This is a genomic window from Streptomyces litchfieldiae (genome assembly GCF_031845365.1).
Taxonomy (GTDB): domain Bacteria; phylum Actinomycetota; class Actinomycetes; order Streptomycetales; family Streptomycetaceae; genus Streptomyces; species Streptomyces litchfieldiae.
This window is the reverse complement of record NZ_JAVREL010000006.1, coordinates 57672-115342: the sequence shown is the minus strand read 5'-3', so window position 1 is coordinate 115342 and position 57671 is coordinate 57672. Positions and strand designations below refer to the sequence as shown.

Below are 57671 nucleotides of genomic sequence, written 5' to 3'. Positions count from 1 at the left end.
TGGTGCGGAACGGGACGGGCCTGCCGTCCTCCACCGCGCCGCCGACCACCGGCGCGAGGGTGTCCCGCAGGCCGGCCGCGGTGCCGCTGACCTCCGCCGTGAAGTCGCCCGAGCCGTCGGCGGATTCGACGACGTGTGCCTCCAGGGCGGCCAGGGCGTGGCGGACGAAGGCGCGCACCTCGTCGGCCCGCCCCAGGGTTTCCCGGATCGCGGCCACCTCGCGGGCCACCTCCTCGGGATGGATCGCGCGCTGGGCGAACCGGGAACGGGAGGCCCGCTCCCGCTCGGCGGCCGAGGCCCACTCGCTTTCCAGTTCCGCGGCGCGGGCGTCCAGCGTCTCCAGCGCCTCGGCGCCGAACAGGGCTTGCTGCTCCGGCTGCTTGCCGCGCATCAGCAGCCACTCGACAATCGCGTCGGTCACCCCGGAGGACGCCTCATCGGGGACGGAGACGGAGATTCCGAGGTCCTTGCGGATCTGCCGGTGCTTCGCGATGAGGACTTCGAGGACCTTGCCGTCGATGCCGTTGTCGATGCCGTACAGAGTGATCACGCGGACCTGGTCCCGCTTCTGGCCGTACCGGTCGACACGGCCCTCCCGCTGGTCGTGGCGGGTGGGGTTCCAGGCCAGGTCGTAGTGGACGACGGCGTCGAAGTGGTGCTGGAGGTTGACGCCCTCGGAGAGGCAGTCGGTGGCGACCAGGACCCGCCGGGCGGCCTGGTCGTCCCCGGCCTCGGCGGCCAGCTCCTCGATGCGGGCGATCCGCTGCTGCGGCGACAGGGTGCCTGTGACGGAACGGACGACGGCCTTCGGCCCCAGCTTCTTCTGCAGGTGGTCCGCTACGTACTGGGCGGTGGGGATGTAGCGGCAGAAGACGATGGGGTGGTAGCCGTCGTCGAGCAGGGCCTTGAGATGCCTGATCAGGGCCTTGAGCTTGGCGTCCCGGTCGGGGCCCTCCAGGTCCTTGGCCCGGGCGGCCAGCTCGGCGAGCCGGGCTCCCGCCTCGCCCGTCCCGGCGCCGGGGGCGGCGTCCAGGCCCTCCAGCGCGTCGCTGTCCGCCGCGTCGCGGATGAGCGGCGCGGCCAGCCGGTCGGCCTCCTCGGCGCTGGCGGCGATGGCCGCGGCCGAGCGGGTGGAGAGGGTCTGGTGGGCCGCGCGGGGTGAGGAGACCAGGGAGCGCAGCAGGGCGATGGCGGACCACCAGGCGACGCGTGCCTCGCGCCGTCCCCGCTCGCCGGCGGTCGCGACCCGCTCGCCCGCGTAGGCGATGGCGTCCTCCAGCAGGGCCCGGTAGGCCGGGGACAGCTTGTACTTCTCGTCCTTGAAGTAGCGGTCGGCGGGGAACGCGGTCCGCTCGGCCAGGCTGTCGTCGGTGAGGCCGTCCTCCTTGGTGAGGTACTGGCGGACGTCCGCGCGTTTGCGCTGGACGAAGTGGCGGGCGAGGAGGCGTCGGCCGTCCTCGGAGTCGAGGTCGGTCTCCGCCAGCTCGGGACGGACCAGCCCCAGGAGGTTGCGGAAGGCGGACTCCTTGCCACTGTGCGGGGTGGCGGTGACCAGCAGGAGGTGCCGTTCGGCGTCCTCGGCGACGCGGCGCAGCAGTTCGTGGCGCAGCTGGTTCTGCGTCGAGGTGGTGTCGTCCGCGGCCACGCAGGTGTGCGCCTCGTCGACGATCACCAGGTCGGGGCAGTGCCGCACGAAGTCGTCACGGTGCCGGGTGGACTTGATGAAGTCCGTCGAGACGATGACGTGCGGGTAGCGGTCGAAGAGGGACTGGCCGAGGTCGAGTCCCCGCTCCAAGCGGGAGACGGTGGAGGCCAGCACCAGCTCGGCGTCGATGCCGAACTTGCTGCGCAGCTCCTCCTGCCACTGCTCGGCCAGGGCGGGCGAACACAGCACGGCGAGGCCCGTCGCCTCGCCCTGGGCGAGGAGCTCGCTCGCGATCAGCCCGGCCTCCACGGTCTTGCCGATGCCCACGTCGTCCGAGATCAGCATGCGCACCGTGGACTGGCGCAGGGCCATCAGCAGCGGGACGAGTTGATAGCCCGCGGCTCGACGGCGATGCCGGCCAGGGACCGGAACGGGCCCGCGCCGGCCCGGAAGCCGATGCGCAGGGCGGAGCGCAGCAGGCCCGCCGCGCGCTGGTCACCGAGATCGGAGGGGGCCGGCGGCGCGAAGGTGGCGTCGGTGACCTCCTCGAAGGCGGGGAAGACAGCGGCGATGTCGTCGTCGGAACCGCCGAGCGGGCGCAGCACGAGCATGTCGTCCGCACTCTCGGGGAGCACCACCCACTCCCGGCCACGCGAGGTGACCAGGGAGCCGGGCACGTAGGAGGGCGTCATCAGGAGTTTCCTCGCGAGGTGTCGTCGGGGGCGGAGCGCGCGGAGGGGTGGCCGGGGCCGAAGTAGCGGGCGTGCTCGGTGGCGATGGCGTCCCAGTCGCCGTCGTGCGGGAAGCGGATGACGTCCCACCGGGCCCCGAACAGCCGCTCCTCGGCGTCCTCGTCGCGGGTCGGGTCGTCCGCGGTACCCGGGTGGTCGACGTAGACGGCGAGGTTCACCCCCGGCATGCGGTAGACGAAGTCGGGGACCGCGTCGGCCTCCGGCACCACGGCGCGCACGTCGTCCGGCAGGCGCAGGCCGCGCTCCTTCAGCCAGGCGAGGAAGTCACGCTCCACGGGTGTGGCTGGGCCGGCGGCCGGCTCCGCGGCGGAGCCGCCGCCGAGCGCGGCGGCCAGGCGCCGGTGCTGGTCGCTGCGGGTCTCGCCGCGCTCCTGGACGGTGGCCGTGGCGGACGCGAGACGCAGCAGCGGGGCACGCACCGCGTGGCGGTCGATCGCGCCGTGGTGCCCCTGGTTGCCGTAGGTGAGCAGGCATTCGTAGCAGCCGCGGGCGCAGCGCCGGTCGGGGTGGGGCCCGCCCAGATCACGCCCCCGCTCGTCGAAGTGGCAGACGGCCAGGGCCTGTCGCGCGGCCCGGGCCAGAGCACCGGGCTCGGACTGGATCCGGCGCAGGACGCCCGCTCCGCCCTCGGCCGCCTCGGTGAACAGGAAACGGTCCCGGGGCCCTTCGTCCGGCGGCAGCAGCTCGCCGGTCAGCTCGGAGTCCTCCAGCTCGAACGCGGTCTCGATACCGCGTTCGAGGGCGTACATCAGGGTGAGCGCCTCCGGCTCGGGAAGCGGCTCGTCGAGGGTGACGACCAGGATGTTGCGGCGGTCCTCGACGAACGGGATGACGCGCTTCTTGCGCCGCTTCTCGTTCCCCTGGGCGTCGACCACGGGCATCTCGCTGGAGTCGCCGGACGCCTCCGAGGCATCGCGCTCGTTGAGCCACTGGCCGGTGGCCGGGTCGAGCCAGTATCCGGGCGGCTCGTTGTCCTTGACGCGCAGCCGGCCCACGTTGGTGATGCGGACCGTCGCGGAGTCGCCGTAGGAGAGCGTCGCCAGCTCGCCGCCGGCGTCGGCGACGCGTGCGTCCTGCCGCCCCTGGCGGGACCCGTGCTCCTGGAAACGGTAGGAGGTCTCCAGCCGGAAGCCAGCCTTGCGGCGCTCCTCCTCGTCGGAGGAGATCCGCTCACGCAGCTTGGTGTAGACGGTGTACAGGTGCAGCAGACCGTAGGTGGCGGCACCCAGCGGCCGGTCGCACATGGCGCAGCGGTCCCGCCGCTTGTGCGGATCGTCGAGATAGCCGCAGTGGGTGCAGCGGCGTGCCTCGCTGGTGGCGATGTCGCCGGAGGAGTCCGGTGCCAGCTGGACCCGGGTGACCTGGTAGCGGGCGCCCTCGTGGTAGATCAGCGCGCCGCGCCCGAACTCGCGGATGGCGAGGAAGCGGGGCCGCTGAAGGTAGTCGCCCTCCGCGTGGCGGCCGCCCCGGGTGGGCACGTAGGCGGCGAGCGGCAGGCGGGGGAAGGAGTAGCCGGGCAGGAAGCCCTCGGAAGCCAGGTAGCGGTAGGGGTTGAAGTCCGAGAGAACGGACCGGCTGTCCGACGCCTCGTTGGTGAGCAGCCGCAGCTGGGTCTCGGCCTCGGTGCGGCGGTGGAAGGCGCGGCGCCGCTCCCCCTCGGTGAGGCTGTGATCCAGCACCCGCTTGTTCTGGACGAACTGGTCCGCGAGCGCGGCGCGGAACAGCTCGCGCCAGCGGTCGAAGGCCGCGTCGAAGCGCGCGGGCACGGTGCGCACCATGTCCTCGATCCACCGCTCGTCCCACCAGGTGGTTCTGGCGAACTCGCGCAGCAGCGGCCCCAGCACGCGGTAGGCGGCCTCCACCGTGCGGTCCCGCGCGGCGCGGTCGTGCGACGCGGCGTGGATGTGGGCGTGCAGGTCGAGGGCGGGATGCGGGCGTACCGCGTCCTCGTCGTGGGCGATGTCGACGACCTGGGGGATGGCCCGGCCGAGCGTCAGGCCGGTCTCGGCGAGCCAGATGCCCTGGAGGTGTGAGCGGACCAGGTCCTCGTTGGCGAGGTCGAGGCGCGGCGGGGCGACGGCCCCGGCCACCATGCGGTCGGACCGCCGGAAGTAGTACTGGTCGTGGCTATTGCCGGTGGCGCAGTAGGTGGTGACCAGGGCGGGCTGGCCGCTGCGCCCGGCCCGTCCGTGGCGGGCGTCGGGGGGACGTTGCGCATCATGACCGCGTTGAGCGACGCGATGTCCACCCCCAGCTCCATGGTCGGGGAGCAGTACAGCAATTTCAGCTCGGCCTTGCTGAACTGCTCCTCGCGCCTGGCGCGTTCGCGGGGGTCCACCTGTGCCGTGTGCTCCCGGGCGAGCAGCCCGGAGAAGCCGTCGGCGGCGTTCCGGTAGAGGTCGCGGAAAAAGGTGTTGACCCGGGGACCGTCGCCGCTGGCGTAGGTGCGGGTGAGCGGGTCGTGGGCGCCGGTCTCGCCGGTGCCCGCCCGCCAGATGAGACAGGCCGCGGCGACCCGGTAGCCGGTCGGAACGGGGACCGAGGGGGCGCGGAACCGGCCGGCGTACCGCGGTGCCTCGGAGACCTCGGTCACCAGTCCCGCCTTCGTGAGCACGGTGAGCAGCTGCTGAATGACCAGCTGGAGGCCGGCCTCATCCAGGTGCTGCTTGGCGAAGCCGCTGTCGGTGCGGCGCAGGTACCGGCCGAACTTGCCGCGGGCGGACAGGAAGAGACCGGATCGCGACAGGCCGGGGCGGGACGGCCGCGGGTAGGCGGTGCCGACCCTGGGGCTGTCGCTCCTGCTCAGCGCCCAGGGAGCGATCAGGCGCTCCTCGCTGGCCTCCCGCAGCGGGTCGAAGTCGTCGCGGAAGAACTGGACATCGATCGCGAGGGCACGCCGCATCTCGTCCAGCAGCGCCCGGGTGATCTCCGCGCGCAGGGCCGGATCGGCGTCCCGCAGCACCGGAAGGGCGTCCTGCCAGCGCTCGTCGTGCTCGGCGACCCACTGGAGGTCCGCGTAATCGATCTCCAGCAGGCCGGTCTGCTCCAGATTCGGCATCGTGATGCGCCAGCCGCGCTCCAGGTCGAGATACAGCCGGAAGCCGATCACGTCCCGGAAGGTCTTGGCGGCGGCCCGGGCCATGCCGGGCGGCAGGTCGGACTGCCCGGTGTAGGCAGCGGACTCCAGACCGAGCGTGTTCGCCACCCGGGTGGCCAGGTCCTCGTGCTGGATGCCGTCCGGGCCGGCCTCCAGGGCTGCGCGGTAGAGAGCGCCGCGCAACTGAGTGATCTGCACGAAGTCGTTGAAATGGCCCGCCTGGAGCGACGCGTCCTGCCGGTTGTCGACGAAGGTGAGGAGCTTGCGGGCCTCCTCGGCCAGGCCGCTGCCCTCGGGCACGGAGGTGAGGGAACGGACCACCGAGGCGGATACCAGGGACGTGGCGGAGGAGCGGCCCTCCTCGGCCAGGCCGCTGCCCTCGGGCACGGAGGTGAGGGAACGGACCACCGAGGCGGATACCAGGGACGTGGCGGAGGAGCGGCCCTCCTGGTCCAGCGTGGCGAGCTTCGCGAAGTCGCGTCCCCGGGTCTGCTCGTAGGCGACCCCGCAGTGCAGGCAGAAGGAGAAGGGTGCGGGGATGAAGACGGCGTCCAGCGTGCCGCGTCCCTCGTGCCCCCGGGGATCGACGGTGACGGCGTACGGCAGGCGGTCGCGGTGCGACTTCCTCACCACCTCCTGTCCGCGCTCGTCGATCTCCAGCCAGGACTCGGGGAGCCGGCGGTCGGCAACCGCCTCCTCCGGGGTGCGCGGCCACGACAGGTCGATGTACAGGTAACCGTCGCCGGCCCGGCCGCCGGTGGCGGCCGTGTCCCGGCGCGGCTCGTAGCGGATCTCCCCGTCCTCCTGGACGCGCCAGACCGTCAGATACTCCTGGCCGCACTCCCGGCAGAAGGCCAGCGGGATCAGCAGATGGCCGTCGGTGTCCGGCTGTACGCGCTGATAGTCACGGGTCAGGTGGCGGGAGTCCTTGTCCTGGAGGGTGACGTACACGGTGTCGCCCTTGGACAGGAACTGGTGCAGCCGGAACGCGAACAACGGCCGCTCGGTGACCGGGTGCCGGACCTGTGAGCCGGCCTCCAGCGTCTCGCGTACCGCGTCCGCACAGGTTTCGGCCACGACTCCGCTGATTCTTTCGAGCTCGGCCGCGGCGTCCTCGATCCGTGCGGGCCGCTGCCGCACCAGCCGGCCGGTCGGCTCGTCGGTGGCCAGGCCGAAGTACGTCTCGATCCAGCGTGCCAGCGGATCGCCGACCAGATCCGCGTAGGACCGGGGCGAGGGTGCGCTCAGCCGCGCGGCCGGAACGGTCTCGGGGGAATCATCCGTGGCGCGCACGAGAGTCTCGCCGATCACGTGCGAAGGGAGGATCCTCGTCCCGAACAACTTCGACGCCGTCGTGGCGACGACCTGCCGCTGCTCCTCCAGCGTGCCCTCGGTGGACATGGTGGCCGAGGTACCGACGCACTGGAGGTCTTCGGCCCGGCAGGCGTCGCGCACCCGCCGGATGAGGAGCGCCACGTCGGCACCCTGCCGGCCGCGGTAGGTGTGCAGCTCGTCGAAAACGAGAAATCGCAGGCCCTGGGCCATCTGTACCAGGCTGTCGCGGTCATCGGGCCGGGTGAGCATCAGCTCAAGCATCACGTAGTTGGTGAGCAGGATGTCCGGCGGGTTCTCGCGGATTTCCCGGCGGGCGGCCTCGTCCTCCTGCCCGGTGTAACGGGCGAAGGTGACGGGCTCCCGGCCGGCTCCATAGCCGTGCTGCAGGTATTTCTCCAGCTCTTTGAGCTGACTGTTGGCCAGGGCGTTCATCGGATACACGATGATCGCGCGCACCCGCCCGCCCGCGCGCGGACCGGCGGCCTGCCGTTCCCGGAGGACCCGGTCGACGATCGGCACGATGTAGGACAGCGACTTACCGGAACCCGTGCCGGTGGTCAGCACGTAGGAGCCGCCGGCCGCGGCGGCGTCGATGGCCTGCCGCTGGTGCCGGTGCAGGGTGAGCGGGCGGCCGTCGGGGACCGTTCCGTGCTCGGACTTGCGCGCCTGGAAGATGCGGGCGCACTCCTCGTGCAGGACTCCCTGGGCGGCCAGCTCGGCCACCGTGCCGGCGGAGGCGAAGAACGGATTGAGGGACAGCCAGGGGTTCGGCCACTGGGACTTCGCGTCGAGGTCACGCTCCACGAAGTCGGCGATCCGCTCGTCCCGGATCACGGTGCCGCCCTTGGTGAAGGCGCGGTAATCCCCGATCAGCTCCCGGTGCACGCCGAAGACATCCATCCCCGTGCCGGTCCCCGCCTGGCGGCGGATCGCCACGGACGGCGAAGCCACGGGACGCTCGTCCGGCATGCGCAGCACCACCGGACGGGGATCGAACTCCCGCCAGCCGGGCAGCTCCTCGTCCCCCGCGGCCACCAGGGGGAGCAGCGCCTCGCGCACGGTGCCCGCGTTCTCGGGCCGCTCGGCCGGATCCTTTCTCAGCAGCCGGTCCACCAGCCGGGCCATCGGCTCGGGGACGTCGCCGCGTATCAGGCGCAGCGGCGCGGGCGGCTCGTGGACGTGTAACTCCCCCAGCTCGTAGGATGTTTCGCCGACAAAGGGCGGCTTGCCGACGAGCATCTCGTACAGCACGCACCCCAGTGCGTAGAGATCCGCGCCCGGGGTGACCAGGCTCGCCTGGAACTGCTCCGGCGCCATGTACCGGGCGGTGCCCACGGTGGCACCGGAGCTGGTCAGCGGTGTGGAATCGGGGTCGTCCGCGATCCGGCCGATGCCGAAATCGAGGACCTTCACCAGGCCGCCACGGGTCAGCATCACATTGCGGGGCTTGAGGTCCCGGTGGATGACGCCCGCCGCGTGGGCGGCGGCGAGGCCCCCGGCTATCTGGGCCCCGATGGCGGCGGCCCAGCTCACCGGAAGCTGCGGCTCCTCGTCGATCAGATCGGCGAGCGGGTGCCCGTCGAGGAACTCCATGGCGAGATAGGGAAGACCGCCCCGCGCGTCGTCCACGCCGCCGTCGATCGTGCGAGGCAGGTGCGGGTCGCGCAGCTTGCGCATGATGGCCACCTCACGGGCGAACCGCCGCACGGCCTTCGCGTCTGTCCTGGTGTCAATGCGGGCGCCGGAGCGGCTGCGCAGCATGAGCTTCACGGCGACGATCCGATCGGGGGCATCCTCGGCCACCGCCAGATCCTCCGCTCGGTGGACCTCCCCCATGTTGCCCGAGTCCACCGCCCCCAGCAGCCGGAAGCGTGCCACGATCGTTTCCCGTTCCACAGCCGCGCCCCTGCCTTCCCCGGCCGCTCCAGACCGGCGGCCCGCTTTCCCGTGGTGACTGTCCGGACGCCCATCGTGGCAGATGGGGCACCCCCTCCCGCCAATCGCACACATCAGGGCCTGCATGACGCTACGTCAACACGTTAGCAGCGTCAACACATCAGCTCGACCGCTGAGGTTCGGCGGAAGATCGCATGAGCGGCGTGACGTGTGACTGCCGTCCGCCGCGTGCCGGTGGCAATTCCGGCTGACGAGGCCGAAGCACGCGGCGCACGACGGGGAACCGCGCCGTAGGGAGTTGCGCCCCGCGCGACTCGCCCGAGCCGAGCCGCGAAACCGCGGCGACGGCAGAACGCGCCGGCGGGCGTGCCCGCGCCAGGCCCACGCGGCGACATCCGCTGGTGCGGACGTTCGCCGGCCACTACGCGCACTATCCGTCAGACGCGCCCGGTGGTGCCGGACTCGTTTCCGCGCAACAGACCCTCGTCCACGGGGACACGGCGCAGGCTCACGCAGTTGTCTAACCATTCGCCGCGGATCGCGTTGACCTCGGCCTCGGAGTAATCCACGCCGTGCCCCACAGGGGCACCGCGGCGGTCATGGCCGGCAGTTCGGAGGTGACAACCCAAGTGCACAGAGAATGCAAAATGGTGGATCCGGGGAGCGCGATCCAACAGAAACCCGCAAGTTACTTCACCAATCGACGCGATCGTCCTTAGGGTGCTGGGGGTATCCGAACGGATGCCGACGCCAGGAAAGGAACGTGCGTTGACCAGTCCGACTTCGACAGACGGCGGGCGCAAGCGGTACGCGCTCATCGGCACCGGACACCGGGGACGGGAGTATGCGCGTGGGCTGTGCGGGGAGTACCGCGACGTCGCCGAACTCGCCGCCCTCCTCGACCCCAACCCCGGCCGGCTCGACTTCTACCAGGACCTCATCGCCGGCCTCGGCACGGGCGCGGCCGCACCCACCGGGTACGAGAGCCCCGACGACCTCGAGCGGATGATCGGCGAGCAGCGGATCGAACGCGTCGTGGTCACCGCCCCGGACCACGCCCACGCGGACCTCGTGGCCCGCTCGCTGCGGGCCGGCGCCGACGTGATCGTGGAGAAGCCGCTCGCGACGGACGCCGACGGAACGCGGCTGATCGTGGACGCCCTGAACGAGAGCGGCCGCGATCTGGTGATCACCTTCAACTACCGCTACTCGCCGAGGAACGCCGCGCTGCGCGAACTCGTGGCCTCGGGCGCGGTGGGCGAGGTCACCAGCGTGCAGTTCGAGTGGGTGCTCGACACCAGCCACGGCGCCGACTACTTCCGCCGCTGGCACCGGGAGAAGCCCAACTCCGGCGGGCTGCTGGTACACAAGGCGTCCCACCACTTCGACCTCGTCAACTGGTGGATAGACGACGTGCCCAGCCGCGTGTACGCCTCCGGCGGACTGCGCTTCTACGGGGCCGCCAACGCCGCCCGCCGGAGCCTGGGCCCGCGGCCCGAGCGCGGCACGACGGAGAACAGCGCCGCCGACCCGTTCCTGCTCGACCTGCGGAGCGACGAGACCCTGCGCCGGATGTACCTGGAGGCCGAGCACCACGACGGCTATCTGCGCGACCGCGACGTCTTCGGCGAGGGCATCACCATCGAGGACAACCTCGCGCTCGTCGTGGACTACGCGGGCGGCCCCTCGCTGAGCTATGGCCTCAACGCGCACAGCCCCTGGGAGGGTTACCGCGTCGCCATCAACGGCACCGAGGGCCGCGCGGAGCTCGACGTGGTGGAGCGCGCGGCGGTCATCACGGACGCGGCGCGGCCCGCGGTCGTCGACCCGAGCGCGGTGAAGGACGCGGCGGCCGTCGCGGGCGCCCGGGAGGAGAGCGAGCGGCTGATCCTCCAGCGGCACTGGGAGCCGGCCCGCGAGGTGGAGATCCCGCAGGCCGACGGCGGCCACGGCGGCGGCGACGCCGAACTGTTCCGGGCGCTGTTCCGCGAGGGGCCCGCCGACCCGCTCGGCCGCGCCGCCGGCATCGTGGACGGCATCAGGGCCGTCTCGGTCGGCATCGCGGGCAACCGCTCCCTGGCCACCGGGCTCCCGGTGACGGTCGCCGACCTCGACCTCGGCGACGACCGGCTGCCGTAGGGCCTGTATCGAGTTCCCGTCCGGGCCCGCGACGCCAGTCACGGCACCTCGCCGCTCCCCCAGACTCCGTCTGGGAGGTGCCCCCAGCCGAATCGCGCGAATACGGCCGGGTATGAGCTGCGATCCGGTGCCTTGCTGGGGGTACCTCCCAGGCCCCCAAGGGCCTGGGGGGGCACCGCGTCTGACGCCGCGGGCTGATCCGACCGGGAACTCGATACAGGCCCTAGCCCCCTCCCCCCGCGGCGACCGGGAACTCCGGCCGGGCGGGGCCGCACCCCCTTGACGCTTCCGGACATCACGTCTAACTTCCCCCGCGAACTTGAATCGTTTCACGCTCGTTCGTCGCGTTCGAGCCGCATCCTGTTCGAGCTGCATGGGGAAGATCGTGTGGAAGAAGGAGCGCCATGTCCGGCCCCGCCCCCACCCCGCCTCTGCTCCGACTACGTGATGTCGCCAAGTCCTTCGGCGCCGTTGCCGCCGTCAAGGGCGTGTCCCTCGCCCTCCACGCAGGGGAAGTGCACGCCCTCGCCGGGGAGAACGGCGCCGGCAAGTCCACCATCGTCAAGATGCTCGCCGGTGTGCACCGGCCGGATTCCGGCGGCGTGGAGATCGACGGCCGGTTGGTCGTACTGCACGACCCGGCCGCGGCCCGCGCCGCCGGCATCGCCGTGATCCATCAGGAACCGACCCTCTTTCCCGACCTGTCCGTGGCCGAGAACATCTTCATGGGCCGTCAGCCGACGCGCCGCCTCGGCCGCATCGACCGCGACGCCATGCACACGGCCACGACCGCCCTGTTCGCCCGGCTCGGGGTCGCGATCGACCCGGGCCGGCCGGCCCGGGGCCTGTCCATCGCCGACCAGCAACTGGTCGAGATCGCCAAGGCGCTGTCCCTGCGGGCCCGGGTGTTCGTGATGGACGAGCCCACCGCCGCGCTGTCGGGAGTCGAGGCGCGGCGCCTGTTCGCCGTCGTGCGGGGCCTGTGCGAGCGCGGCGCGGCCGTGCTGTTCATCTCGCACCGCTTCGACGAAATCTTCGCCCTGTGCCGGGACATCACCGTGCTGCGCGACGGGGCGTGGGTGTCCACCGACCGCGTCGCGGACGTCACCGTGGACGCCGTGATCCGCCGCATGGTGGGCCGGGAGGTCTCCGCACTGTTCCCCAAGGAGGACGTCGAGCCGGGCGAAGTGGTCCTGGACGTCCGGGGGTTGACCAGAACCGGGGTGTTCGAGGACGTCGGGTTCACCGTTCGCCGGGGCGAGATCGTCGCGCTCGCCGGGCTCGTCGGCGCGGGGCGCAGCGAGGTGGTCCGCGCCGTGTTCGGCGTGGACCGCTACGACCGGGGCGAGGTGCGGGTCGCCGGCCGCCGGCTGCTGCCGGGCTCCCCGGCCGCGGCGATGGCGCGAGGCGTCGCGCTGGTGCCGGAGGACCGGCGCCAGCAGGGGCTGGTGATGGAGCTGTCGGTCGAACGGAACGCCGCGCTCACCCGGTTGCGCCCGCTGGCGCGGTTCGGCCTGCTCTCGGCCCGCGCGGAACGGCGCGCCGCCCACGACTGGGCGCGCCGGCTGCGCGTCAAGCACGGCCGGCCGGGCGACCCGGTGGGCACCCTCTCCGGCGGGAACCAGCAGAAGCTGGTGCTGGCCAAGTGGCTGGCCACCGAGCCGAAGGTGCTGATCGTCGACGAGCCCACGCGGGGCATCGACGTCGGCACGAAGGCGGAGGTGCACCGGATCATGTCGCGGCTGGCCGCCGAGGGCATGGCCGTGGTGATGGTGTCCTCGGAGCTGCCCGAGGTGCTGGGCATGGCCGACCGGGTGCTGGTGATGCGCGAGGGGCGGATCACCGCCGACCTGCCGGGGGCGGAGGCCACCGAGGAGTCGGTGATGTTCGCGGCCACCGGCCGGGCGGGGGAGGCGGCATGACGGCTCAGGAGACCCGGGCAACGGCGGCCGGGGAGCGGGCACCGGCCCCGCGCGCGGGCGGCGTGCGGAGCCTCGCGGGGGTGCGCGAGCTGGGTGTCGCGCTGGCGCTGGCGCTGCTGGTGGCGGTGACCGCCGCGGACAACTCCCGTTTCCTGTCCGCCCAGAGCATCCGCGACGTGCTGCTGAGCGCGTCGATCCTGGTGGTGCTCGCGGTGGGGCAGACGGTGGTCGTCATCACCCGGAACATCGATCTGTCGGTGGGGTCGGTGCTGGGCCTGACCGCGTTCGCCACGGGCAAGCTGTTCGTCGCCGCGCCCGGCACGCCGATCCTGGTCGCGGTGGCGGCCGGCGTCGGGCTGGGGGCGCTGTGCGGGCTGCTCAACGGCGCGCTGATCGCCGCCGCCCGGGTGCCGGCGCTGGTCATCACGCTGGGCACGCTGTACGTGCTGCGCGGCGTGGACCACTCGTGGGCGTCGGGCGAGCAGATCAACGCGGCGGACATGCCGCGTTCGTTCCTCGACCTGGGCACGGCCACGCTGCTGGGCGTGCCGGTGCTGGCGCTGGTCGCGGCGGCGGTGCTGTGCGTGGTCGCCACCTGGCTGCGGTCCTACCGCAGCGGGCGCGAGCTGTACGCGATCGGCTCCGAGCCGGCGGCGGCCCGGCTGTCGGGGATCCGGGTGGGCCGCCGGGTGTTCCTGGCGTTCCTGATCAGCGGCTCGCTGGCGGGCCTGGCCGGGGTGCTGCACGCGGCCCGGTACGGAACGGTGGACGCGACCGTGGGCACCGGCATCGAACTCCAGGTCGTGGCCGCGGTGGTGGTGGGCGGCGTGGCCATCTTCGGCGGCAGCGGAACGGTCTGGGGCGCGGCGCTCGGGGCCCTGCTGCTGACCACCATCGGCAGCTCGCTGGCGGTGCTGCGGGTGGATCCGTTCTGGCAGCAGGCCGTGGTGGGCGCGCTGATCCTCGCCGCGATCGGGCTGGACCGGCTGCTCGCGGCGCGGCTCGCGGCGCGCGCGATCCGATCGACGGGGAGGACCGCTCATGGCGCATGACACGCTCTACGCACAGCCGCAGGAGCCGGGCGCGCCGGTCGCCCGGGGCGGCCGGCTGGTCCCGCTGCTGCGCCGGTGGGACACGGCGGTGGTGGCCGCGCTGCTGCTGGTCGTGGTGGGTTCGGGGCTGCTGGTGGACGAGTTCGCCACCGGCCGCAACGCGCAGTTCCTGCTGCTGGACGCGGTGGCCATCGGGCTGGTCGCGCTGCCGATGACGCTGGTGATCGTCACCGGGGAGATCGATCTGTCGGTGGCCAGCACGCTGGGCCTGTGCAGCGCGGTGATGGGTCAACTGTGGCTGTCCGGGCTGCCCCTGGAGCTGATCGTGGTGGCCGCCGTGGCGCTGGGCGCCGCGCTGGGCGCGGTGAACGGGCTGTTCGTGACGGTGTTCGGGCTGCCGTCGCTGGCGGTGACGATCGGCACGCTGGCGGCGTACCGGGGGCTGGCGTTCGTGGTGCTGGGCGACCGCGCGGTGGCCGACTTCCCCGGTGACTGGACGGACGCGGCGACGGCCACGGCGCCGGGCGGCGCGCTGCCCTGGGTGATGGTGGTCACCGGGGTGCTGGCCGTGGTCTTCGGCGTGGTGCTGCACGCGACGCCCCTCGGCCGGGAGCTGTACGCGATCGGCAGCAACGCGGAGGCCGCGCGGTTCTCCGGGATCCCGGTGGTCCGCCGGAAGTTCTGGCTGTTCGTCGCCTGCGGGGCGGTCTCCGGCCTGGCGGGCGTGTACTGGACGCTGCGGTACGCCAGCGCCCGGGCCGACAACGGCGAGGGGCTGGAACTGGCGGTGGTGGCCGCGGTGTTGCTCGGCGGGGTGTCCATCTTCGGCGGGCGCGGCACGCTCGCCGGGGTGTGCGCCGGAGTGCTGCTGCTGGGCACGCTGCGCAACGCGCTCCAACTGGCCGACGTGCGCTCCGACACGCTCGACATCGTGACGGGGTCGCTGCTGATCCTCTCGGTGGTGGTGCCGAACGCCGTGGCGCTGCTGCGCGCCCGGCTGGGCCGCTCCCCCGCCGGCTCCCCCCGTTCCCCTGACCGTTCCCCGGCCGACTCCTCGGCTCATACCCCGTAGGAACAAGGAAGGGATTCTCCGATGCCCAAGCGCAGTCTCAGTCGCACCTCCCGGGCCGGCGCGGCGGCCGTCGCGCTCGCGGCGCTGCTCGCCACGGCCGCGTGCTCCGGAACGACGCGCGACGACAACGACGAGTCCGGGGACGCGGGCGCGGAATCGACCGCCACGGCCGATCCCGACGCCCCGATCGCCGAGGACCTGGTGGTCGCGTTCCTGCCCAAGCAGGTCAACAACCCCTATTTCACCGTGGCCGACGAGGGCGGCCGGGCGGCGGTCGAGGAGTTCGGCGGGGAGTTCAAGGAGACCGGCCCGTCCGAGGCCAGCGCCTCCTCCCAGGTGAGCTACATCAACACCCTGTCCCAGCAGGGCTCCGACGTGATCGCCATCTCCGCCAACGACCCCAACGCGGTCTGCGGCGCGCTGGACGGCGCCCGGGAGGAGGGCGCGCGCGTGGTGACGTTCGACTCGGACACCAACCCGGAGTGCCGCGACCTGTTCATCAACCAGGCGACGGCCGAGGGCATCGCGCGGACGCAGATCGAGCTGATCTCCGAACAGATCGACGGCGCGGGCCAGATCGCGATCCTGTCGGCGACGCCCAACGCGACGAACCAGAACGCGTGGATCGAGCTCATGGAGGAGGAGCTGGCCGAGCCGGAGTACGCCGACATCGAGCTCGTCACGGTCGCGTACGGCAACGACGAGGACGAGAAGTCCTTCCAGGAGACGCAGGGCCTGCTGCGCTCGTATCCGGATCTGGAGGGCATCATCTCGCCGACCACGGTCGGGCTGGCCGCCGCCGCGCGGTATCTGTCGGGCTCGGAGTTCGGCGGCGAGGTGGCGCTCACCGGGCTGGGCACGCCCAACCAGATGCGGGAGTTCGTCCGGGACGGCACGGTCGAGGCGTTCGCCCTGTGGAACCCGGCCGACCTCGGCTATCTGGCCGCGTACGCGGGCGCCGCGCTGGCCTCGGGCCGGATCACCGGCGCGGAGGGCGAGACGTTCGAGGCGGGTGAGCTGGGCGAGTTCACCGTGGAGGCCGACGGTGTGGTCGTCCTGGGCCCGCCGACGGTGTTCGACGCGGAGAACGTCGACGACTTCGACTTCTGAGCGTTCCCGCTGAGCCTTCCCGCCCCGGCGGCGGGCGCGTGGCACCGGCCGCGCGCCTGCCGTTCCGGATCGCGACCGAATCAGATCAACACCTGCCCTCTTCCGCCCGGTTGCGAACGGTGATACTTTCCGCCCGCGAATCGGCGACTCACCGGTCCCGGCCCCAACGAGCGAGGGAGCCCGCCCATGCCGCCCGAGGACGAGTGGGTGCAGACCCTGTCCGCCGGACCTCTGCTGGCCATCGCGGGAGCCGCGATCGCCCTGCTGCTCTATCTGATCGTCGCGCTGCGGCTGCACGCCTTCCTGGCGCTCATCACCGTGAGCCTGCTGACGGCGTTCGCCGCGGGAATCCCCGCCGAGCACGTCGTGCCGACGCTCACCGAGGGCTTCGGCACCACACTGGGCAACGTGGCGCTGCTCGTCGGGCTCGGCGCCATCCTGGGCCGACTCATCGAGGTCACCGGCGGCGCGCAGTCGCTGACCGACGCGCTGATCCGGCGCTTCGGCGAGGAACGGGCGCCGATGGCGCTGGGCGTGGCCTCGCTCATCTTCGGTTTCCCCATCTTCTTCGACGCCGGGCTCGTCGTGATGCTGCCGATCGTCTTCACGGTCGCGCGGCGGCTCGGGGGCGGCGTGCTGCGGTACGGGCTGCCGGTGGCGGGGGCGTTCTCCGTCATGCACGTCTTCCTGCCGCCGCACCCGGGCCCGGTCGCCGCGACGGAACTGCTGGGCGCGGACATCGGGTTGGTCGTCGTCCTCGGCCTGGTGATCACCCCGCCCATCTGGTACGTGACCAGCTATCTGTTCGGCCTGTGGGTGGGCGGGCGCGTGGTGCTGCCGGTGCCGGACATCCTGAGCGGCGGACCGCAGGTGGAACGGGATCCGGAGCAGCAACCACCCCGGCCCGGCACGGTGATCGGGCTGCTGCTGCTCCCGCTGGTGATGATCTTCACCAACACCGGCCTGGACGCCGCGCGCGCCGCGGGCTGGGTCAGCGGCGAGGCGGGCTGGTACGCGCTGGCCCGGGCCCTGGGCTCCGCGCCGGTCGCGCTGCTCGTCGCCGTGCTCGTGGCCAGCTATGTGCTGGGGCCCCGGCGCGGGCTGGGGAAGGACCGGGTGACGGAGCTGACGGACTCGGCGCTCGGCCCGGTGTGCTCGATCATCCTGATCACCGGGGCGGGCGGCATGTTCGGCGCCGTGCTGCGGGCGGGCGGCATCGGCGACGCGCTCTCCGAGAGCCTGGCCGACACCGGCCTGCCCGTCATCGTGGCCGCCTATGTCATCGCCGCCGCGCTGCGCGTCGCGCAGGGCTCGGCCACCGTGGCGCTGACCACGGCCGCCGGGCTGATCCAACCGGTGATGTCCGGCGGGGAGTTCAGCGCCGTGGCGCTGGCCGCGATCGTGCTGGCCCTGGCGGCCGGCTCGGTCGTCGCCAGCCATGTCAACGACTCCGGCTTCTGGCTCGTCGGCCGGTTCATGGGCATGGACGTCAAGACGACGCTCATGACCTGGACCGTGATGCAGACGACGATCAGCGTCAGCGGCTTCGCGCTGGCGTCGCTGATCTACGCGATCGGCTGACCGTCGTCGGCCGGAACCCCGGGCTTGGCGAAGACCATGCCGTCCAGCGCGTCGGCCGCCGGCCGGTCCAGCAGCACCGCCGAATGGCACCCCGGGGGCAGCCGGCCCGCCGCCACCTCGGCGATCAGCCTGCCCAGCGCCCGTTGGTGCCCGGCGAACGCGTGCCGGGACACCGTCCGGCCCCGGTCGCGCTGCCCGGCCAGGGCCGTCTCGGCGGGCACGTCGAGCAGCACCAGATGGAAACCCCGGCCACGGCGGCGGGCGTCCCGGCCCAGCCAGCGGCGCACCCAGGCCATCCGGCCGCAGTCGTGCACGAGAACACCGGCCGGTGACCGCAACGCCCGCCACAGCCCGGCGTAATGGGCGAGCCGGACCACCGGGCGGTAGACGGAGTAGGGCAGCCAGGCGGGCAGCCGCCGGGCCCAGCGCTCCCGCGCCTCCTGGGAGTCGACGCGGATCAGCGTGCCGTCGTCGACGACCGCCCGCCGCATCAGCGTGGACTTGCCGCTGCCGGGCAGCCCGGAGACGACGACGCGGTGGCCGGCCGGCCACTGCAGGGTCAGAGGCGCGTCCACCGCACCCCGGAAGTCGCGCACCGGCGGCGCCGGCAGACCCTCCGGGTGCGAGCCGACGAGGTCCCCGCGGTGCGCCATGACGGTGTCCTTCCCCACTCCGAAGCGCGTTCCCGCGCGATGCGCCCGGCCGTGGCGCGACGACGAGACGTGACCGCGGACACGGTCAAACGTAACCGGTGCCCCATCTCGCGGCAATGGCGCCCGAGTACGCGGGAAAGGTCCGCGGCCGGAGCGATCTCGTTGGCGCGGGGAACTAGGGCCTGTATCGAGTTCCCGCCCGGGCCCGCGACGCCAGTCACGGCACCTCGCCGCTCCCCCAGACTCCGTCTGGGAGGTGCCCCCAGCCGAATCGCGCGAATACGGCCGGGTATGAGCTGCGATCCGGTGCCTTGCTGGGGGTACCTCCCAGGCCCCCAAGGGCCTGGGGGGGCACCGCGTCTGACGCCGCGGGCTGATCCGACCGGGAACTCGATACAGGCCCTAGACGGAGATCGAGGACCAGGCGAGCCAGTGGAGAACGCTCTTGACGCCCGAGGCGAGATCGACGCGGGGGCCCAGTTGAGTTCGGCCCGCGCGCGGGCGTTGCACAGGGCCGCGGGGCCGGCGTCCGCCGGGTCGGGCTCGACCGCGTCGGTGGCCGTCCCGTTCACCATGTCCCGGATGATTCCGGCGAGTTGCGAGGTGCCGACGGCCTCGTCGGCGCAGAGGTCCAGGGACGGCGCGGCCGTTCGGGAGGCGATGACGCTCTCCAGCGCGTTGGCGACGTCCTCGACGTGGATGAGCTGGACGGTGTCCGGACCGGGCGAGCCCTCTGGTGCCGGCCGGCCCTCGACAGCCCGCCGGACCCGGTCGTTGAGCAGGGAGTTGTCGGCCACATAGGGGCCGTAGGGCACGCCGAGCCGGAGCCGGGTCACGGCGGGTCCGCCGTCGGAGGCCGGGTGGGCCTCGGGCGCGGGGCGGCCGTCCGAGCCGGGGACGCGCATGTCGACGACGGACCGGACGCCGGCCGCCCGCGCACTGCCCGCGATGCGGTCGAGGGCGTCGTCGGGGGAACGGGGATCCGCCAGGTGAACGGCCACGTCGGCATCGCGCAGGGCGGTGTGGAGATCGCGGTCCGAGGGGGGCGGGGAGGTGTCGAGCCGCATGGAGGTGACGCGGTGGCCCCGGTCGGCGAGCTCTGTCAACAGGAAGGTGCCGAGCGTCCGTTCTCCGCCGAGGACGGCGATCCGGTAGGTCGGTGGCGCGGGCGCGGGTGCCGGCGGGCGCCGGGTCGCGGGCCGTTTCGCGCTGTCCGCGCGCGCCCCGGTCACCAGGGCGTGCCGCGCCAGGCGGGTCCCGGCTCATCCGGCCGCAGCGCGGCCAGCACCTGCGGCAACCGGTCGGGCCGCGCGTACAGTTGGGGCGTCGGCGCCACATACAGCAGCACCGTCGTCATCCCCGGCCGCAGGAACTCCGCGATGCGCGGCCGGATCGTGGAACGGGGCGACGCCGACGAGGTGCTCACCGCCGGATCACCCGTACACCCGGGAGCTGCTGGCCGCCTCCCCCGCGCTGCCGGCGCGGCGGCCGCCGGCGGCGGAGGTGTCATGACCGGGCGATGTGCCCGGCCACGCGGTAGGCCAGGGCCAGGATGGTGAGCACGGGGTTCACGCCGCCGTTGGTGACGTGCAGGGAGGCGTCGGCGATGTGCACGTTGTCGTGGCCCCACACCGTTCCCCAGGGGTCGGTCACCGAGGCGGCCGGGTCGCTGCCCATCCGGCAGGTGCCCGCCTGGTGCTGGCCGCCGCTGGGCACGCCGGTGGCCACCGTCCCGAATCCGAACACCGAACGGGCGCCGCCCGCGGTCAGCCAGGCCGCGGCGCGCTCGGCGAGGAACGCGGCGGTGCGGCCGTCCTCGGGGTGCGGGCTGCCGCCGAGGCGGGCGACGGGGACGCCGAAACGGTCCCGGGTGCCGGGATCGACGGTGACCCGCGCGGCGGGGCTGGGTATCTCCTGGACCGGGCCGGCGACCAGGGCCAGCCGCGGGTACAGCTCGCGCATGCCGGCCTTGGCCGCGGCCCCCCAGGCGGGCAGGACGCCGAGCCCGGTGAGCGTGGCGTACACCTGAGTGGGGGTGGGCACGAAGTCGTTGGCGAGCATGCCGCCGCCCACCACTCCGGCGTTGTGGTGCCGGTAGTCGTTGGTCGAGATGCTGGGGCCGGGGCCGACGCAGTCCTGGACGGCCTCGTCGAAGAGGGCGTGCGCGCCCGCGTAGAGGTGGCCCTGGAGGTTGCGGCCGACCTGGTCGAGGTTGTTGCCCAGCCCGCGCGGCTCCCGCTCGGAGGCGCTGTTGAGGAGCAGGCGGGCCGTTTCGACGGCCCCGGCGGCGAGCACGACGTGGCCGGCGACGACCTCGCGGCGCACGGTCCGCCCGTCCCGCTCGGCGACCAGGGCCACGCCGGTGACGCGCCCGCCGGGCCCGCCGGTGACGACGCGTTCGGCCTGGGCGCCGGTGAGCACGTCGCAGCGGCCGGTGGCGACCGCGCGCGGGATGACGGTGTTGTGCGTGCCGTTCTTGAACTCGCCGGGGCAGCCGAAGCCGACGCACGCGCCGCAGTTCACGCAGCCGCCACGGCCGTCGCGCGGCACGGAGTTGACCAGCAGCGGCACCGGCGAGGTCCGCAGGCCCAACTCCCGGGCGCCGCGGGCCAGGACGCGCGCGGTGCCGTTGGGGCGCACCGGCGGCATGGGGTAGCCGCGGGTGCGGCGGCCGGCGAACGCGTTCCCGGCCGGGTCGCCGGAGACGCCGATCTCCCATTCCGCGCGGTCGTACTCCGGCTCCAGGTCGTCGTACGTCAGCGGCCAGTCGGCCAGGGAGCTGCCCTCGGGAACGCCGTAGGTGGTGGCCATCGTGAAGTCCTCGGGGCAGAACCGCCACGCCTGGGCACCGAAGACGCGGGTGCCACCGCCGGCCGTCATGGCGTTGTTGCTCCAGCGCGGGTCGGCCGGCCACACCACCTCGTCGCCTGCCGGGCCGGCGATCACGCGGGGGTTGCCGGCGGCGGGCGGGCCGGCCGGGGTGTCCAGGCCGCCGTTGACGGCGAGGACCATGCGCTGGTTGCGCAGATGGTCCGGCCGCAGGTCGGCGGCGGTGAGCCAGGGGCCGCGTTCCACGAGGAGCACCGTGAGACCGGCCTCGGCCAGCACACAGGCGGCGACGCCGCCCCCGGCGCCGGAGCCGACCACGACGGCGTCGTACCTGTCCCGGGTCGCCGCCCACGCGATGGTGGGCGGGGGCGTCCGGTCCGGCTCGGGCTCGTCCTCGGGGCCCGGGCGGTAGCCGATGGCGCGCCAGGTCGCGCCGCCGGTGTTGCCGCCGTTGCCCGGGTCGCCGTAGTAGCCCTGGGCGCACAGCCGGATCACCGCGCGCAGGAACGCCGCGGGCGCCACCTCGCCCCAGTCGGCGGCCGGGCGGTCCTCGAGGAGGTCGGCGATGACGGCGTCGGCGGCCTCGGGCGGCAGCGCGGCGAAGCCGGCGGCGCCGTGCCGCGCGGCGGCCTCCGCGTCCAGCCGGGCCAGGCCCGCGTCGACGAGCGGGGCGTCCGCGCGGGCGTGGCCGGCCAGGGCGCCCGGCAGGAACTCCCGGATGCCCGCCGCCCAGCCGCCGGGGTGGTCGTCGGCTGGGACGAGACGGTCGACCAGGGCCCGCAGGGTGTCCGGCGGCGGTGTCATCGAAATCTCCTCGCGCTCGTCGTGGCTTTCGGTGCGGAAACGCAGTGCCGCAGCAGGATCGCAGGTCCCGGAATCGAATCGGACATCGAAATCCGTCGAAAGCGAATTCCGCCACTGGACACCTGGAAATTTCCGGCGTACTCATGTCACCGACGCCGCATGCGTGGCGCACCGGCTCCCGCCGAGTCGAAATATTTCGACGGGATTCGGCGGGGACGTTCCGACTTGGTGAGGAGGCAGGCCGTGACCGGAATCACCGATGTGGCCCGGCACGCCGGGGTCGCGGTCAGCACCGTCTCCTACGTGATCAGCGGCAAGCGGTCCATCTCGCCGCCCACCCGGCGCCGGGTGCTGGACAGCATCGCGGTCCTGGGCTACCGGCCCCCGTCCGCCGCCCGGTCGCGGACGCTGGGCCTGGCGGTGCGCGTGGACGACGGCACGCACCGGCCGCTGCTCGCCGAGTTCATGCTGTCGGCGAGCGTCGCGGCCCGCCGTTACGACCGGAACGTCCTGCTGCTCACCGACGAGCACGAGCACAGCATCCTGGACGCGGCGCTGCTGGACGGGCTGATCCTGATGGACGTGGGCGTCCTGGACCCGCGCCTGGACACCGTCCGCGGGCTGCCGGTCCCCACGGTGCTGCTCGGGCTGCCGCGCGACCCGGCCGGGCTGCGGTGCGTGGACCTCGACTTCCGCGCGGCCGGCCGGCTGTGCGTGGACCACCTCGCCGAGCTGGGCCACCGCGAGATCGTCCTGCTCGGCGCCCCGGGGGCCGCCTGCCGGCGCCGGGCCGGCTTCGCCGAGCGCACCGCCGCCGGCGCGGCCGAGCGGGCCGCCGCCCGCGGGGTGCGGCTCACCCACCGCCCCTGCGAGGGCGACTGGGACAACACCGCGGGCACGCTCACCCGGGTCCTCCAGGAACGGCCGGAGACCACCGCCATCATCGTGCAGAACGAGGCCGCCACCCCCCATCTGGCGCCGCTGCTGCGCGGGTTCGGCCGGGCGATCCCGGAGGACCTGTCCCTGGTGGCCGTCGGCTCGGACGCCGTGGCGACCGCGGGCAGTCCGTTACTGACCTCGGTCTCCGTGCCGGCCGCCGAGATGACCGCGCGGGCCGTCGAGCTGCTGATGGACGAGCCGGGCCGGGCCGGGGAGCGGACCGTGCTCCTCGCCCCGCGGCTGACCGCCCGGGCCAGCACCGCCCCGCCCCGCTCCCACTGACCCACCGCCGGCCGCGGCAGGGCCTCCGGCAGGCCGCCGTTCACCCGCACCCTGCCGAAGGACACCCCCATGCCTCCCGCACGCCCCCGACGCCACCACGCACAACGACAAGCACAGGAGAGCCAGATCATGGCGAGCATGTTCCGGGAACACGACGGCGGCCTCGAATGGCGCGGCCGGCACGAGACGCTGCGCGTGGAGCCCTGGGGCCCCGACGCGCTGCGGGTCCGCGCCGTCCTCGGCGCCGTCCGCGACGACATCCCCGGCGCCCTGCTGGACCGCCCGGCGCCCGGCGCCGCCCGGATCACCGTCCCCGACCTGACCGGGCGGCGGGTCTTCAAGAACGGCCTCGGCTCGCCCACCGACGCGCTGCCGCCCGCCACCGTGGTCAACGGCCGGCTCACCGCCGAGATCACCGCCGAGGGCGAGCTGCGCTTCACCCGCACCGGCGACGACGGCGAACTCCTCGCCGAACGCCGCGCGCACTTCTGGTGGCCGGGCACCCGCGTGCACACCCCGGTCGGCCACGGTCACCAGCGCCTCGAACAGTACTTCGCCGCCTACGAGGGCGAGCGGCTGTACGGCCTCGGCCAGCACCAGCAGGGCCGGCTGGACCGCAAGAACACGGTCGTCGACCTGGTGCAGCGCAACACGGAGATCACCATCCCGTTCGTGCTGTCCAGCCGCGGCTACGGCCTGCTGTGGAACAGCCCCGCCGTGGGCCGCGTCGAACTCGCCGACAGCGGGACCCGCTGGGTCGCCGACAGCGCCCGCCAGATCGACTACTGGATCACCGCCGGCGACACCCCGGCCGACATCCTGCGCCACTACGCCGACGCCACCGGCCACGCGCCCGAATTCCCCGAGTGGGCCACCGGCTTCTGGCAGTGCAAGCTGCGCTACCGCACACAGGCCGAGCTGCTGGAGGTGGCCCGCGAGCACAAGCGCCGGGGGCTGCCGATGTCCGTGATCGTCGCCGACTTCTTCCACTGGACCCGGCTGGGCGACTGGAAGTTCGACCCCGAGGAGTGGCCCGACCCGGCCGCCATGGTCACCGAACTCGACGAGCTGGGCATCCGGTTGATGGTGTCCATCTGGCCCTCGGTCAACCAGTCCAGTGAGAACTACGACGAGATGGAACGGCGTGGGCTGTTCGCCGCCAACGAGTACGGCACCGCCGCGCACGCCACCTGGATCGACAAGGGCTCCGACAGCCGGATCAGCGTCGCGTTCCTCGACCCGACCAACCCGGAGGCGCGCGCGTACGTCTGGGACAAGGTCCGGCGCAACTACCAGGAAATGGGCATCAATCTGTGGTGGCTGGACGCCTGCGAGCCGGAGATGAAGCCGGCCCACCCCGCCAACCTCCGCTACCACGCCGGTCACGGGCAGGAGGTCGCCAACCTCTACCCGCGCGAGATCGCCCGCGCCTTCCACGAGGGCATGGCCGCCTCCGGCAACACGGACGGCATGTCGTTCGCCCGCTCCGCCTGGGCGGGCAGCCAGCGGTACGGCACCGCCGTGTGGTCCGGCGACATCGGCACCGACTTCGCCGCCCTGCGGACCCAGATCGCGGCCGGCCTGAGCATCGGCCTCTCCGGCATCCCGTGGTGGACCACCGACATCGGCGGCTTCCACGGCGGCGACCCCGACGACCCGGCCTACCGCGAAGTCATCGTGCGCTGGTTCCAGTTCGGCGCGTTCTGCCCGATCTTCCGGCTGCACGGCTTCCGGGTGCCCTGGCTGCCGCTGGGCGGCGAGATGACCGGCGGCCCCAACGAGGTCTGGTCCTACGGCCCGGAGGCCTACGAGGTGATGTGCCGCTACCTCCGGCTGCGCGAGCGGATCCGCCCCTATGTCGCCGAGCAGATGCGCACCGCCGCCCGGGAGGGCCTGCCGGTGATGCGCCCGCTGTTCCTGGAGTTCCCCGCGGACGACGCGTGCTGGACCGTCACCGACCAGTACCTGCTGGGGCCCGACCTGCTGGTCGCCCCCGTCACCGGGGCCGGGGCCGTCGCCCGCGAGGTGTACCTGCCGCGCGGCGCCCGCTGGAGGTGCGCCTGGACCGGCGTCCGTTACGAGGGCAGCACCACGGTCACGGTCGACGCCCCCCTGGACCGGATACCGCTGTTGCTGCGCGACGACGCGACCCTGCCCATCGCCGAGGCGTGACCCCGGCTTCGGGCCCGGGAGTTCACGCCTTCCGGGCCACGCCCAACGGTGCGGGGGGCGCCCGCCGACGGCCGGGACCGGCAAGGGAGCACATTCGTGGCCGGCATCATCACTGGACCGGGCCCCGTACGCATGCTCCCGCCCCGCCCGGGCAGTCCTTTCCATGAGGCCGTCGTCCAGCCCTCGGGAGCATCGGTGATACCAGCGGTTCGCGGCCGCCCCTGGGGCGTGCTGGTCGTCGTCCTCGGTTGTCTGGCGGCCATGGTGATGAGCGCCCAGCCGGCCCGGGCGGCGGTGCCCCGCCACACCGAGACGCTGCTGTTCGACGGCGGCGGGGAGAGCCTCAACGGCGTCCGCTACCACTCCTTCCGCATCCCCTCGCTGGTTCGCACCACCGAGGACACGCTGCTCGCCTTCGCCGAGGGCCGGGTGACCAGCGCCGCCGACGACGGCCAGAACATCAACCTGGTCTACAAGCGTTCCGAGAACGACGGCGCCACCTGGTCACCGCTGATGCAGGTCGCCGGCATTGGCCCGGGGAAGTGGGGGAATCCCACGGCTGTCGTCGACCAGGACACCGGGACGATCTGGCTCTTCCTCCTGTGGAACGACGCCGACTACGTCCGCCCCACCACCTGCCAGACCGACCCGGCGCGCTGGGACGATCGCAGGGTCTACGTCACCAGCAGCACCGACGACGGGCTGACGTGGGCCCCGCCCACCGACCTCACCGAAACCCTCAAGCCGCGGACTCTCGCCAACGGCTGCGTCTGGGCACACGACATCATCGGCCCGGGCACGGGCGTCCAGACCTCCTCCGGCCGCCTCGTCGTCCCGGCCCTGCACCGCTCCATCTACAGCGACAACCACGGCCTGACATGGCAGGTGGAACGGCTTGCGGACCCCTCCGGCGACCTCCTGGCCGAGGGCACCAGCGAAGCGACGGTGCTGGAGCTCACGGACGGGCGGCTGTACCGGAACGACCGCGCCACTCCCACGTTCTGGTCCCCCGCCGACGAATCCACCCAACGCCGATGGGTCACCCGGGGCCAGATCGGCACGGGCTTCGCCCCCTTCGCCCCCGACCCGGCCCTGCGCGACCCGCGCATGGAAGCGTCGGTCCTCCGGTACACCGCGGCCGGGACGCCCCGGATCATGTTCCTCAACTCCGACGACGTCGACCAGCGCCGTCACATGCGCATCCGCGTCAGCTACGACGAGGCCGAAACCTGGGCGATCTCACGCCCGTTGAGCGACGCCCCGCTGCCCGGCGCCTCGACTCCCGGCTGGGAGGGGCTGGGCGCCGCGGACGTGGTGGAGGGCGGCTACTCCAGCATGGCCAAGACGGCCGACTTCTTCGTCGGCGCGCTGGTCGAGGTGAACGAGAACGCCTCCGCCGCGGACCGCGAGGCCGCCCATCGCTCGATCGTCTTCCGCAAGGTGAACCTGCCCTGGATCCTGAACGGCCGCGCCGAGCCGGCGCCGTAGCGCGGCGCGCCGTCCCGCCGGCCGAACGACCGGCGGGACGGCGCGGGCAAGGGCTCGGGCGATGACGTCAGCGGGGTGACCAGCCGAACGCCACTCCCGATGCGGGGAGATCGCCCTGGCCGGGCTGGTGGGTCGTCACCTCGCCCGTCGCTCCGGTGCGGCCGCCGGTCGCGTTCGCCCAGGGCAACGCGTGCAGGGCCCCGTACGGGGCGGGACCGTTCGGCATGCCGACGTTCAGGTGCGTGCCGGTGGCGTGGATATGCCGGCCCATGAACTGCTCCGGGCCCGGGGCACCGGGCAGCCCGGACGCGTTGCCCGCCTCGATCCAGAAGTCGGAGTCACCCGGCGCCCCGAGCGGGGAGAAGGTCTGGATCGCGCCCGCCTCAGCGCTCGTTCCGATGTTCTCACCGGGCACGCCGACCGCCAGCAGCATGGTCGAGGCGGTGCTCACCGCCCTCGGCGCGGTGTTCGCGACGGACACGGTCGCGCCGAACTCGTCGTCGGTCTCCGCCACCCCCTCCACGCCGGCGTTCTCCTGATGGATGTTGGCCAGCTCGCTGACCGATCCGGCCGCGGTCACCTGGAGCGTGACCACCCGGCCCGAGTCACTCCGGAGGGTTCCGTCGACCGTGCGGTCCTCGCGGGGAACGCCGACGGCCAGGACCGAGTCGGTCGCACCCGCGGCGCCCGAGGGGCGGTACGCGGCCATCGAGAGCGTGGCGCCGAACCGGTCGCCGGCCTGTGCGTCACCGCTGATACCGGCGGTGTTCTGGTGGATGTCGGCCACGGGGTTCGGGATGTTGTCCGCGTTGAGGTCGTGATCGAACACCCACACCATCCCGGAGGCCGCCTGGTCCCCCACGGACTCGAACGCGGTGCCGATCGCGAAGTGGTTCGGTGTGCCCGCGACCGACAGGCCGAACCGGTCGCCCGCCTCCATGACTCCCGGCACACCCGGCTGGTCCTGGTGCACCCTCCTGCTGATCGTGCCGCGCAGGTAGAAGACGATGCCGGCGTTCGTGAACCCGTCGAAGTCCTTGTTGGGCACGCCGATCAGCAGGTACGGCACGCCCGCGTCGGTGTGGCCGGTGGCCAGTGCGTCTCCCATCCGGTCCTCGGCCTGGGGCACCGCTGCCCCGACGACGCCGGAGCCCTCGCCCTGGCTCAGGTTGAGGGCCGCCTGGCCACTGCCCAGTCCGTCGGGGGAGCCGTACAGCACCGACACCATGCCGACGTCCGCCAGGGAGTCGATGTCCTCGTCGGGTATGCCCACGACGAGGTCGGTGCAGCCGTCCTCGTTGTGGTCGAACACGGCCAGCTCTTCCCCGAACCGGTCATCGGCCTCGGCCACGTTCGGCACATGTCCGAGGTCCTGATGAATCACCGCGACGCCCTTGCCGCCGCCGTAGACGATCCGCGCCAGCCCGGCCTCCGCGTTCCCGCCCACGGTCGCCGAGGGGTCGCCCGCGGCGACGTCCGCCGCGCCGTCGCAGTTGAAGTCGGTGACGCGTGGTGCCCCGACCGTGTCACCGACCCAGTCGTGCAGGTCGTCGACCCGGGTGTCGACCGCGCCGGTACGGGTCTCCGTCTCGTCCACGCCGAAGCAACCACCCTGCCACGAACGGCTGTTGACGGCGACGAGCTCGATCTGCCCGCCGGATTCGCGCACCGCGGGGCCGCCGGTGTCCCCCTTGCAGACAGCCGAACCCTCTTGGCCGGTGATGGCGACCTCGGTGGTGCTCACCGTGTCCACGGTGAACGTGCCGGTGTGCAGTGTGAGAGGGGCCCACTCGTCCGTGGTGCGGCCGTAACCCGCGACCCGCAGCTCCTCCCCGACCGCGGGGGCGCCGGTGCTGAGAGCGACGGGGGTGACGTCGGGAACCGGTCGGGCCAACCTGGCGAGTACCAGGTCCCGGTCGTTGTGGGGAACCAGCTCCACGACGTCACGAACGTGGCCGGAGGTGGTGGTGAGGTCGGTGCGGCCGATGGTGGCGACGGTCGCCAGCCGGGGCTTGCCGGCGGGCACCGACAGGCTCACCGCCGGATCGTCGGCGAAGCAACTGGCGGCGGTGAGCAGCCACTCCGTGTCGACCAACGCGCCCGAGCAGGCACGCCGGCCGTCACCGATGTCCAAACGCGCGGTGAATCCGTGGATGTTGCCGGACTCGGGAGGGCCGACCACGGCCCGGGCGGGTACGGCCGTCAACGCCAAGGATGCCGCGGTCAGGGCCGCGGTCAGCGCGGCCAGCGTGACTGGCCGGGTTCTTCGGGACCGGTTCATGAGGAAAGACCTTCTTGGCTGGAGGTGGTGATGAGTTCCACGAGCAGGTGGTCGCGGTGCTCCGGTTCGTCGGTGGGCTCACCGACCGGGGTCCACTCGTCCGCGGGGACGGTGAAGGACTTCTCCTCGTCTTCGACGGTCATGTTCGCCGTGGTCGTCGTGTCGGCGGCGCCCTTGATCGCGTACACGGCCGGCAGTTCGAGGCTCAGGTAGCCCTCGGTGCCGGTGACGCGGAAGCAGATCCGGTCGCTCTGGTCGCGGGCCCAGACCTCCAGCAGCCCGGTGGGGCCGCAGTCGGTGAGCACGATGTGCCCGTCGCCGCGCTTGAGGAGGATGCCACGCTCCGCGAGGATCTCGTCGGCCCGCGGGTAGTTGAAGTCCTCCACCGCGTAGCCCGGAGCCTCGTCCGCGGCTGCCGCGACGTCAGCGCCCGGGCTGGCGTCCGCGGCGGTGGTCACGAAGGTCAGTGCCGCCAGACCGCCGGCGAGGGCCGTGGTCATGGCCTTGGTCAGCCATCTCATGAAGGTCCTTTCTTGTTCTGTTCCCGCGCGGGGACTGTCGTTACGCGGGGGAGGTCAGCGCGGCTCCGGCGAGCGCCATGAGGCTGGCGAAGATGACGCAGAACGCCACGCGCCAGCGCGGAATGTCCCAGTCGTGGGTGTCGCGCCGTACGCCCTTCCGGTTCTCGTGGGCGAGCCTCGTGAGCCACGTGCGGAGCGGAAACATCCCGACCGTCAGCCCGACCAGCAGGAACGACCACACCACGAGCATGCTGGTCACCGGGTGGCCGTTCATCTCGCCCGCCACCGTCACGCCTGCCGCGCCGGCGGCCAGGACGACGGGGAACCGGGTCCGGAACGTCCGGTTCGGGATCCATGCCCCCGCCGCGGTGCAGGCGAGGGCGGTGGCCGCCACCGTCATCAGCAACGCCTGTTCAAGGGGAAGGTCTTCGAGCACGGGATGTGTCCTCACCGGGGCTCAGCCGAAGAGGCTGACGATCGGCGAAATGAGATCGTGGCCGGCATCCGAGATCGTCCTCGCCGTGCTGCTGTTGAACAGCGGTCCGGCCAGCCGGGCCGAGCCGAAGGCGCCCAGCGCCAGTCCGGCGCCGGTGACGGAGTCGAAGAACTCGCCACTGGTCCACCCGTGCTCGAAACCGGTGAACACGGCGCCGAGCCCGCCCAGTGCGAGGGAGGTGTAGCTGAACCCCGCCGCCAGCGGGATCGTGACCGGCGCCCAGGCCGGGTTGAGGCTGGCGAATCCGAATCCCGCGGCGACCAGACCGGTCGCGATACTGGCCCCGTTGGCCGTGTCCGCCCACCAAGCGGCGTCGGAGTACCAGGGCTCGTCGTCGCCGCCGCTACTGCCACCCGGGTGGACGTCGTCGTGCGTGGGGCTGTCGGCCGGGTTGGTGTTGTTCTCCCGCTGTTCCCTTGCCTCCTGGGCGGCCTGACGCGCGGCCTCCGCCGTCTCCTGCCTCCGCAGGTCGGTGGCGATGCGCCGGGCTTCGCTGGCCGCTGCCGCCGCCGTCCGCGCGTCCTCGCCCGCCGCGAGCGCGGACTGACGCGCGTTCGTCGCCGAGGCCTGGGCGCTGTAGGAGGAGGCCAGGGCGGCGCGGGCGGCGTCGATGGCCCGGTTCGCCGCGTAGTTGGCCGAACGGGAGGCGCCGCGTGCGGTGGCCGCCGCGGCCGACGCCCGGTCGGCCGACGCCTGTGCGGCGGCGGCGGACGCGTCCGCCGCGTCGGCGTTTGCCTCCGCCTGTTCGGCGTACTCCTCGGCTCTCTGGGCCGATGCCGTCGCCTGGTCGGCCCACTCCGCGGCCTCGTCCGCCGCCTCGCGGGCGTCCGCCGCCGCCTTCGACGCCAGCGCCGCGGTCTCCTGCGCCTTCTCGGCGATTCTCGCCGCGGCCGCGATCGCGCCGCGGATCGCCGCGATGTGCGCCGCGGAGTCCTCGTCGAGCTGTGCGGTCTTGTGCTGCACGACCTCGACGAAGCGCCGGCGCATCCATGCCGGTCCTTCCAGGGCGACCGCCGCGTGGGCCCGGGTGTAGGGGCCGCCGCTGGCGAGGAGCGTCGCGGTGGCGACGCCGTCGTCCTCCGCCAGCGCCTCGGGATAGGCGCGGTCGAAGAAGTCCTGCAGTGCCTGCGGGGTGTTCGCCTCGATCGCGGCGCGGGCCGCGGCCTCGACGGCACTGCCGGGGTTGTTGTCGAGGATGCGGAAAATCTGGACGCGGGAGTCCTCGGCGGCGGCCTCGATCGCCCCTTCGGTGACGAAGAGGCGCGTCGCCCGCACGTCGTCGTTCTCCAGCGCCAGTTGCGCGGCTTCCGCGATCGCGGGCGCGGAGGTCTGGGCGATGTAGAGGGCGGTCTCCCGGTCGTCCTGCCCCTGGGCGATGGCCCGGTCGGTGTCGATCCAGGCGTGGACGTCGGCGTCCGTGCCGGACAGCGCGAACTGGGCCGCCTCCCGCGTCCAGCCGCCCTTGGAATCCAGTTGGCCCACCGCGGCCTCACGGCCCAGCGTGGCGGCCAGCGCCACATCGCCCGCCGTCAGCGCCTGCTCGGCCCGGGCGACCAGGTCCTTGACGGCCGCTTCGGTCTGCTGCTCCTGCAGGCGCTTGGCCTCGAGCCGAGCCCGCTCGTCCGCCTCGATCTCCCGCAGCAGCCGGGCCTCCTCCAGGGCCTGCAGCCTGTCTTCCTCCAGACGCGCCAGCTCGGCCTCCCGCGCCGCCTCCTCCACGTCCACGGCTTCCGCGACAGCCTGCGTGGCGGCGTTGGCCGCCGCGACCGCCTCGGCGGCGTGGGCGGTGGACCTGTTCGCGTAGTCGATCGCCTCGCCCGCGTGCTCCACCGCCTCCTCGGCCGCGTCCGCCGCCCGCTCGGCGTGGGCGGCGGCGGAGTTGGCGGCGTCGCGAGCGGTACGCGCGGCGGCCGCGGAGGCGTTGGCCAAGGACTGCGCGGTGGATGCGGCGTTGGTGGCCCGGTTCGCGGCGGCGGCCGCGATCGCCGCCTGCCGCTGCGCTTCCTCGGCCTCCTGCTGTGCCGCGCCGGCGGCGGACGCGGCCTGGGCGGCGGCGCTGGCGGCGGCGGCCGCGTTGCCTGCGGCGGACGCGGCGGCGGAGCCGGCGCTGGCGGCCTGGGCGGAGGCGGTGGCCGCGTGGTCGGCGGCGGTGGCTGCCCGCCGCGCCCGGGAAGCCGCGTTGCGGGCCGCGACCGCGGCGTTGCTGGCCGCCTCGGCGTGTGCGGCGTCCCTGGATGCCTCGATCGCCGCGCTGTAGGCGCGGGAGGCGGCACGGCCGGCGGTGGCGGCGGCGTGCGAGGCCCCGGTGGCCGCCCGGGCGGCACGGCGGGAAGCGGTGACCGCGGCGTGGGAGGCCCTGATGGCGTTCCGCGCGGCGTTCGCCGCTCCCTCGGCGGCGGCGGCCGCCTTGCGGGCCGCGGCGCCGGATCTTCGCACGTCGTCCTGCGCGGCCTCCGCCTCGGCCGCGGCCTCCTCGGCCGCCTCCCGCGCCTCGGCGGCAGCGGTCTTGGCTCGCTCGGAAGCCTCGACGGCCAGTCCGGTCTCCGCCTCCGCGCGCTTTCCCTCCCGCTCGGCCACCGCGACGAGTTCCTCGATCGTGGACGACTCCTGGTCGCGGGCGCGGGCGATGTGCTGGCCGGTGTCCAGGAACCACCGGACGTCTTCGGCCGTGCCGCTGAGGGCGCGCTCGGCGTACAGCCGTACCTCTGGTCCCGCACCCACCAGCATGCCGGCGGCCTCGACCCGCTGGTCCTCCTCGCGGGCGGTGTACTGGCCGTCGGTGAGAAAGTCCGTCAACGCCTGGTCACTGCCGGCGTCCAGGGCCTCGTCGGCCTCCCGTCGGACCGCCGTGCCGCCGTTGAACATGACGGCGGTCGTGGCCACCCGCAGGTCTTCCGCGATCGCCGGCCGGTAGCCGCCGGCGAGGAAGTCCACGACGGCGCTGTCACCGCCGTCGAGGGCGATGACCGCCTCCCGGCGCAGCCCCGTGCCGGCGCGCGCGAGGTAGGTGAAGAGAGCGACGCGGTTGTCCTCGGCGGTCACCCTCGGGAGCTCGTCGGTGAGGAAAGTGGTGATGTCGGCGTCGGTGCCGCTGAGGACGAAACTCGCGGCCGCCCTGGTGGCCCTGCCCCCCGTCAGCCACGCCCTGATCGCGCGTGCCCGCTCGGTGTCGGGCAGCGCGAACGGATCGGGTGCCTCGCCGTCCGCGGCGCGGGCGGCGGCCCGGGCCGTCTGCGCCAACGCCATGGGGGAGGCCGCCGCGGCCGTGCCGGCGGCCAGGACGCCGAGGAAGCGGCGCCGACTCCAGAAAGTGGTCTGCATATGGGTGTTCTCCTCGCGTTCGCACAAAAGGGATGCCAGCGACGGCGTGACGCTCGGAACGGGGATTACGCAGGGCTTGTCGGGGGTCCACGCGGAGAACGCCGAGGTGAAGCGCCGACTGGCGATGGCGCGCCCTCCTGACAGCTCGGTCTCATGGGCCCGCCTCGAAGGTCGGCAGACAGATCCCCCGCTCGGCGGCGGGCGCCTACGGAGGCGTCGGCAATGCCACAACGAGCACACCCCGGCAGTCACGATGCTGGATCAAACGCCCCATCCCCCTGTTTCGTGATGCGGGCGCCGATCACGCTAGGGGCGATTCGCCCCACCGAGCCATGGTGCACAGTGCTCAATGCCGGTCTCCGGCTGTGCACACTGCTCAACCGGGCACCGGCCGGCCGCCCATGCCCCGCCGCAGCCACCGCGAACGCCCCCCGGCCAGCCGGGTGTTGCAACGTTGCGAGAGTTCTTGACAGGCACTCGGGGCTGGGGTCGAATGCGCGTTTGGGAGCGCTCCCATAACCCGACTCGGGAGGCGAGGGACGACATGGAACTCCGCACTGCCCTCAGATCCACGCTGGCCGCCGCGGCGGCCGGCGTGCTGGCCGTCCTGGCGGCCCCGCCACCGGCGGCGGCGCAGGACGGCGCCGCGGACGCGTACGCCGCGGAGGTGTACGAGGCCGAGGACGGCGAACTGATCGGCGTGACCGCCGCGTCCACCGCGCCGGGCTTCTCGGGCACCGGCTATGTGGAGGGCTTCGACACGGCCGACGACCGGGTCGTGGTGACGATCCCGGACAGCCCGGGCGGCCTGTACGACCTGACGGTGCACTACCGCGCGCCCTACGGCCAGAAGAACGCCGTGCTCCAGCTCAACGGCGCGGGCATGGGCGAGGTGACCCTGCCGGAGACCACGGAGTTCTCCACGGTGGCCGCGGGCAAGGTGCTGCTGGAGGAGGGCGCCAACACCATCACGGTGCAGAACGGCTGGGGCTGGTACGAGATCGACGCCCTGTCCATTGCGCCGGTGCCGCCGCGCCCGCCGCACCAGACAACCGGCGTGCCGGTGAATCCGCAGGCCACGCCGGAGGCGCGGTCGCTGCTGAGCTACCTCAACGACCACTACGGCGAGGTGATCCTCAGCGGGCAGCAGGACGTGTCCGGCATCACGTGGCTGGAGGAGAACGTCGGCCGCGCCCCGGCCGTCGCCGGGCTGGACATGATGGACTACTCCCCCAGCCGGGTGGAGCGCGGCACGGTCGGCACCGACGTGGACAACGCGCTGGCCTGGGACGAGCGCGGCGGCATCGTCACGTTCGCCTGGCACTGGAACGCGCCCACCGGGCTGATCGACGAGCCGGGCAAGGAGTGGTGGCGCGGCTTCTACACCGACGCCACGACGTTCGACCTGGCCGCGGCGCTGGCGGATCCCGAGTCGGAGGAGTACGCGCTGCTGCTGCGCGACATCGACGCCATCGCCGCGGAGCTGTCCCGGCTCCAGGACGCGGGCGTGCCGGTGCTGTGGCGCCCGCTGCACGAGGCGGAGGGCGGCTGGTTCTGGTGGGGCGCCAAGGGGCCGGGGCCGGCCAAGGAGCTCTACCGGCTGATGTACGAGCGGATGACAGAGCATCACGGGCTGCACAACCTGATCTGGGTGTGGAACTCGGTGAGCCCCGAGTGGTACCCGGGCGATGACGTGGTGGACATCGTGAGCGCCGACTCCTATCCGCCAGCGGGCGACTACGGACCGGTCAGCGCCACCTACGAGAAGCTGGTGGACCTCACCGGGGACACCAAGATCGTGGCCCTGACGGAGAACGCCTCGATCCCGGACCCGGATCTGCTGGAGTCGTACCAGGCGCACTGGAGCTGGTTCGTGACCTGGTCGGGCAACTTCCTCACGGACGGCAACACCAACTCCCGCGCGCATCTGGAGCACGTCTACAACCATGAGCGCGTGATCACCCTGGACGAGCTGGGCGACTTCAAGAACCACGGCGGCTGCGCGGCCACCCACCGCGTCGCGGACCGCTGGGGCACGGGCCATCTGGGCAACGTCACGGTGACCAACACCGGCGACGAGCCGCTCTCCGGCTGGCGCGTGGCCTGGAACCTGCCGGCCGGGGTGACGGTGTCCAGCGCGTGGAACGCGACGCTGACGGCCGGCGAGACCGGGGTGCGGGCCACATCGGCCGCGTGGAACGGGCAGTTGGCGCCGGGCGGCGTGACGACGTTCGGCTATCTGGGCCGCGGGGCGCTGCCTTCGAGCGTCGTGCCGGCTCCGAGCTGCGCCGCGACCGGGTCGTAGGACCGGGCCGCGAGGGCCCGCCGAGCGGCGGCAGCCGGCGCACGTCCTCTCGTGCCGGCCGCCGCCGTCGGCCGTTCCCGGGCCCCGGGCGGAAGTCCCGGTCATCGCCGATGAATTGGCTGGCCGGTCACGCCGCCGCGATGGATACTTCCGTGATGACCTCGGACAACGCCTACCACGGCGACGTGGGCGACTACTTCGCCCGGTTGGCCGGCGACAGCCCGTACAACGCCTTCACCGACCGCCCGGCGATGCTGGAACTCGCGGGCGAGGTCGCCGGGTTGCGGCTGCTGGACGTCGGTTGCGGGGCGGGGAACTACGCGGCAGAGCTGCTGGACCGGGGAGCCCGGGTCATGGGGATCGACGGCAGCGCGACGCTGCTCGGGCACGCGCGCGACCGGGTGGGCGACCGGGCCGAGCTGCGGCTGCACGACCTGGACACCCCGCTGGACTTCGCCGCCGACGCCGCGTTCGACGGGGCGGTGTGCGCTCTCGTCTACCACCACATCCGCGAACGGGCCCGGCTGCTGGCCGAGTTGCGGCGGGTGCTGCGGCCCGGCGGCTGGCTCGTGCTGTCCACGTCCCATCCGACGTCCGACTGGCGCCACCACGGCGGCTCGTACTACGACGAGAGCTGGGTGGACTTCCGTCTCCCGGACCCCTCGATCACCGTCCATCTCCAGCGGCTGACCCTGGAGACCCTGGTGAACGAGTGGCTGTCCGCCGGCTTTACGCTGGAACGCCTCGTCGAGCCACGGCCGTTGCCCCGGCTGCGGGAGATCGACGCGGACCGGTACGAGAGGCTGACCCGGGAGCCGAGCTTCCTGGCCGTGCGGCTGCGGCGTCCCCCGGGCGACTCCTAGCCCGTTCGGTTCCCTACGAGAGGATGGGCGCATGCGTGCGACTTTTACGGGCCCGGCGGACGTGTCCGGGGTGCCCGGCGTGGCCGTGGTCATCGATGTGATGCGGGCCTTCACGGTGACGGCCTGGGCGTTCGCGCGCGGGGCCGAGCGGATCGTCTTCGCCGACACGCTGGAGCAGGCGCTGGACCTGAAGGCCCGGAATCCGGGTTGGCTGGCCTTTCAGGACGGTGTGCCGAAGCCCGGCTTCGACCTGGCGAACTCGCCCGCCATGCTGCGGTCGCTCGACGTGGCGGGGCGGACGGTGGTGCAGAAGACCACCGCCGGGACCGTGGGCGCGCTGGCGGTCGCCGACGCCGGGGTGGTGCTGTGCGCGAGCTTTGTCGTCGCGGAGGCCACGGCGCGCTTTCTGCGGGAGCGGCGGCCCGAGGAGGTGACGTTCGTCGTCACCGGGGAGGGCGGGCGGGCGGCGGAGGACCTGGCCTGCGCGCGGTACATCGCGGGGCGCGTCACCGGTGCCGCCGGTGACCCGGCTCCCTTCCTCGACCTCGCGCGGGGCTCGGCCGCCGCCGCGAACCTCACGGAGGGGGTGCGGCGCGGTCATCGCGGCGTTCATCCGGACGATGTGGAGCTGTGTCTCGCGGTGGACACGTTCCCGTTCGCCATGGCGGCGGCGCGCGAGGGCGCCCATCTGGTGCTGCGCCCGGTGGCGGCGGCCCACTGAGCCGTCGGGTCACCGGCGCTCGGGCGGTGGACCGGCCAGCGCCACGAGACGGTCGACCACCTCGGCGCGCGGCCCCCGGGTGTCGATCTCCACGGTGGCCGAGGCACGGAGCAGCGGCTCGACCTCGGCCGTGTCCACCACGATCCGGTCGCGTTCCTCGGAGGTCCTGCCGAAGGGGTTGGTGACGCGATCGGCGACGCGGGCGAGCATGACCTCCAAGGGGGCGCTGAACAGCACGACATGGGCGAACCGGGGGTAGAACCGGCCCTGGTTCCACACGGTGCCCGCGAGGAACAGCGGCTCTCCCGAGCGCTCGTGCTCGCCCAGCAGCGCGTCGATCCGGTCCTCCCGCCACTGTCGCTCCACGCCGCCGCCGGGCAGCGGGGCCTCCTCGATCCACCCGTCGTGGTCGGTGTCCACCACGCGATATCCCCGCCGCGCCAGCCCGTCCAGCGCCGTTGACTTCCCCGTCCCGGACATGCCGGTGATCAAGATGGCTGCCATCGGCCCATCATAGGCGGGCACGGCGAACAAACCATATGTGCGGCAAATGACATGACCGGCGGCGTCGGACCGTGCCACTCGGCTTTTCCGCTGTGACGAGTTGACGGCACTTCCTTTCCGTTTTCTTCCTTTCCGGACTTCTCCGCATATCTCGCGGCGCGCCGGAAATCCTGTCCGCACGGGGTGCGCGGGCGGGCACTCAATCTCTCGGTGAAAGGAATGCGTCGCGATGTCGATTCTCAGGAGGGCGGGGCTGGCGCTGGGCACCACGGCACTCCTCGCGGGCGCGCTGTCCATTCCGTCGGCGGACGCCATCGAGAATCACCAGGCGCGTTATCGCGTACTGGAGTTCTTCAACAGGCATCCGGAGATCAGGGAAAACCTGGACGGCAATGTGACGGGCGGAAATCCCGCCATCACGTGGCCGCCGCACACCGGGACCAGCCAGCACTGGGAACTGGTCTCGGACGACCGGGGCACCATGCTCAAGAACGTGTACAAGCAGAGGTGTCTTCAGTCCAACGGCCTCGGTCAGACCGTCACGATCGAGCCCTGTGACCCCGACATCCCGACCCAGCGGTGGAACCTGCACGGCTCGCCGAGCGACCTGTTCATCCAGACCAGCGCGAATCCGCAGTTCGTTCTCGCACCCACCGCGCCCGGGGCGGAGGTCGTCGTCGAGTACAAGGACCGCAGCCTCGACGAGCGCTGGATCCTGACGTCCGCTGGGCAGTTGCCCACCCACTGAGCCCCTGGCCGTGCGTCAGAGATCCGTGTCCCCGGCGGGCAGGCGGGCGGTGATCCGGCCCTCGGTCACCCTGGTTTCGAACACGGGCTGGGGTGCCGTGGCCGGGCCGCCGACGTGCCAGCCGTCGGTGAGGCGGAACGTGCTGCCGTGCCAGGGGCAGCGCACACAGCCGTCGGTGACCTCGCCCTCCGACAGCGGGCCGGCCAGGTGGGCGCACCGGTCGGCGAGGACGTGGACCGTGTCGTCGGGCTCCCGGTACACCAGGACCGGCACGTCGCCCAGGAGGCGCTGGACGGGGCGGCCCACGGGAAAGTCGGCGAGTTCGCCGACCGCGTGCCAGCCCGGATCCAGGACGGCGGCGGCGTGTTCGCCGTGGTTCACGCCGGCGGCCTGCCGGTAGGTGAGGTGGCCGCCGAGCGCGCCGCCGACGGTCACGGCGGCCAGGCCGGCGTAGCCCAGGCCGCGGCCGGCCAGCCGCCGGCCGCGCAGCCGGGCGGCCAGGGAGGCGGCGTAGAGGACCACCGCGGTGGAGTTGGCGGCGGCGTGCACCAGGCCCACCCGCGCCTGGGGCTTGCGCAATTCGGCCCAGTCGGCCCAGCCGGCGACGGCGGCGGGCGCGGCGGCGGCCAGTCCGATGGCGACCAGGGCGCCGGCGTCGCGGCGCCGGCCCGGCAGCAGGTCCAGCACGGCGGCGGACGTCCAGGTGCCCATCGGCACCTGGACCATCGCCGGGTGCAGCGGGTGTCCGAGCCAGGTGCCGTGCAGCACGTCGCGCGCCCCGGACGGCAGGCTGCGCACCGCGCCCCGCAGCGGCCTGATCAGCGTGTCCGCCCACCGGGCGCGCTCCAGGCCCGTGACGGCGGAGGCCACCCGCCCCGGCCCCTCCGGGTCCGGCAGGAGGGTGCGGAGGACGGCGTTGGCGGCGGGCGCTTTTGGGAAGAAGGCCATGCCCCCGAGTTCCACAAAGACCCGGTCCGAAACCGCCGGTCACGGGCCGCGCTGGCAGAATGCCCCGCATGGAGCAGCGGGTATTCGGCAGGTCGGGACAGCGTGCGTCGGTCATCGGGCTGGGCACATGGCAGCTCGGGGCGGACTGGGGCGAGGTCGGCGAGCCGGCGGCGCTGGCGGTCCTGGACGCGGCGGCCGAGGCGGGGGTGACCTTCTTCGACACCGCCGATGTCTACGGAGACGGGCGCAGCGAGCGGCTGATCGCGGCGTACCTGCGGAGCCGGCCGGACGCGGGGATCACGGTGGCCACCAAGATGGGGCGCCGGGTGCCCCAGGCGCCGGAGCAGTACTCCCTGGCGAACTTCCGCGCCTGGACGGACCGTTCGCGGGCGAATCTGGGCGTGGACACGCTGGACCTGGTGCAGTTGCACTGCCCGCCGACGGCGGTGTTCTCCTCGGACGAGGTGTTCGACGCGCTGGACACGCTGGTCGCCGAGGAGCGGATCGCGGCGTACGGGGTGAGCGTGGAGACGTGCGAGGAGGCGCTGACGGCCGTCGCGCGGCCGGGCACGGCGAGCGTGCAGATCATCCTCAACCCGTTCCGGCTGAAGCCGCTGGAGCGAGTGCTGCCGGCTGCGCTGGCGGCCGGGGTCGGGATCATCGCCCGGGTGCCGCTGGCGTCCGGCCTGCTGTCGGGGCGGTACACGGAGAAGACGGAGTTCGCGCCGGACGACCACCGCACGTACAACCGGCGGGGCGAGGCGTTCGACCAGGGCGAGACGTTCTCGGGCGTCGACTTCGCCACCGGCGTGGCGGCGGCCGGCAAGTTCGCCGCGCTGGCCCCCGAGGGCGCGACTTCGGCACAGACGGCGCTGCGCTGGGTGGCGCAGCAGCCCGGGGTGACGACGGTGATTCCGGGCGCCAGGTCGCCCGAGCAGGTCCGGGCGAACGTCGCCGCCGCCGCGCTGCCGCCCCTGCCGGAGGCGACGCTGGCGGGCATCCGGCGGATCTACGACGAACGGATCCGCGCGCAGGTGCACCACCGCTGGTAGCGGCCCGGCCGGGCGTTCAGACCTTCCGTTTGAACGTCCGCACGGACAGCGGTGCGAACACGGCGGCGATGGCCGCGGCCCAGGCCAGGGACTTCCAGACCGGGTCCGCGACCGCGCCGCCGAGCATCAGGCCGCGGCAGGCGTCGGCGAGGACGCTGACGGGGTTGGCGTCGACGACGGGCTGGAGCCAGTCGGGCATGGTGTCGGAGCGGACGAAGACGTTGCTGACGAACGTCACGGGGAACAGCGTGGTGAAGCCGAAGATCTGCACGCGTTCGGCGTCCTTGGCCAGCAGCCCGACCAGCACGGCGACCCAGGAGAACGCCAGCGCGAAGACCAGCAGCAGGGCGCCCGCGCCGATCATGCCCGGGATGCCGGGTGAGCCCAGCCGGAAGCCGAGGATCATGCCGACGGCGAGCACCAGCACGATGGACCAGGCCTGTTTGACCTGGTCGGCGGCGATGCGGCCGGCCAGCGGCGCCCAGCGGGCGATGGGCAGGGAGCGGAGCCGGTCGAACACGCCCTTGTTCACGTCGGTGTTGAGGCCCTGCCCGACGTAGAGGGTGACGAACAGCATGTTCATCACGATCATGCCGGGCAGCATGAAGGTCAGATAGGCGTCGACGGAGCCCGCGATCGCGCCGCCGAACACATAGGTGAACAGCAGCACGAACATGATCGGTTGGATGCTGAAGTCGCTCAGTTCGTACGGGTTGTGGCGGACCTGGACGAGGGTGCGCCAGGCGAGGGTCATGCTCTGCCGCACGCCCTGGGCGATGCCGACCCGGGGGGCCACCGCCTCGGTGCGATCGGAGTCGGTCATGCGGCGGGTGCCTCCTCCTCGGACTGCCCGGACTCCTCCGCCGGCCGGCCGGTGAGGGTGAGGAACACCTCGCTGAGGCTGGAGCCGCGCAGCGCCAGTTCGGTGACGATCACGTCCGCCTCGTCCAGCCGGCGCACGACGGCGGGCAGGATCGCGGGGTCGGCCACCGGAGCGGTGACGAGTTCCCCCCGCACCTCGGGGGTGGCGCCGGTGAGTTCGGCGATGACGTCGCGCACCATGGGCACCCGGCCGGCCTCCATGGGGCGGACGGCGAGGGTGCGCGCGCCGATGCGGGACTTCAGCTCCTCGGGGGTGCCGGTGGCGATGACCTTGCCGCGGTCGATGACCACGATGTCGTCGGCGAGTTCATCGGCCTCGTCCAGGTACTGGGTGGTGAGCAGGACGGTGGTGCCGCCCGCGACGAGTCGCCGGACGAGGTCCCACAGCTCGGTGCGGGCGCGCGGGTCGAGTCCGGTGGTGGGCTCGTCGAGGAAGAGGAACGGCGGGCGGCCGACGAGGCTGGCGGCCAGGTCCAGGCGGCGGCGCATGCCGCCGGAGAAGGTGCCGACGGCCCGGCCCCCGGCGTCGGCGAGGCCGAACTGCTCCAGCAGTTCGGCCGCCCGGGCCCGGGAGTCGCGGCGGCTCATGCCCAGCAGCCGGCCGATGAGCAGGAGGTTCTCCGTTCCGGTGAGCTGTTCGTCGACCGACGCGTACTGCCCAGTCAGGCCGATCAGTTGCCGCACGCAGTGGGCCTCGCGCAGCACGTCGTGGCCGCCGACGCCCGCGCGTCCGGCGTCGGGCACCAGCAGGGTGGCGAGCACCCGGACAACGGTGGTCTTGCCGGCGCCGTTGGGGCCGAGCAGGCCCAGCACGGTGCCGGCCGGGACGCGAAGGTCGACGCCGGCCAGCGCGGTGGTCGCGCCGAACCGCTTGACCAGCCCCTCCGCCCAGATCGCGTCGCCCATGGGCGTTGGCTCCCTTCCCGGTCCCCTCCACTATGGGCGCGGCACGCCGACGCCGCGACCGGAGCGGCCGCCGCGTCAGTCGCCGTCGCGCTGGCAGCGCGGGCACCACACGGTGCCGCGGCCGGAGACCCGGTCGCGGCGCAGCGGCCCGGAGCAGCGCGGGCAGACCGGCTCGGGGTCGTCGCGGTGGCCGGTGAGCCAGGAGGGCCGGGTGGGAACGTGTCCGGCGCGCACCGAGGAGCGCAGCGCCTGGCGCATCGCGTCGGCGAGCCGGTGGCGCTCCTCGGGGCCGAGGTCGCGGGCCGGGCGCGCGGGTCGGATGCGGGCCCGCCACAGGATCTCGTCGGCGAGCAGGTTGCCGAGGCCGGCGACGGCGGCCTGGTCGGTGAGGACGGATTTGACGCGCCCGCGCCGGCCCTCCAGCAGCCGGTCGAGGTCCGGGCGGGTGAGGGAGAGCGCGTCCGGGCCCTGGTCGCCGATGATCCGGCCGATGTCGGCGTCGGTGGGGGCGAGCCAGAGGCCCTGGAGCTTGCGCTGGTCGCGGTAGCGGAGCTGCTGTCCGTCGTCGAGGTCGAACGTGACGCGGTCGTGCGGGGCGGGCGGGTCGTCGGCGCTCAGGGCCAGCAGCCGCCCGGTCATGCCGAAGTGCAGCAGCGCGGCGGGCCCGTCGGTGCGGGCGACCAGCCACTTGCCGTGGCGTTCGGGCTCGGTGAGGCGGCGGCCGGTGAGGGCCTTGCGGAGCCGGGCGGGGGTCACGCCGCGCAGCACACCGGGGTCGGCGACGCTGACGCCGGTGATGCGCCGGCCCTGTCCGGACTCACGGACAACTCGGCGAAATCCCTCTACATCCGGCAATTCAGGCATGCACTCACGGTACGTCCTCGATGGCGGCCTCCGCCTCCGCACGCGGGCCGCCGCCCGGCGCCAGGATCGTGCGGATGTAGTCCTCCGCGGTGGCGTCCATGCCGACGTCCCGCTGGGCGCGTTCCGACAGGTACCAGCGGTGTTCCAGCAGCTCGTGGTAGATCTGCGCGGTGTCGATGCCGGCGCGCAGCTCGGGCGGCACGGCGCGGACCGCGGGCCGGAAGACGTCGCGGACCCAGCGGTGGGCCAGCACCTCGGGGCGGGCGCCCAGCGGGTCGCCGGGGGCGTAGTCCTCCTGGCTGGCCATCCAGGTCTCCAGGTCGTTGAGCAGGCTGCGGGCCTGGTTCTCCTCGGCGTCCAGGCCGGTGAGCCGCAGGAGCTGACGCTGGTGGTGGCCGGCGTCGACGACCTTGGGCAGGAAGGTGACGGCGTCGCCGTCCGGGGAGCGCTGGATCTGCATCTCGGCCACGTCGAATCCGAGGTCGTTGAGCCGCCGTATGCGGCGGTCGATGTAGTGGCGCTTGTCCTTGGGGTAGATCGAGGTGCGGGTCAGCTCGTGCCACAGCGCCCCGTACCGTTCGATGATCTCCTGGCCGAACGGCACCGGGTCCACCGAGGGGTGCAGCGACCCGCCGGCCTCCAGGTCCATCAGCTCGCCGACGATGTTGACCTGGGCGACCTCCAGGTCGTAGTCGCGCTGGCCGCTGGTGAGCCGGGGCTGGATCTGCCCGGTCTCGGCGTCCACCAGGTAGGCGGCGTAGGCGCCCGCGTCCCGGCGGAAGAGGGTGTTGGACAGCGAGCAGTCGCCCCACGCGAAGCCGCTCAGGTGGAGGCGCACCAGCAGGACGGCGAGCGCGTCCAGGAGCCGCTTGATGGTGGTGGGCCGCATCGTCGTCTCGAACATGGACCGGTAGGGCAGCGAGCCCTTGAGCTGCCGGGTGATGAGCACCGGCTCCAGCGGCTCGCCCTGGCTGCCGGTGCGGCCGGTCACCACGGCCACGGGATCGACGGCGGGAACGGCGAGCCGGTCGAGGTCGCGCAGCAGCGCGTACTCCCGCACGGCCGCCCACTCGCCGACCTCCTTGACCGCGAACACCTCGCTGCCGGCCCGGGCGAACCGGACGACGTGCCGGGATATGCCGCGCGGCAGGGCGACGAGGTGCTTCTCGGGCCACTCCGCGAGCGGAACGTCCCACGGCAGGTCGAGCAGGGTGGCGGGGTGCGCGGGGTCGGTCGCGGTGATCTGGAGCTCCATGGCACCAGTCTGCGGCAGGTTGCCCGCGCGTCGTACCCGGGCCCCGTCCCGGACGGGTCACGGGGTCACAGCTTGCGGGTGTCGCGCGGCTCGGTGTACGGCTCGCGCCCGGGCGGGTGGCCGATCTCGATGGCCCGGTCCCGTTCCAGCTCGGCGTCGAACTCCAGGCCGAACAGAACGGCCGCGTTGGTCAGCCACAGCCAGACCAGGAAGATGATGACGGCCGCGAGGCTGCCGTAAGTCCTGTTGAAATTGCCGAAGTTGGCGACGTACAGCCCGAACGCGGCGGACGCGGCAAGCCAGATGAGCACGGCCAGCACGCTGCCCGGCGTGACCCAGCGGAAGCCGTGCCGGACGTTCGGCGCGGCCCAGTACAGCAGCGCGACGACCAGGCTGATGAGGAAGAGCAGCACCGGCCACTTGGCGATGTTCCAGACGGTGACGGCGGTCTCGCCCAGGCCCAGGATCTCGCCCGCGCGGTGGGCCAGGGTGCCGGTGAACACCACCGCGACGGCGATGACGGCCATGAGCACCACCAGGGCGAGGGTGATGACCAACCTGGTGGGCAGCGTCTTCCAGACGGGGCGGCCCTCGCCGATGTCATAGGCGGCGTTGGCGGCGCGCATGAACGCGGCGACGTAGCCGGACGCGGACCACAGGGCGACCGCCAGACCGGTGACCAGCCCGATGCCCGCCTTGCCCGGGCCGTCCCGCACCTGCTCCAGCATGCGGGTGAGGACGTCGCGCGCGGCACCGGGCGCCAGCTCGGCGACGTTCTCGACCAGCGGGTCGATGGCCCGGCTGCCCAGCAGGCCGAGGATCGACACGACGGTCAGCAGGCCGGGGAAGACCGCCAGGATCCCGTAGTAGGTCAGGGCGGCGGCCCGGTCGATGAGTTCGTCGGCCCGGAACTCCTTGGCGGTGCGGATCAGCACCCGCCCCCACGAACGGGCGGGCAGCTCCGTCGGCGTCCTCGCCGGCGGCTGCCCGTCGTGCCCGTTGGTCATCGCCCGCGCCCGGGGGCGCTCTCCTTCAGGTTCTGGGCGGCTTTTCGCGCGGCCTGAGTCGCGTCCTGCTTCAGGTGCTGGGCGGACTCGGCGGCGGCCTCCCGCACCGGTTCGGCCAGTCGGCCGGCCCGGTCGGACACCTGCCCGGCCGCCTGCTCCTCGGCCCGCGTCCGGGGCATCAGCGAGGCGGCCACGAACCCGGCGCCGAAGGCGACCGCGCCTGCCACCACCGGGTTGCCCCGGGTGCGTTCGGTGGCCTGGGCGGGGGCGTGCCCCGCGGACTCGCCCGCCTGGGTGGCGGCGCCCCAGGTGGTGCGCGCCGCGCGGCGGCCCTGGTCCCGGGCGCGGTCCATGCCGCCGGGGGTGGAGCCGCGCAGCCGGTCGCGCACCCCGGTGGCGCTGGCGCGCAGGTTCTCGCCACCGCGCTGAGCCATGCGGCGAGGGCTGGCACGGTCGGCCAACCGGTCGAGGTCGTCGGCCAGTTTGGCCCGGGTGGCCTCGATGTCGGCCCTTATGCGGTCGGGTGACGTGCCCATCGGGCGTCCTCCTTCAGGGTCTCCGTGGTCTGTCGCGGTGTGGGCGAGAAGCTCCGCATGCGGGAGCGGCCCATGAGGAACAGCACGGCGCCGATGACGGCCCAGGCGCCGGCGACGATGAGCCCCGCCCAGCCGGCGTCCATCACGTTGGCGAGCCCGAACAGCGCCGCCAGGGAGAGGAAGAACGCGATCATGTAGGCGGCGAATCCGGCGCCGCCGTACATGCCGGCCGCCTTGCCCGCCCGGCCGAACTCCTCGCGGACCTCGGCCTTGGCCAGCTCCACCTCCTGGCGGAACAGCAGTTGGGTGTCCGAGGTGACCTCGGACAGCATCTGCCCCACCGAGCCCTCGTTCTCGCGCGTCCGGTCCCGGGATGTCAGCGCCATGCCGAGCCTCCCTCGGGCTCGTCCGGGCGGGCGCCGCCGGAGCCGGCGCGTCCCGCCTTGACCATGCGGCCGACGGCCAGTCCGGCCAGTGCGGCGCCGCCGAGGAACGCGGCCGGGCGGCGGCGGGCGAAGTCCTGCACCTCGTCGATCAGGCCGCCGAAGCCGTGCTGGTCGATGTAGTCGGCCGCCTGGTGGCCGCCCTCCGCCGCCTGGGCGACCAGGGTGCGCGCCGGGGAGTCGCCGGGGGCGTTGTGCGCGAGGCCCGCCAGGTCGTCCGCCCACTGCCGGACCGTGCCGGCGGTGCGGTGCGTCTGCGAGTCGGCCTCGTCCGCGACGCGGCCCCTCAGGTCGTGGGCCGTCGTGCGGGCCTGGTCCCGGGCCTGGTACGCCATCGATCTGCCCTGTTCCCGCGCCGTGCCGGCGAACCCCTGGGACCCCTCCCCCGGCCGCCCGGCGTGCTGTGTGTCCGCGTTCGGGGACTCGCTCATCGTCTCTCCTTCTCCGGTTCTCCGGTTCTCCGGTTTTCCGGGAGCGTCGGTGTACCTGCCTGTTCCGGGAGCCGGGTTACCAGAGCAAACCGGGAGAAAACATCCCAAGCGAGGCTCCGTGGCGCCGCGCGACACCACGCCCGCCGGGCGGCGGAACGGCCGGCGCGGCGATCGCGGTCCGTACCCTGACACGGGTGCGTCACCGGGCGTGCGAGCCCGCACCGCAGGATCCGACCCGCCGATCAAGGAGGAACCGTGGCGGCACCCCCCACCCACACCCTCAACGACTCGCGCCCGCTGCCCGCCATCGGGCTGGGCACCTATCCGATGGACGACGCCCAGGCCGAACGGGCGGTCGCCGGGGCGCTCGGCCTCGGCTACCGGCTCGTCGACACTGCGGTGAACTACCGCAACGAGACCGGCGTCGGCCGTGGCATCGCCGCCGCCGGGCTGCCCCGCGCGGAGGTCTTCGTCACCACCAAGCTGCCGGGCCGCCACCACGGGTACGAAGAGACGCTGGCCTCGTTCGAGGAGTCCCGCGCCCGGCTCGGCCTGGACTACGTCGACCTCTACCTCATCCACTGGCCGCTCCCCCGCGTCGGCAAGTACGTCGACTCCTGGCGGGCCATGATCAAGCTCAGGGACGACGGGCTGGTGCGGTCCATCGGGGTGTCGAACTTCACCGGTGAGCAGATCCGGCGGCTGGAGGAGGAGACGGGCGTGCTGCCCGCGGTCAACCAGATCGAGCTGCACCCGCTGCTGCCGCAGGAGGAGGCCCGCGGCCTGCACGCGGAGAAGGGCATCGTCACCGAGAGCTGGAGCCCGCTGGGCCGCGGCAGCGCGCTGCTGACCGACCCGGCCATCGCGGAGATCGCCCAGACCCACGGCGTCACCAGCGCACAGGTCGTGCTGCGCTGGCACATCCAGCTCGGCGCCGTGCCGATCCCCAAGTCCGGCTCCCCCGAGCGGCAGCGGGAGAACCTCGACGTCTTCGGATTCTCCCTGAACGCCGAGGAGATGGCGGCCGTCGCCGACCGCCCGCACCGGCGGCTGGGCGGCGACCCCGACACACACGAGGAGTTCTGAATCCCACCGGGACGGCGGGGCACGGCGATACGCTCGCCGCGCCGCGGGTACCCGACGGCATCGACGAAACGCGAACGTGACAACGGGAGTTGATGAGATGGCGCGGCAGGCGCAGATCGGAGTCACCGGGCTGGCGGTGATGGGCCGCAACCTGGCCCGCAACTTCGCCCGGCACGGCCACACGGTCGCCGTGCACAACCGCACCGCCACCCGGACCCGGGAGCTGGTCGCGGAGTTCGGCCACGAGGGCGACTTCGTGCCGGCCGAGTCGGCGCGGGACTTCGTCGCCGCCCTGGAACGGCCCCGCCGGCTTGTCATCATGGTCAAGGCGGGTGCCCCGACGGACGCGGTGATCGACGAGTTCGCACCGTTGCTGGAGCCCGGCGACATGATCATGGACGGCGGCAACGCGCACTTCGAGGACACCCGGCGGCGGGAGGCGGCCCTGCGCGAACGCGGCCTGCACTTCGTGGGCTGCGGCATCTCCGGCGGCGAGGAGGGCGCCCTGCTCGGCCCGAGCATCATGCCGGGCGGCTCCGCCGAGTCCTACCGGGCGCTGGGCCCGCTGCTGGAGAGCATCTCGGCGAAGGTCGACGGCGAGCCGTGCTGCGCCCACATCGGGCCGGACGGCGCCGGGCACTTCGTGAAGATGGTGCACAACGGCATCGAGTACGCCGACATGCAGCTCATCGCGGAGTCCTACGACCTCCTGCGCCGGGTCGCCGGGTACGCGCCGGACCGGATCGCGGACATCTTCCGGAAGTGGAACACCGGCCGGCTCGACTCGTATCTGATCGAGATCACCGCCGAGGTCCTGGCGCACAACGACGCCGCGACCGGCGGCCCGTTCGTGGACATCGTCGCCGACCGCGCCGAGCAGAAGGGCACCGGGCGCTGGACCGTGCAGACGGCGCTCGACCTCGGGGTGCCGGTCTCCGGGATCGCCGAGGCCGTCTTCGCCCGCTCCCTCTCCGGCCACAACGAACTGCGCGCGGCAGCCCGGGAGTTGCCCGGCCCGGAGCGCCCCGAGCTGCACCCGGACGACGCGGCGCGGTTCACGGAGAACGTCGAACAGGCGCTGTACGCCTCGAAGATCGTGGCCTACGCCCAGGGCTGGCATCTGATCCAGGCCGGCAGCAAGGAGTACGGCTGGGACATCGACCGCGCCTCGGTGGCCGCGATCTGGCGCGGCGGCTGCATCATCAGGGCCCGGTTCCTGGACGAGATCCGCGCCGCCTACGGCGGGGAGCGGGCGCCGGTGACCCTGCTGGCGGACCCCGGCTTCGCCGAGGCGCTGCGCGCCGCGCAGAACGCCTGGCGCCACGTGGTGGCCACCGCCACCGAACTGGGCGTTCCGGCACCGGGGTTCTCCGCCGCGCTGGCGTACTACGACGCGCTGCGGGCCGGCCGGCTGCCGGCCTCGCTGGTGCAGGGGCTGCGCGACTACTTCGGCGCGCACACCTATGAACGCACCGACCGGGACGGCTCGTTCCACACGCTCTGGGGCGACGACCGCGGCGAGCGGCCGGCCTGACCCCGGAACCGGAGGCAGCAGCGGGGAGCGGGGCTACTGGCGCTGCTCCACCGTGACCCAGTCCACCTCGGCCCGCACACCACCGGCCGCGACCCGGTCCACGCTCGGCTGGGTCACGCCGTTGCAGCCGGTCGTCGACGTCGCCGCCCAGCAGCCAGAACGCCGGCCAGAAGCCGTCGCCGACGGCGGTGGTGTCGGGCGAGTCGACATACGCCTGGGCCTCGCCGTTGACCGAGCCGTGGTCGAACCGGTCGTCACCGCCCGCCACTTGGAGCGGTTCGGTAGGGCGCCGTGGACTCGGCGGACGGCGGCGGGGAGGCGGCCGCAGTCATGGTCACGACGCGCGCCCCGTTCCACCAAGTGGGGAACGGGGCGCGGGAGTTCGCCGACCGGGGGTGGTTACGGCAGCCGGGCCGTGCCGTCGGCGAAGTGGGCCAGCACCCGGTAGTGGGCGCCGGCGGGCGCGGTCTCGTCGGCGTACGAGGTGGCGTACTCCCGGTCGGTCAGCCGCTCCCAGGCGTCGCTCTCCCGGGGGTCCGCGTCCAGGGCGGCGGCGTCCGTGGTGCGGTGGAGCGAGAACGCGACGGCGGCCTTGGGCTTGTTCCAGTGCACGGTGACCCCGCGTTCGGCCGCGGAAACGGCGGCCAGCGCGACACCGGCCGCGACCCGTTCCACCGCGACGTCCGCGAAACGGGCGTCCGCCGTCGCCGCGACGCCCGCGTGCAGGACGCCGGCCATCGGCGTGACCGACGCGGCGATCCGCTCCCACCGGTCGCCGTCCGCGGAGACCAGCGCGGTCACCAGGTGCGAGTCGGCGTGCCGGACCAGCCGGACCCAGGGCGTCCCGGCGATCCCGAACTCCCGGTTTTCGCCCAGGTCCACGGTCATCGGGCTGCGGGTGATGCCGCCGTCCGCGTTCTGGCCCGCGGTGCCCGTGCCGATGTCCTCCCGGGAGTCCAGGCTCCGGGTGCGGAAGGACAGCAGGCCGGAGGCGTCGGCGCCGAGATACACGTAACGGTCCCAGCCGCCGGTACCGTCGCGCAGCATCACGCCGTTGAGGTCCCCGGCCGGGCCGCCCAGCCGCGCGGTGACGGCCACCCCTCCCTCGGCCAGGCGGCTGACCAGATAGAGCGAGTCGCGATGGTCGCGATCGTAAATGTGGTCGTCGTCGCCGCCGGCGAGGCCCGCGCCCGCGACGCCGGAGACCGTCACGGTCCCGCCGCCGACGGCCGCCGAACCGGCCGCCCCCTCGCCCACGGCGTCGTCCCGCCAGTCGCCGTCGCGCAGCCGCCGGGCGCGGGCCGGGGTCACCACCGCGGTGACGGGCGTGGATTCCCGGCCCCGGCCCCGCCCGTTGACCGCCCGGACCCGGTAGGAGTACGTGGCGTCGCCGAACGGCACACGGTCGAGGAACGTCGTGCCGCTCACCCCCTCGGCCACCGTCCGGGGCGTGCCGTGCTCGCCCTCCGCGCGCGTGACGGTGTAGGAGACGGCGCCCGCGGCGGGCCGCCAGGTCAGACCCACGGCCCGGGACCCGGGCGTGGCCACCACGACGTCCACCAGCGCGGGCGCACCGACGGTGGCGGGCGCGTCCAGTTTGAGCAGCACGGCGGTCTCGGGCGCCAGGCTGATCCTTCCGTCGCGGACGCGAACGTTCTGGCCGGAGACGAGGTCGGGCAGCGAGCCGTCCGGGGTGCCGGGCGGCAGCACGGCCTGGTGGGTGCGCTGGTTGCGGTAGGCGGCGCGCGTGGTGTTGACGGCGAAGAAGTACGGGCCGAAGCGGGTGGTGGCCAGCTCGGGATAGCCGGCGTAGGGGGTGTCCTCCCGGAAGTTGTCGCGGTCGGTGCGGCCGACCCCGGGCTGGAACGAGACCGGTGCCAGCTCGCCCGCGAGGGCCGACGGCCGGGCCCCGGCCGGGGTGTAGCGGTCGTGGAAGATCGCTTCCTCGACCGACGGCGCGCGCAGCGTGTACTCCCGGTACCGCAGCACCCCTTCGGTGGCGAGCTGCGCGAGCTGGTCGAGGCCGGGGCGCTGCGCGTGGACGCGCCCGTTGCCCAGGAAGCCGCCCTTGTTGCGCTCCAGCAGGGCGGCGAACAGGTGGGTGTCGCCGTCCCGCGCGCAGAACAGCAGGTTGTCGATGTCCACCCAGGCGAACCGCTCACGGTCCGAGCCCCGGGCGACGCCGAGCCGGGCCAGCTCCTCGTCGGTGTACAGCCGCAGGTCGGTGTGCGGCAGAACGACTCCGGCCGCCGTCCGGCCGAACCGCTCGAAGCCGGCCCGGCCCCCGGTGATGTACTCCCACGTCTCCTTGAAACGCAGCGTGTAGCGGTGGTTGGGCAGGATGCGGGCGTCGAAGGTGGAGAAGTACCGGTTGTCGACGAGCTGTTGCTGGAGGAAGCCGACCGCCTCGCGCGCGTACTCCCAGTACGGCTCCCAGTCCCGCCCCCGGTAGCGCTCGGGATGGCGCGCCATGTGGTGCTCCAGGGAGGCGAATCCCATGCCCTGCGCGCCGGACTGCTCATCGGTCCCGTACGCCATCCGGCCGGGGTAGGCGGTGTTGCGGTCGTCGATGACCTGCTGCATCCGCATGACGCGCCGGTTGTCGGCGTCCACCGACTGGTAACGGGTCTGGCCGCGCGCGTGGATGCTGCGCAGGGCGAGCCGGAGGATGTTGTCGTTGAGCTCCTCGTCGCCGGCGTGGCCCCAGGTGCGATGGAACCACGACGGCAGGTAGTTGGTGGCCTCGCCGTAGTTGCCGACGTAGCCGTTCTCCCGGGTGAGACCGGCCTTGGTGATGCCCGTGTAGTGGCGGCCGTAGGGCAGGCGGCGGACGATCTCGCCGTTCTCGTCGAGCTTGCTCCTGGCCAGGCCGCGCATGACGATCCGCAGATAGTCGTCGGTGTAGACGGCGTTGCGGTCGTGCTTGAACAGGCTGTGATACAGGTCGAGTTCCCGCCCGTCGGGACCGACGAGCACTTCCTCGCCCAGGAACGGCAGCCAGCCCAGCGCCTCGCCGGCGATGGCGTGGCCGCGGGCCCTGCCCTCGTAGAACCGGGAGCCGATGACGCGCAGCCCCTCGTGGGCCTTCCAGGCGCCCTCGTAGGTGTACATCACCTGGTTGTAGATGTAGGACAGCCGCGAGCGGGCGAAGTCGAAGGTGGCCTTCAGCACCCGCTCCCAGGCGCTGAACCGGGTCAGCTCCTCGCCCTGCCAGCCGACTCCGGCCATGCTGTTCTCGCCGTCGGTGGTCCCGGTCTCGAAGGGCTCGGCGAGGAACGCGGCGAAGCGCTCGCGGCCGTAGACCTCCTCGTCGGCGATCAGGTTCTCCACGATGTAGAGGGCCTCGCCGAGTTCGGAGTAGTAGCCGCCCCAGTCGGACTGATGGCCGCCGTTGCCCAGGCTCTTGACGTTCCCGTAGTACTGCCGGGTGAAGTTGTCGATGGACGTGAAGAGGCGGCCGAGCGCGACGCGTTGGTCCGCCGCCGACCGCGCCGGGCACCAGTCGACGAGCAACGCCTCGGCGTAGAAGCGGAGTTCGTCCCGATAGCGGACGATGGACATGGTGGCGGACGGGTCGGCGTCCAGCCGCTGGGAGAGCGCGTTGAACGTGTCGATCTGGCGCTGCTGGTAGCGCTCGACGAGCGCCCGCTCCTCGTCCGGCGTCAGCGCGGGCGCGGCGGCGTCGCCCGGGGCGTAGTCGGTGGTGTCCCCCTCCCCCGGTTCGAGCCAGGGGGAGGTGTGGGTGAACGCCTCCAGGTAGCGGCGGGAGGCGGCGGTCACGGTGCCGGTGGGGCTGGACGCGTAGGTGCGGACGATGATCTCGACCTCGGACTGGCCCTGGGTACTGGCCAGCGGCAGCAGGGCGGTGGCGAAGAAGTAGCGCCCGGGCAGGCCGCCGCGGGTCCCGGCGTTGATGGGCTCGTAGTCGGCCGCGCCGCGGTAGCTGGCCTGCTCGCCGTTGACGAAGAGCACCGTCTTGTACTCCGAGTCGTCCTCGCCCCAGAACTTGAGGGTGAGGTGGTTCTGCTCGGCGGGGTCCACGGCGAGGACGAACCGCAGGTCGGCGCCGCGGTCGCCGGGCGTGGCCAGCGGCAGCGCGGTGCGGGCCCGCCCGCCGGCGGGGCCGTCGACCAGTTGGGTCCCCTCGGCGGCGAGCGCGTGGGCCTCCTCGGAGGCGGCGTCGCCGAAGACCACGCCGTCCAGCACGTCGGGTCTCGCGGCCGCCGCGCCGGGGGCCGCGGCGGCCGCGGTGGACCCCCGGGCGGCGGCGGGGCCCGCCGAGTTGAGGGCGAGCAGCGTGGTGGCCGTTCCGGCGGCGGAGATCTGGAGCAGGGAACGGCGGCTCGGTCCGGGGGCCATCGAAGTGTCCTTCCTCGCATGGGGATTTGGGCAGAGATCGTTATCTAAAACGGGCCGAAGCACGGCCTCGGCAGCCGGGCGGCTCGACTGGGCTGGGGCGGGGTAGTAAACGGTCACTATGAGGCGCTGGGCACGCTAGACGCCCGGCGGCGGAAGCGTCAATGCACAGGACACAGCTCCCCGTTGCTCATTCGCCAATGACCAGGTCAGGACCGCCGCGCGACGGATGCCACCGGGATCCGGCTCCTCGATACCTCTCGGAAACACGGCAGTTGGGCCAGTAATCGCTTTCTCCGTCGGCCATCCGGAGAGGGCCCGGCCCCCCGGCGGCCTGTCGCCCGGGGCCGCTCCCCCGCGCCTGGCGGCGTGCCGGGATGGGCGGGGAAAAGGACATGCGATCGGCCACGCGATCGGACATGCGAGGACCGGGAACGAGGAGCAGACGCAGATCGGGTACAAGCTGGCGGCCGGGGGCCACGGCCCGGCCGAGCTGGTGCGGCAGGCGATGCTGCGGGAGGCGCTGGAGATCATCCGCCTGCTGTGGCAGGGCGGTTACCGCTCGTACGAGGGCCGGCGCTTGCGGCTGGTGACGCAGAACGCGGGGCCTGACCCGGACGGCTTCCTGGAGTTCTGCCGCACTGAACTCGACGGGCGGCTGCGCGCGTTGACGCCGCGCGGCTGAGCGCCCGGGGCCAGGGACCGGTGGGACGGTTCGGGCGGCGCCGAACCGTTCCGGCCCTAGCGTCGGCGCCATGACGCACACGACGCATGAATTCGACCGCCCCGCGGATGTGCGGGCCGCGCTCGCCGATCCGGCGCTGGTCCCGGAGTTGCCGGCCCCGGACGGCGGTCCGGCCGGGGCGAGTGTCGCGTGGCTGCGGGCCACGGTGGCGCGATTCTGCTCCGGTGAGCCGCATCGGCGGCGGCGGGCGCTGGTCGAGGCCGAACTGGCCGGGCTGGAGCCAGCCGTACTGCGGCGGGCGGCGGCTGCCGGTCCCGCCGAGGGGGACGTCCGGGTGCGGGTGGTGCGTGCCCTCGCCGAGGCCCTGGGGATGCCGGAGCCCGGGGCGGTGGCGGAGGCCGTGACCGTGGTGACCGGCGCCTACTTCGGCGGCGCGGACCCGGCCGCGGACGAGGCGGTGGCGCGGCTGGTGACACTGCTGGCGGACGAAGCGGGTCCGGAGGAGGCCGTCGCCAACCGCATCGGGCTGCTGGTGCAGGCGTGCGCGGCGACCGCCGCGCTGGTGGAGGCCGCGGCCGACGACGTTCCGCCGGCGCGGGTGCTGCGGGAGACGCCGCCGGTGCGGACCATGCGCCGGGTCGCCGCCCGCGCCACCCAAGTCGCCGGCCGGGAGATCGCCGAGGGCGATGTGGTGCTCCTGGATCTCGCGGCGGCCCAGCGCGCGCACCCCGTTCCGCTCACCTTCGGGGCACCGCCCCGGGTCTGCCCCGGCCGGGCGCACGCCCTCGCCCTGGCCGACGGCCTGCTGGGGCGCCAACTGACGCCGTTCGCCCGTCTGCACCACCGGATGACGACCCCGCTGCTGCTGCCCAACGCCTGGGACGTCGCCTCCGCGGCGGCGCTGGCGGCGCGCGGCTTCCCGGCGATCGGCACCACGAGCCTGGGCATCGCCGCGGCCGCCGGCCTGCCCGACGGGGCGGCGGCGACCGCCGAGGAGACCGTGGCGCTGGCCCGCCGCCTCGCCCGGGGCTCGTTCCTGTTCACCGTGGACATCGAGGGGGGCTTCAGCGAGGACCCGGAACAAGTGGCCGATCTGGCCCGGACGTTGCACGACGTGGGCGCCGCCGGAATCAACCTCGAGGACGGCCGCCCGGACGGCACGCTCGCCCCCGTGGAACTGCACGCCGCGAAGATCGCGGCCGTCAAGTCCGCCGCGCCCGCGCTGTTCGTGAACGCCCGCACGGACACCCACTGGCTCGGCCGTCGGCGGGACGAGACGGCGGCGCGCCTGGCGGTGTACGAACAGGCGGGTGCGGACGGGGTGTTCGTGCCGGGGCTGTCGGATCCGGAGGGGATCGCCGCCCTGACGGCCATGCTGGTCACCCCGCTGAACATCCTCTACACGCCGACGGGCCCCACGCTCCCCGAGCTGGCGGCACTGGGCGTGCGCAGGGTCAGCCTGGGCTCACTGCTGTACCGCGAAGCGCTGTCGGCCGCGGTGACGACGGCGACGGCGGTGCGCGACGGCCGCCCGGTCGACGTCACGGCGCTGTCCTATGCGGAGGTGCAGGCGCTGGCGGTGAAACGGTGACGCGCCTGGCGACCGGGCGGCCCGGGCATGACGGTCCCACCAGTCCGCGAAGGGGCCGTCGGCGGGTTCAGCGAAGCCATGGCCGCCGCGGCGCACCGCTGGGGGCATCGAGGTCACCGGCCTTGCGCCCTGCGGAACCGTCAGGCGGCGCGGCAGAGCACCGCCGGGTCCGCCGCGGCCGAGGCGCGGGCCACGGTCGCGTGCACGGGGCGGGCCGTGGTCGCGGCCTGCGCGCGGTTCCGCGCGAAGACGACGAGGCGCAGCACCGCGAACCGCGCGACGCCGGCGAGTGCGGAGGCGGACAGGTAGACGGCCTGCTCAAGCACCGCACCGGGCGCCGCCACGAGCTGCTGGAGGACAAGCATCGCCACGCAGGTCACCGCGTACGCGGCCGCCGCGGACCCGGCCGACTGGGCATGCTGGCGCCACGTGGCGCGCCCGCCCGCGCCGAAGGTGAAGCGGGCGTGCAGTTCGGTGGCCAGGAGCGTGGAGACCGCGGTGATCAGGGCGTTGGCCAGGGCCCAGGGAATCCAGGAGGCGAGGGCCGCCACGGCGAAGCTGGAGGCGAGTCCCACCCCGCCGCCGCAGAGCACGAAGCGGGCGAAGGCGAGGAAGGCGCCGGGTGCCGCCTGCTGCTGGCTCCGTGCTGTCTCCATGATTCGACCCCTTCAACAGTTCGCTCAGCGCTACCGATGGCGCCATCATGGCACACAAATGGCACCATCGGCGAGCCGATTATGGCGTCAACTGCATCACCAATGGCGCCATGGCGCGCGGGAGTTGCGAACGTGCAGGTCAGCGACTCAGGCGGCGGGTGGTGTCATCCGCCTCCGCTATGCGGCGATCGCCTCGCAAGCGGCCATCACGATGCCGAGACCGCGCGCGTAACCGTCGTCCCAGAGCATCTGGTTCATCACGTACGACACGGTCAACCGGTGCTCGAAGTCGACGAGCAGAACGGAACCGCCCCATCCGCCCCAGGAACAGGTGCGGCCCTCGAGGCGGTAGCCCATGCCGTAGCGGATGGGCGTGCCGAGGACGCGGTCCACCCGTTGAACTGCTCTTCGAAGACGCGCTCGCGGCCGGCTTCCGACAGGAGTCGGACACCGCGGGCCGTGCCTCCGCACGCCAGCAGGGTCAGTTGGCCGAATTCCCCGTCGACGGCGAGGTTGGACGCGAAGTTGCAGTACCTCCACCCGTGGTGACGTCGGAGCAATCCTGACGGCGGCGCTTTCGTCACGCTTTCACAGAGCAAAAGGTGAGATACCGGTTCATCGCGGTCTCAAGCCGTGCGCAGTGCCCGGGCCGTCCGGGCTGCCTGGGCGGCGATGCCGGGGATGCTCGGGGTGATGAACGAGCCGCCGCCGGTCAGGTCGCCGATCACGTGCACGCGGGGGTGGGCGGGGAGCAGCCCGCCGGCGGGGTGCGGTGTGGCCAGTCCCTCGGTCACCAGGGAACGGACCAGGTGCCGGGCCGTGCGCGGAGTCGCCTGAGGCGATGGGTTCACGGCGTTGATGACGATCTTCGCGGTGCGCTCGCCGTCGTGGTCCCGGACCCGGAACCGGCC

Annotated in this window: 41 protein-coding genes and 2 pseudogenes (2 of these 43 cut by a window edge); 18 read left to right on the top strand and 25 right to left on the bottom strand. The window is 73.2% G+C overall.

Annotated features, from left to right (window positions below; translation table 11 throughout):
• The 3 genes and pseudogenes from RM590_RS12905 to RM590_RS12895 form a co-directional block, all read right to left on the bottom strand.
• Positions 1-2337, bottom strand: a pseudogene (locus RM590_RS12905) (helicase-related protein); it reaches 581 nt to the left of the window's first position.
• A pseudogene (locus RM590_RS12900) lies at positions 2337-8665 on the bottom strand (protein kinase domain-containing protein). Before RM590_RS12900 ends, RM590_RS12905 begins: the two co-directional pseudogenes overlap by 1 nt.
• Before the next feature lie 497 nt (positions 8666-9162).
• Complete coding sequence (locus RM590_RS12895; protein WP_311704644.1) at positions 9163-9294, bottom strand: DUF2087 domain-containing protein; 132 nt, start codon at positions 9292-9294, stop codon at positions 9163-9165.
• A gap of 199 nt (positions 9295-9493) precedes the next feature.
• Here RM590_RS12895 and RM590_RS12890 point away from each other — a divergent pair, with 199 nt between their 5' ends.
• The 6 genes from RM590_RS12890 (at position 9494) to RM590_RS12865 (ending at position 17601) form a co-directional block, all read left to right on the top strand.
• Entirely contained in the window at positions 9494-10864 is a 1371-nt protein-coding gene (locus RM590_RS12890) for a Gfo/Idh/MocA family protein (RefSeq protein WP_311704643.1), read from the top strand.
• Positions 10865-11268: 404 nt separating this feature from the next.
• On the top strand, positions 11269-12786 hold the full coding sequence (locus tag RM590_RS12885; RefSeq protein WP_311704642.1) for a sugar ABC transporter ATP-binding protein: 1518 nt from the start codon (positions 11269-11271) through the stop codon (positions 12784-12786).
• Complete coding sequence (locus RM590_RS12880; protein ID WP_311704641.1) at positions 12783-13838, top strand: ABC transporter permease; 1056 nt, start codon at positions 12783-12785, stop codon at positions 13836-13838. The genes RM590_RS12885 and RM590_RS12880 overlap by 4 nt, the downstream gene beginning before the upstream one ends.
• Positions 13828-14910, top strand: a complete 1083-nt coding sequence (locus tag RM590_RS12875; protein ID WP_311704640.1) for an ABC transporter permease — start codon at positions 13828-13830, stop codon at positions 14908-14910. Before RM590_RS12880 ends, RM590_RS12875 begins: the two co-directional genes overlap by 11 nt.
• Before the next feature lie 21 nt (positions 14911-14931).
• Positions 14932-16020 carry a rhamnose ABC transporter substrate-binding protein gene (gene rhaS, locus RM590_RS12870; protein WP_311704639.1) on the top strand — a complete coding sequence of 363 codons (1089 nt, stop codon included), beginning with the start codon at positions 14932-14934 and terminating at the stop codon, positions 16018-16020.
• 186 nt (positions 16021-16206) lie between these two features.
• Positions 16207-17601: a GntP family permease gene (locus tag RM590_RS12865; protein WP_311704638.1), complete on the top strand. Its 1395-nt coding sequence runs from the start codon at positions 16207-16209 to the stop codon at positions 17599-17601.
• On the opposite strand, the gene RM590_RS12860 is transcribed toward RM590_RS12865, so the two are convergent.
• The 3 genes from RM590_RS12860 to RM590_RS12850 form a co-directional block, all read right to left on the bottom strand.
• Positions 17586-18254, bottom strand: a complete 669-nt coding sequence (locus RM590_RS12860; RefSeq protein WP_311704637.1) for an AAA family ATPase — start codon at positions 18252-18254, stop codon at positions 17586-17588. The two genes, RM590_RS12865 and RM590_RS12860, sit on opposite strands and share 16 nt — an antisense overlap.
• 1228 nt (positions 18255-19482) lie before the next feature.
• On the bottom strand, positions 19483-19680 hold the full coding sequence (locus tag RM590_RS12855) for a hypothetical protein (RefSeq protein ID WP_311704636.1): 198 nt from the start codon (positions 19678-19680) through the stop codon (positions 19483-19485).
• Positions 19681-19760: 80 nt separating this feature from the next.
• Positions 19761-21887, bottom strand: a complete 2127-nt coding sequence (locus RM590_RS12850) for a gluconate 2-dehydrogenase subunit 3 family protein (RefSeq protein WP_311704635.1) — start codon at positions 21885-21887, stop codon at positions 19761-19763.
• 243 nt (positions 21888-22130) lie between these two features.
• On the opposite strand from RM590_RS12850, the gene RM590_RS12845 reads away from it, so the two are divergent.
• The 3 genes from RM590_RS12845 (at position 22131) to RM590_RS12835 (ending at position 26768) form a co-directional block, all read left to right on the top strand.
• Positions 22131-23108 carry a LacI family DNA-binding transcriptional regulator gene (locus tag RM590_RS12845; protein WP_311704634.1) on the top strand — a complete coding sequence of 326 codons (978 nt, stop codon included), beginning with the start codon at positions 22131-22133 and terminating at the stop codon, positions 23106-23108.
• Between the two features lie 129 nt (positions 23109-23237).
• Positions 23238-25280, top strand: coding sequence for a glycoside hydrolase family 31 protein (locus tag RM590_RS12840; protein ID WP_311704633.1), 2043 nt, complete (start codon positions 23238-23240; stop codon positions 25278-25280).
• Between the two features lie 195 nt (positions 25281-25475).
• The gene (locus RM590_RS12835) at positions 25476-26768 is read left to right on the top strand and encodes a sialidase family protein (RefSeq protein ID WP_311704632.1); all 1293 of its coding nucleotides are present in this window, start codon (positions 25476-25478) and stop codon (positions 26766-26768) included.
• 67 nt (positions 26769-26835) lie between these two features.
• Here the strand turns inward: RM590_RS12835 and RM590_RS12830 are convergent, their stop codons facing one another.
• Genes RM590_RS12830 through RM590_RS12815 form a run of 4 tightly spaced genes read right to left on the bottom strand, consistent with a single transcriptional unit; the run spans position 26836 to position 33387 of the window.
• On the bottom strand, positions 26836-29049 hold the full coding sequence (locus RM590_RS12830; protein WP_311704631.1) for a S1 family peptidase: 2214 nt from the start codon (positions 29047-29049) through the stop codon (positions 26836-26838).
• Positions 29046-29570, bottom strand: a complete 525-nt coding sequence (locus RM590_RS12825; protein WP_311704630.1) for a hypothetical protein — start codon at positions 29568-29570, stop codon at positions 29046-29048. The genes RM590_RS12830 and RM590_RS12825 overlap by 4 nt, the downstream gene beginning before the upstream one ends.
• A 40-nt stretch (positions 29571-29610) precedes the next feature.
• Positions 29611-30006: a hypothetical protein gene (locus tag RM590_RS12820; protein WP_311704629.1), complete on the bottom strand. Its 396-nt coding sequence runs from the start codon at positions 30004-30006 to the stop codon at positions 29611-29613.
• A gap of 21 nt (positions 30007-30027) precedes the next feature.
• Positions 30028-33387, bottom strand: coding sequence for an ALF repeat-containing protein (locus RM590_RS12815; RefSeq protein ID WP_311704628.1), 3360 nt, complete (start codon positions 33385-33387; stop codon positions 30028-30030).
• A 544-nt stretch (positions 33388-33931) separates the two neighbouring features.
• Here RM590_RS12815 and RM590_RS12810 point away from each other — a divergent pair.
• The 3 genes from RM590_RS12810 to RM590_RS12800 all read left to right on the top strand — a co-directional run bounded on the left by RM590_RS12810 (position 33932) and on the right by RM590_RS12800 (position 37276).
• The gene (locus RM590_RS12810) at positions 33932-35692 is read left to right on the top strand and encodes a glycosyl hydrolase (RefSeq protein WP_311704627.1); all 1761 of its coding nucleotides are present in this window, start codon (positions 33932-33934) and stop codon (positions 35690-35692) included.
• 155 nt (positions 35693-35847) lie between these two features.
• Positions 35848-36555, top strand: a complete 708-nt coding sequence (locus RM590_RS12805) for a class I SAM-dependent methyltransferase (protein WP_311704626.1) — start codon at positions 35848-35850, stop codon at positions 36553-36555.
• A 31-nt stretch (positions 36556-36586) separates the two neighbouring features.
• A complete protein-coding gene (locus RM590_RS12800; RefSeq protein ID WP_311704625.1) occupies positions 36587-37276 on the top strand; it encodes a 2-phosphosulfolactate phosphatase in 690 nt (229 codons plus the stop codon).
• Between the two features lie 9 nt (positions 37277-37285).
• Here RM590_RS12800 and RM590_RS12795 read toward each other — a convergent pair whose 3' ends face one another.
• Positions 37286-37780 (bottom strand): AAA family ATPase, encoded by a 495-nt coding sequence (locus RM590_RS12795; RefSeq protein ID WP_311704624.1) that lies wholly within the window; start codon positions 37778-37780, stop codon positions 37286-37288.
• A gap of 229 nt (positions 37781-38009) precedes the next feature.
• Here RM590_RS12795 and RM590_RS12790 point away from each other — a divergent pair, with 229 nt between their 5' ends.
• Positions 38010-38528, top strand: coding sequence for an RICIN domain-containing protein (locus RM590_RS12790; protein WP_311704623.1), 519 nt, complete (start codon positions 38010-38012; stop codon positions 38526-38528).
• A gap of 15 nt (positions 38529-38543) precedes the next feature.
• Here the strand turns inward: RM590_RS12790 and RM590_RS12785 are convergent, their stop codons facing one another.
• Entirely contained in the window at positions 38544-39476 is a 933-nt protein-coding gene (locus RM590_RS12785) for a Rieske (2Fe-2S) protein (protein WP_311704622.1), read from the bottom strand.
• Between the two features lie 68 nt (positions 39477-39544).
• Between RM590_RS12785 and RM590_RS12780 the strand changes: the two genes are divergently transcribed.
• Positions 39545-40528, top strand: coding sequence for an aldo/keto reductase (locus tag RM590_RS12780; RefSeq protein ID WP_311704621.1), 984 nt, complete (start codon positions 39545-39547; stop codon positions 40526-40528).
• 16 nt (positions 40529-40544) lie between these two features.
• On the opposite strand, the gene RM590_RS12775 is transcribed toward RM590_RS12780, so the two are convergent.
• From RM590_RS12775 to RM590_RS12740, 8 genes are all read right to left on the bottom strand, one after another.
• Entirely contained in the window at positions 40545-41351 is an 807-nt protein-coding gene (locus RM590_RS12775; protein ID WP_311704620.1) for an ABC transporter permease, read from the bottom strand.
• Positions 41348-42316 (bottom strand): ATP-binding cassette domain-containing protein, encoded by a 969-nt coding sequence (locus RM590_RS12770; RefSeq protein WP_311704619.1) that lies wholly within the window; start codon positions 42314-42316, stop codon positions 41348-41350. Before RM590_RS12770 ends, RM590_RS12775 begins: the two co-directional genes overlap by 4 nt.
• Positions 42317-42391: 75 nt before the next feature.
• Positions 42392-43180 carry an Fpg/Nei family DNA glycosylase gene (locus RM590_RS12765; protein ID WP_311704618.1) on the bottom strand — a complete coding sequence of 263 codons (789 nt, stop codon included), beginning with the start codon at positions 43178-43180 and terminating at the stop codon, positions 42392-42394.
• Positions 43181-43184: 4 nt separating this feature from the next.
• Positions 43185-44435, bottom strand: coding sequence for a DUF4032 domain-containing protein (locus tag RM590_RS12760; protein WP_311704617.1), 1251 nt, complete (start codon positions 44433-44435; stop codon positions 43185-43187).
• Positions 44436-44500: 65 nt separating this feature from the next.
• The gene (locus RM590_RS12755) at positions 44501-45442 is read right to left on the bottom strand and encodes a YihY/virulence factor BrkB family protein (protein WP_311704616.1); all 942 of its coding nucleotides are present in this window, start codon (positions 45440-45442) and stop codon (positions 44501-44503) included.
• On the bottom strand, positions 45439-45978 hold the full coding sequence (locus tag RM590_RS12750; RefSeq protein ID WP_311704615.1) for a DUF3618 domain-containing protein: 540 nt from the start codon (positions 45976-45978) through the stop codon (positions 45439-45441). Before RM590_RS12750 ends, RM590_RS12755 begins: the two co-directional genes overlap by 4 nt.
• Complete coding sequence (locus RM590_RS12745) at positions 45954-46364, bottom strand: phage holin family protein (protein WP_311704614.1); 411 nt, start codon at positions 46362-46364, stop codon at positions 45954-45956. The genes RM590_RS12750 and RM590_RS12745 overlap by 25 nt, the downstream gene beginning before the upstream one ends.
• Positions 46355-46852, bottom strand: coding sequence for a hypothetical protein (locus RM590_RS12740; protein ID WP_311704613.1), 498 nt, complete (start codon positions 46850-46852; stop codon positions 46355-46357). The genes RM590_RS12745 and RM590_RS12740 overlap by 10 nt, the downstream gene beginning before the upstream one ends.
• A 255-nt stretch (positions 46853-47107) precedes the next feature.
• Between RM590_RS12740 and RM590_RS12735 the strand changes: the two genes are divergently transcribed.
• Together RM590_RS12735 and gndA are read left to right on the top strand one after the other, a co-directional pair.
• On the top strand, positions 47108-47938 hold the full coding sequence (locus RM590_RS12735; protein WP_311704612.1) for an aldo/keto reductase: 831 nt from the start codon (positions 47108-47110) through the stop codon (positions 47936-47938).
• A gap of 97 nt (positions 47939-48035) precedes the next feature.
• The gene (gndA, locus tag RM590_RS12730) at positions 48036-49472 is read left to right on the top strand and encodes an NADP-dependent phosphogluconate dehydrogenase (RefSeq protein ID WP_311704611.1); all 1437 of its coding nucleotides are present in this window, start codon (positions 48036-48038) and stop codon (positions 49470-49472) included.
• A 33-nt stretch (positions 49473-49505) separates the two neighbouring features.
• Here the strand turns inward: gndA and RM590_RS12725 are convergent, their stop codons facing one another.
• Both RM590_RS12725 and RM590_RS12720 read right to left on the bottom strand, forming a co-directional pair.
• Entirely contained in the window at positions 49506-49682 is a 177-nt protein-coding gene (locus tag RM590_RS12725) for a hypothetical protein (protein ID WP_311704610.1), read from the bottom strand.
• Between the two features lie 189 nt (positions 49683-49871).
• Entirely contained in the window at positions 49872-53831 is a 3960-nt protein-coding gene (locus tag RM590_RS12720; protein ID WP_311704609.1) for a fibronectin type III domain-containing protein, read from the bottom strand.
• Positions 53832-54324: 493 nt separating this feature from the next.
• On the opposite strand from RM590_RS12720, the gene RM590_RS12715 reads away from it, so the two are divergent.
• Positions 54325-54513, top strand: coding sequence for a hypothetical protein (locus RM590_RS12715; RefSeq protein WP_311704831.1), 189 nt, complete (start codon positions 54325-54327; stop codon positions 54511-54513).
• Positions 54514-54583: 70 nt separating this feature from the next.
• Positions 54584-56104: an isocitrate lyase/phosphoenolpyruvate mutase family protein gene (locus RM590_RS12710; protein WP_311704608.1), complete on the top strand. Its 1521-nt coding sequence runs from the start codon at positions 54584-54586 to the stop codon at positions 56102-56104.
• Between the two features lie 140 nt (positions 56105-56244).
• Here RM590_RS12710 and RM590_RS12705 read toward each other — a convergent pair whose 3' ends face one another.
• The 3 genes from RM590_RS12705 to RM590_RS12695 all read right to left on the bottom strand — a co-directional run.
• On the bottom strand, positions 56245-56760 hold the full coding sequence (locus tag RM590_RS12705; RefSeq protein WP_311704607.1) for a GtrA domain-containing protein: 516 nt from the start codon (positions 56758-56760) through the stop codon (positions 56245-56247).
• A gap of 177 nt (positions 56761-56937) precedes the next feature.
• A complete protein-coding gene (locus RM590_RS12700; protein WP_311704606.1) occupies positions 56938-57153 on the bottom strand; it encodes a serine hydrolase family protein in 216 nt (71 codons plus the stop codon).
• A gap of 233 nt (positions 57154-57386) precedes the next feature.
• Positions 57387-57671, bottom strand: the 3' portion of a protein-coding gene (locus RM590_RS12695; protein ID WP_311704605.1) for an FAD/NAD(P)-binding protein. Its footprint extends 1134 nt past the window's final position; 285 of the gene's 1419 nt are visible here — the last part of the coding sequence; the start codon falls outside the window, past its right edge — the gene reads right to left on this strand; the stop codon is at positions 57387-57389.

What these genes read in the sequence shown, in the direction of transcription:
- RM590_RS12885 (WP_311704642.1), top strand. Translation starts at nt 11,269, where the DNA reads ATGTCCGGCCCCGCCCCCACCCCGCCTCTGCTCCGACTACGTGATGTC.
- RM590_RS12880 (WP_311704641.1), top strand. Translation starts at nt 12,783, where the DNA reads ATGACGGCTCAGGAGACCCGGGCAACGGCGGCCGGGGAGCGGGCACCG.
- RM590_RS12875 (WP_311704640.1), top strand. Translation starts at nt 13,828, where the DNA reads ATGGCGCATGACACGCTCTACGCACAGCCGCAGGAGCCGGGCGCGCCG.
- rhaS (WP_311704639.1), top strand. Translation starts at nt 14,932, where the DNA reads ATGCCCAAGCGCAGTCTCAGTCGCACCTCCCGGGCCGGCGCGGCGGCC.
- RM590_RS12865 (WP_311704638.1), top strand. Translation starts at nt 16,207, where the DNA reads ATGCCGCCCGAGGACGAGTGGGTGCAGACCCTGTCCGCCGGACCTCTG.
- RM590_RS12860 (WP_311704637.1), bottom strand. Translation starts at nt 18,254, where the DNA reads ATGGCGCACCGCGGGGACCTCGTCGGCTCGCACCCGGAGGGTCTGCCG.
- RM590_RS12850 (WP_311704635.1), bottom strand. Translation starts at nt 21,887, where the DNA reads ATGACACCGCCGCCGGACACCCTGCGGGCCCTGGTCGACCGTCTCGTC.
- RM590_RS12840 (WP_311704633.1), top strand. Translation starts at nt 23,238, where the DNA reads ATGGCGAGCATGTTCCGGGAACACGACGGCGGCCTCGAATGGCGCGGC.
- RM590_RS12830 (WP_311704631.1), bottom strand. Translation starts at nt 29,049, where the DNA reads ATGAACCGGTCCCGAAGAACCCGGCCAGTCACGCTGGCCGCGCTGACC.
- RM590_RS12825 (WP_311704630.1), bottom strand. Translation starts at nt 29,570, where the DNA reads ATGAGATGGCTGACCAAGGCCATGACCACGGCCCTCGCCGGCGGTCTG.
- RM590_RS12815 (WP_311704628.1), bottom strand. Translation starts at nt 33,387, where the DNA reads ATGCAGACCACTTTCTGGAGTCGGCGCCGCTTCCTCGGCGTCCTGGCC.
- RM590_RS12810 (WP_311704627.1), top strand. Translation starts at nt 33,932, where the DNA reads ATGGAACTCCGCACTGCCCTCAGATCCACGCTGGCCGCCGCGGCGGCC.
- RM590_RS12805 (WP_311704626.1), top strand. Translation starts at nt 35,848, where the DNA reads ATGACCTCGGACAACGCCTACCACGGCGACGTGGGCGACTACTTCGCC.
- RM590_RS12800 (WP_311704625.1), top strand. Translation starts at nt 36,587, where the DNA reads ATGCGTGCGACTTTTACGGGCCCGGCGGACGTGTCCGGGGTGCCCGGC.
- RM590_RS12795 (WP_311704624.1), bottom strand. Translation starts at nt 37,780, where the DNA reads ATGGCAGCCATCTTGATCACCGGCATGTCCGGGACGGGGAAGTCAACG.
- RM590_RS12790 (WP_311704623.1), top strand. Translation starts at nt 38,010, where the DNA reads ATGTCGATTCTCAGGAGGGCGGGGCTGGCGCTGGGCACCACGGCACTC.
- RM590_RS12785 (WP_311704622.1), bottom strand. Translation starts at nt 39,476, where the DNA reads ATGGCCTTCTTCCCAAAAGCGCCCGCCGCCAACGCCGTCCTCCGCACC.
- RM590_RS12780 (WP_311704621.1), top strand. Translation starts at nt 39,545, where the DNA reads ATGGAGCAGCGGGTATTCGGCAGGTCGGGACAGCGTGCGTCGGTCATC.
- RM590_RS12775 (WP_311704620.1), bottom strand. Translation starts at nt 41,351, where the DNA reads ATGACCGACTCCGATCGCACCGAGGCGGTGGCCCCCCGGGTCGGCATC.
- RM590_RS12770 (WP_311704619.1), bottom strand. Translation starts at nt 42,316, where the DNA reads ATGGGCGACGCGATCTGGGCGGAGGGGCTGGTCAAGCGGTTCGGCGCG.
- RM590_RS12765 (WP_311704618.1), bottom strand. Translation starts at nt 43,180, where the DNA reads ATGCCTGAATTGCCGGATGTAGAGGGATTTCGCCGAGTTGTCCGTGAG.
- RM590_RS12760 (WP_311704617.1), bottom strand. Translation starts at nt 44,435, where the DNA reads ATGGAGCTCCAGATCACCGCGACCGACCCCGCGCACCCCGCCACCCTG.
- RM590_RS12755 (WP_311704616.1), bottom strand. Translation starts at nt 45,442, where the DNA reads ATGACCAACGGGCACGACGGGCAGCCGCCGGCGAGGACGCCGACGGAG.
- RM590_RS12750 (WP_311704615.1), bottom strand. Translation starts at nt 45,978, where the DNA reads ATGGGCACGTCACCCGACCGCATAAGGGCCGACATCGAGGCCACCCGG.
- RM590_RS12745 (WP_311704614.1), bottom strand. Translation starts at nt 46,364, where the DNA reads ATGGCGCTGACATCCCGGGACCGGACGCGCGAGAACGAGGGCTCGGTG.
- RM590_RS12740 (WP_311704613.1), bottom strand. Translation starts at nt 46,852, where the DNA reads ATGAGCGAGTCCCCGAACGCGGACACACAGCACGCCGGGCGGCCGGGG.
- gndA (WP_311704611.1), top strand. Translation starts at nt 48,036, where the DNA reads ATGGCGCGGCAGGCGCAGATCGGAGTCACCGGGCTGGCGGTGATGGGC.
- RM590_RS12725 (WP_311704610.1), bottom strand. Translation starts at nt 49,682, where the DNA reads ATGTCGACTCGCCCGACACCACCGCCGTCGGCGACGGCTTCTGGCCGG.
- RM590_RS12720 (WP_311704609.1), bottom strand. Translation starts at nt 53,831, where the DNA reads ATGGCCCCCGGACCGAGCCGCCGTTCCCTGCTCCAGATCTCCGCCGCC.
- RM590_RS12710 (WP_311704608.1), top strand. Translation starts at nt 54,584, where the DNA reads ATGACGCACACGACGCATGAATTCGACCGCCCCGCGGATGTGCGGGCC.
- RM590_RS12705 (WP_311704607.1), bottom strand. Translation starts at nt 56,760, where the DNA reads ATGGAGACAGCACGGAGCCAGCAGCAGGCGGCACCCGGCGCCTTCCTC.